Here is a 57,671-nt window from a genome sequence, read left to right as displayed (position 1 = left end):
AATCAGAGTCTTTGTCTCCCCTGATGTCATAGACGACTACAAGGCTGAAAAACTAGCCCGTGATATTGCCAATAAAATTGAAAATGATTTAAAATATCCAGGTGAAATTAGAGTAACTATTATTAGAGAGAAAAGGATTACTGAGTATGCCAGATAAAACAAAAATCATTTTCCTAGGCGATATCTCAGGTGTCTTGGGTAGAGAAGGTGTCAAAAAGATAGTGCCTCAGTGGAAAGAAAAATACAATCCCGATATTTTTATCGGCAATATTGAAAATATAGCCCACAACAAAGGTGTTACCATAAAAACCATTGAAGAAGTGGCCAATGCTGGCGTTAGTATTTTTACTGGCGGTAATCATATTTGGAAAAAATATGATATTGGACAACTGGCTATGGAAACTGACTACAAAATAGCCACAGCTATCAATGACTCTCGTACACCAGATAAATACCGCTATCAAAGTGTAGAAGTAAATGGCACAAATCTAATAGTTATCAATCTACAAGGCCAAACTTTTATCCAATATGAGGATGAGCAGATTGCCAATCCTTTTATCAAAATTGATGAGTTTTTAAATGAGCTACCCAAAGATGCCAATATCATTATTGATATGCACGCTGAGGCAACCAGTGATAAAAGAGCTATGGGCTTATATTTGGACGGTCGCATATCAGCTATTGTTGGTACCCACACTCACGTGCCCACAGCTGATGCTCAAATTTTGCCAAACGGCACAGGCTATTTAACTGATATTGGCATGATAGGAGCTTATCCCTCTGTGCTTGGTATTAAAAAAGAAATAATCATCCAAAAATTTCTCACTGACGAAAAGATTGTCCATGATTTGCCAAGAACTGGTCAAATTGAGGTAAATGCAGTATTATTAGAAATAGATAATAAAACACACAAAACAACTCACATTGAGCTTTTAAGAGAAATAATAAATTAATCATATGAATAAAGCCCAACTCATCGAAAGCGTAGCCATCAAAGCAGGAGTCAGCAAAAAAGAAGCTGAGGATGTGCTTCAGGCTCTTGAAGATTTGGCTATTGAGAGACTCAAGGAAGGCAAAGAATTGACTCTCACCGGATTTGGCACTTTTTCAGCTAGAAAAAGACATGCTAGGTTTGGAGTCAATCCTCGCAATCCAAAAGAAAGGATTCAAATTCCTGAAGTCGTTGTGCCAAAGTTCAAAGCTGGCAAAACTCTAAAAGACGCTTTAAAAAAATAAATGAAACCAACTCTCAAAGAGGTCAAGGCTGATCTACGGATCAACGCCTTTATTGACCAAACTGATAAATACCTCAGATCTTTAGGTTACACCGATCATGGCCGCCGTCACCTAGACATTGTCAGTGACCGATCAAGAATGATTGCCACCAAAATCGGTTTATCAAAAAATGACCAAGAGATAGCCGCTATATCCGGCTGGTGTCATGATATGGGAAATTTTTTAGGACGTACCCAGCATCATTATTGGGCGGCTATTTTATTTTCTCAATGTTTTCTAAATACTACTGATAAACCCGAGAATATAGCCAAAATTTCTCAGGCTATCGTAGCTCATGACAAAGACGACCTAAAGATAATAGATGCTACTACCGCCTGCCTGATTATTGCTGACAAATCAGACGTGCACAGAAACAGAGTAAAAACCAAAAATATCAACGATATAAAAGCTGACATTCACGATAGGGTAAACTATGCTGTAACAGATAATCATCTCAAAATAGATAAACAAAAAAAGACAATTACTTTATCTTTGAAGCTGGATACTAATTTTACCTGTATTATGGATTACTTCTCTATTTTTGTAGAACGCATGAACTATTGTCAAAAAGCCGCCGCTTATCTAAAATACAAATTTCATCTAGAAATAAATAACACTAAATTAGCTTAGTTTCAATAAATAACTAAAGCCCTTTTCGGACCAGTTGCCTGGCCCGTTTTTGCATCCCAGTCGGCAATGGAATAAAGCATATTTTCAAAAGTATAAATAAAATTATGACCTAGTCTGGTACCAGGATCGTTGGTGATAAAATGTCCGTCTTTATAACCCTTTATAACCAACATATGATAGACCGGCCCGCCGTTGCTAAAATTGGGATTGTCCAATAACTTGCCATTGGCAGGAACAACCAATGGCAATCCCCTATTCAAATAACTGATGATTTTTTCTACGCTCAAATCCTCTACTATTTCGTATTTTTCATAACCCAAATAATTTTTGGCAAAATAAGCCAATTCTGAAATATCCATGTCTATTTCCCCGTCCATATTTTGGCTCTGCCAATCAATCATATCTTTTAAAATATTTTCTACTTCCGTAACTGACGGCATGGACTTTCCTTGCACATAATAATCAGCCATTAGTATTGCCGCTTCTTCACAAGCATCCTGAAAAGGTTGTTCCCAATTGGCAGTCGGCGCTTGAGAAGTAAAAGGCACATTCAGATTTATGCTGGTTACAGGCAAGGGATTTTGATTTTGATTATCCGTCAAGTCTGGTTTTTCGGGCTGTTCTACAACTTCATTGGTGTTGTTATTGACAATTAGCTCCTCTGGTTGAAAATTATCAACACTCTCATTATTAGTTGGATTTTGTTCAGCCAAATTTTTAAAATCTTTATAAGTCTGCGCTGGAGGTAAATCCAAATCAATATTTTCTTTGGACTTATCCCAATAATACCAAATGCCAAATGCTATCAACGCCAAAGCTACTAGTATAATTAAAAAATATTTTTTCATAATAGTGTCATCTTAGCAATAAATATGATTATTGACAAATAAATCAATAAATATTAAGCTGAGCTAAATAGCATCTTCCAGTATATTCCACTTAGCTCAGCAAAAGCTAAAAAACCAACCAACACTACTCTTCTGGAAAGGACAGCTATGAACGAGAACTTCCTGCTCCTCTACCTCAACATTATAGAGAAACCGAGTCGCTGGAACCTGGGAGCTGGCATCCACTTTGATGGCTACTCTTTCGACGGTGGCCAGAGTTGGTACATCCTAGTAGGCGACGAGCTCTTTGAAGAGCACGATCTGGAGCTGGCCATGTTTGTCAACTCCATGTGTGGCTGTGCCGGGTGACCCTAGGGTCACCCGGCTCATTTTTTTTGTTCAAAAAAAGGACCGGCGTGAGCCAGTCCTTGGAAATGGGGTTTCCAAACAGTATCTTAGATACCATTTGGAAATTCGTAAGGAGCTCCAGTAGCCATCGCGCTGGCTGTATCATTAGCCATCACCAAGATGGTGGTGAAAAGCTGTATGACTAACTGGTAAATTCCTGGAGCAAACATCTTGAACAAGATGATCAAAAATATGAAGTTGAAAAATCCATACAAAGCACGGAACATATTTTTGTCGTTTAGGCTACAAAGCCTGGGAGAATATTTTTGAAGATTCGACTATCCTCGCAGGCCATCAAATTGCCCAAGTTTATTCTCTCCAGGGCACTCTAGTTTGAAAAAACTCCAGCTAAGTGCGCTGAAGAGAATCTAAGGTTTTCAAATAACCCTATACTGTATGTATATATTATAGTTTGACTTATGTCAAATTTTTTAGTTGTTTATATAAAAATGGTAAATTTTATAAATAACCTCACCTTTATAATCTTTAATTTCTCTATCAGGATTAATACCACTTTTTTCCAAATTATCTTTTATCAGATTCATTTGATCAATATAATTTTGACTTTTATTACTACGAGATTCGTCATCTATGACATAAACAAAATAAAACTCATTGATATCCAAAAATTTATTGAAATAAGCAAATACATCAGATACTCCCGCCTGCTTCATAGCCGGCTCAATGTCCTGAAAATAAAATAAAGGCGCCTTATAATATAACATGTAACGATTGATATACCAGACTCTAGCAAACCAATCCAGCCTTTCATCAAAAAGCATTATTTTATTTCCCTCCAGACTAACAGACCGCAAGTCTTTATAGGTATCTAGCTTGACTTTTTTATTACTTATATAAATATTTTCTTTAATATATTTTTCTAGCTCTATAAAACCTCGATTATAAAAACGGTACCCAGAATAAGTCAGCCACAAAGGTCCAACTGGTTTTCTCAACACATTGGTATTTATATTATAAAAAATCTCTGCTAAAGCAAATATAATAAAAATAAATATTAGAAAATAGTTTAAAAATTTCTTATTTCTTACCAAAATAAATAATCTATATAAAAACCAAGCGGCTAAGATTGCCAAAAAAGGATTAATTATAGAAAGTAATCTAGGCGGTGCTCCGGAAAAAGAAAACATGAGAATTATCATCACTATATTTATAGCCAAAAAATTCTGCCAATACCTTGTTTGCCTTCTGGTAACTTTAATTAGTAAAAATATGAAAGACAAAGCGTAGACCAAGACCAAAGGCAGGGAACTGCTTCGAAATATAACCACCATGATCGAACCTAAATTTTTCAAAATACTAGCATTGACCCCCCGCTCAGCTATCACATCATAATCCTGAGGATGCATACCGACCATTGATGATAAAGCCGCGTCAAAATGCCCCTTTGTTTTAAAAACAAAAATATTATAAATAATTATTGGGGTTAGTAATATCAGACCTGATAATATAGCCAAATAAAAATGTTTATTTTTAAAAATTTTTCTTTCAAATATGACCAGATAAGCCAAAGCTGAAGGAATAAGAAATATAGAGGTGTATTTTGATAATATAGCCAAAGCTATAAATATAGAAAATAGATAAAAATGTTTATTTTTCTTAGTTTTTATGAATAAAATGAATAAGAAAAAAGCTAAAATAATAAATAAAACTTCTGCCCCTTCCAAATATCCTGTACGAGCTGCCCAAACACTATATGAAGAAATAGAAAATATCAAGCTGGCTATGATAGCTATACTCTGGTTAGCTGTTTTCTTTAGGAAATAATAAAGAAAAAATGTTACTAATATAGACGATAATAAAAAAGGGAATAAAACACCCAATGAGCTTGGCCCAATTAGTTTTATAGATAAATATTGGATAGCCATTATCAAAGGCGGTAAATCATGAAAAGACAATAGGCTCCACCAAGGCCTAAAACCAAACCAAACAATCGGCGAAGTCTGACCATCACCTACTAAAAAATCTAGCCAGCCATAGGCCCTAAAAGCATTGATAGACAAATCATTGGTAATATCATTAGCCAAAATATTCCAAAAACGGAGCAAAGCTCCAAAAAATATAACAATGATTAATACCCAAGGGGATTTCAATAAATCTTTCATACATCATATATTCTAGCGGAAAATATCAATCTACTCAATCCCCAAAAATTTTACTCCGATATTGTAAAGCCTCCAAGATATGATGATCTTCTATATCATCCCGCGCTTCCAAATCAGCAATAGTCCTGGCTGTTTTTATAATTTTAAAATATGCTCTGGCTGATAAATTCATTTTTCTAGCCGCTTGCCGCAAAATATCTTGGCTAGACAGAGACAAGGCACAAAAATTTTTTATATCCTTACTATCCATATTAGCATTGAGACTAAAATTATTTGGGCCAAATCTACTCGCCTGTATTTTTCTAGCTTTCATGACTCTACTTTTTATATCTTCAGACCTTTCTGCTAGTTTGGTATCTATAGCTAATTTCTGAGTCTGCACTTTATTGACAAAAAAATGCAAATCTATTCTATCAAGCACTGGACCGGACAATCTTTTTTGATATTTTTTGACGTCATAATCACTACAACTACATTCTTTTTCCTGATCAGTTAAAAATCCGCAAGGACAAGGATTGGCGGTGGCTAGTAAAATAAAATTCGCCGGAAAATCAAAGCTACCTTTTACTCTGGAGACAGTAATTACTTTATCCTCCAAAGGTTGACGTAAGGCCTCTAATATCTGACGAGGAAATTCTAATATCTCATCCAAAAATAAGACATTATTATGAGCTAGACTTATTTCTCCTGGTCGCGGCCAAGAGCCTCCACCTACTATAGCCGAAACAGAGGCCGAATGATGCGGCGCCCGCACAATCCGTGAGTCAATCAAATACCTGTCATTAGAAAGTAAGCCGGCTAAAGAAAAAATCTTACTGGTTTCTAAAGCTTCTTCCAAACTAGGCTCTGGTAAAATTGATAAAAATGCCTTCGAAAGCATTGTCTTACCAGCTCCGGGTGGACCAACCATTAGTATATTATGCCCGCCGGCGGCGGCAATCTCCATTACTCGCTTAGCTTGTTCTTGTCCGTGTATATCACAAAAATCTACAGACGCTTTGGCTGTTGTCGGTAAAAAATCTATTTTTTCAATGGCTTGTATTTTTTGTCGACCACTTAAATGCTCCACCAAATCCTCTAATTTTTTAACCGCATAAATATCAATGCCCTCAATAATAGCGACTTCTCTGGCATTTTGATAAGGTAAATAAACTTGTCTAAAGCCCATGTCTTTAAGACTTGTTGCCATTACCAAAGCTCCTGGTATAGGCTTTAGCTCACCGGACAGCGCCAGCTCTCCTATAAAAGCACTCTTGTCATCAATACTTGATAAAATACCGCCAGCTTGTAAAACACTAATAGCTATTGGTAGGTCATATGACCCTCCCTCTTTGCGAATCTGAGCTGGTGATAAGTTGATTACAACTTTTTGACGAGGGAAATTAAGCCCACTATTTTCAATAGCTGCCCAAACACGCTCTTTAGCTTCTTGGACAGCCGCATCAGGTAAACCCACTACAATTATTTTAGGCAAATGCCTAGATAAATTAGCTTCCACCTCGACCAGTACTCCTTTAAGACCCAAAGGGGCAATTGTAAAAATTTTTTTTGATCCCATTAGTATTATAATAATAAACCATAGCAATAATTTATACTCCCAAAAATAAAGGACTAAATTGCTAACAAGATAAATATAAAAAATCACTTTTCATAACCCAAGAAAAGTGACTTAAAAATTAATTTTTAGCCTACCCAACCCCCGAAGGGCAAACAAAAAACCAACCGTGCCAATCCCGCAGAGCGGGACACTCTCAAATCACTTTTCTTGGATATCAATATCTTAATACTCCGATTTTTTTTTGTCAACCTGCCCGCGCCTTGAGTCTGAGTCCCAAGCCTCGCCTTGGAATCGAAGACCAGTCGCTAGGGATTTTTGCTTTGGCTGATAAAACCAGCTATGCCAAAGTATCCAGACTACTGCCAATGATATATAAATATCTGAAACATTAAAAACTGTAAAAAATGGTACATTGATAAAATCTACTACACCGCCATAACGGAATCTATCCAACAAATTGCTGATTGATCCTATTATCAATATACCCCAAGGCCAAATCAAAATACTTTTTTCTTTGAAGCTCTTCAACCAAAAACTAAACAGTATTACCAAAATTAAAAATATAAGCGGATAGAGGATAAAATAAGTAAGTGGTAAAGAAAAGGCAATATATTTATTTATATGCAAACTAAGAAAACCACCTGCTAGAGATGGATTTTCTATAAAATAAAGTTTAGTTATTCTATCTAAAACAAATAAAGCTATTAAACTGGCAAAATATTTGATCATTTACAATGATTTCTTTTTGCAATCCATACAAGATGTGGCTGATGGGAAAGCCTCTAACCTTTCTGGCTTGATAGGTCCTCCACATTTCTCACACAGCCCATAATTACCCTCTTCTATTTTCTTAAGTGCCCTATTTACATTGTACAAAGAAACTTCCAATGTTTTTTCCAAAGATAAATTCTTTTCAAACATAGCTACCTCAGCAGCATTCTCGTCATCTTTGTCTCCCAAATCAACAAACTTAGCACTGTAATCATTATCAGCTACTTTGACCGCACCAGCTTCAAGTTCTTTTAAAATATCCTGTCTCCTCTGCTCTAATTCTGCTTTTCTTACTTCTATAAATTTTGCGTCCATTTTCATAGATTTATAATTAATAACCCTTTAAAAATACCCCTAAATATTAACAGATTGATAGGTAAAAATCAAGATTTTTTGGCAAATGAAAAAGGCGCACGTCCGGTGCCCAAATTGTTGTTATGTGGCTGGTTGGTGCGCCTTTAGCGCTTATACATACGATTTGTCGAACTTTCTTTGTAAGTTAAAAATTGGCAAATACTATTTATGTAGAAGCGTTCTGTCAACGCTCATCCCTAACTCAGAGCACACCCGCTCTACCATCTTATGGATCTAATCTCCATTGTATGAATGAGGATTGTCCTTTTTGTTGTTTTTATTTTTGTTTTTGGAAGAAGGGTTAGGGCCTTCCAATTTATTGTTGATAAAACAGTAGAGAGGAAAGGATTGGTCACTAAATTGTAAATTAATGCTCAGTCCTTTAATTGACGATGTAAACGATCAGTTATGAACATATTAAGTATATCATATCTAGAGCTTTTAGTCAACGGCGTATATTAGCTAATTTTAGATAAAAAAATAATATATTAAAATATAATTTGACAAATAGCCAAAAAAATATTTCAAAATATCAACAACTTATCCACACCGTAGAAATTCACTTCGTTCATTCTACGGTGCAAGCAATAAATTTTCATATATTACAGTAAAGAGGTGCCTATTTATAGACAAAATTGCAAACCAGCATGACTAGCAGTGTAATATGACAAAGCCCATAGCTTATTTACGCCTTTATTGCTCAAATATTCCTTAATTTGGTCATTATCCAGCTTATTAGTGTCTAAATATATAAAATCACTTACTTGACCTGCTTCTGGCTGACAATTGAGCCATAAATTGCTCAGCGGCTGACTAAGCTCTATAATCTCCCAAACAAAAGCCTCGTTACTGCTCAGATAGTTAATGCCCGCCTCTTGATAAACAAAAACATTAGACACCTGAAAATATGTTTTGTCCTTATAGCTATATTCTATCTTATTGGGATTATCATTGGCCAAGAGCTCAATATATAGAGTACCGTCAGATAAGGTATTTTTTTGTTCCTTCACCTGATAATAATCTACTAAATCTAAAATAATAGCTGAGCTATCAAGCGGAGTGGCAATCAACCAAGCACCATCTCTTTGAAATATCACTCCTCCACTCAAGATAGCCTGCTCAATAGACTGTGAATTTAGATTATAATAAGGCAGGCTAGAAAATATTAAACGAATAAGATCATTTTCTAAAGAGTTTTTAATGCCTTGAGGGGTATATTTGGAAAATGCCAAGACAAAATCTGGCTTGAGTGGACTTTTGTACTGAAAAAAAGAACTATCACGAGGTATAGGACTAGTACCATAGAGATTGATGACTAATCCATTGTCTTCTTTTCTATAAAAATTGGCGTAAGCATCGCCTGATTCAAAAATAGAAAATAAATATGGTATCAAATCATTCAAAAATTCTGGTAAATGACCAAGTTGCCAATACATATCAATACCCTGAGAGCCCTGAGACCTTGAAGTAGCTATTTCGTCTTTATATTCTTTAGATAAAAATTCATTATAAACTTCTAGCGAATAAGAAACCAATAAAATATCATTGTCAGCCTGAAAAAAATACATATTGGAATGGTCATTTTGTATTTGTGTCAGACTTTTCTTTTGTAAATGACTAAATCTAATCAGATAACTGTCACTATCTGACTGATCAGTCCTAAACCAGACTATTTCTCGGGCATTTAAAAAGCTGGCGCCCAACAAATTCTCCAAACTCTTTACTTTGTCAGTGGCTACCGAACTATCAAAGATTTTAAAATCTTCCAAAATATCCTGATAAAATACTTTTTTATCTGTAAAATGATAATAAAAATTTGTATCCGCTGGCAAATAAGAAAACAGTGGTCGATATTCTTTCTTTGGCAAAAAATTTACTAGCACAAAAAATAAAGCTATCAAAAACAAAAGGCCGATCAGACCAAAGATGATCTTATTATCTGCCTTTTGTTCTCTTTTGTGAACTAATTTTAGAAAATCCACAAAAAACTATAGTTAAAAATTATTTTTTGAAGAATTTTGGTCTACGCGGACTAGATTTAAAATCTTTTTTTGGCTCTTGGTAGCCCTCTGGCTTTGGCAATAGATCTTTGATAGAAAGACTTACTCTATTTTTTTCTTTATCAACATCCATTACCTTGACTTTGACCATATCACCAATATTTATTACATCCGAAATCTTATTTATTCTCTCATAAGCAACTTGTGAGATATGGACCATACCGTCTTTACCTGGTAGCAATTCTACAATAGCTCCTATTTCACTACCATTATTTTTGTCAGTAACAATCTTTACTACCTTACCTTCATAGACTTCGCCAATTTCTAGCTCTTTGACAATATTGGCAATCCATTCTTGAGCTCTCTTGGCGCCATCAGCATCAGTAGAGGTAATCATCACCAATCCGTCTTGTTCAATATCAATACTAACACCGCAAGCATCAATAATCTCATTTATAATTTTACCACCCGAGCCAATAACATCCCTGATTTTTTCAGGATCAATACGCATGGTAGTAATTCTAGGAGCATAAGGAGACAAATCTGCCCTTGGCTCACTGATAGCCTGCTTCATCACATCCAAAATTTTCAATCTAGCCTCTTTAGCTTTATTCAAAGCTTGTTCAACTATATCATAGCTGATTCCTCCGAGTTTTATATCGAGCTGAATAGCTGTAATACCATCTCTAGTACCAGCCACTTTAAAATCCATATGACCAGCATGATCTTCAATGCCTTGAATATCGGTCAAAATTTCATACTTGTTTTTGTCATCATCGTCAAGGACAAGACCCATGGCAATTCCAGCCACTGGCTTGGAGATCGGCACACCAGCATCCATCAAAGAAAGCGTGGATCCACAAACTGAAGCTTGTGATGAAGACCCATTTGAGCCCAAAACTTCAGAAACAACTCTGATAGTGTAGGGGAAATCTTCGTCTTTTGGTAAAACAGGTATTAGAGCTTTTTCGGCTAAAGCACCATGGCCTATCTCACGACGACCCGGGCCTCTCAAAGGCTTTACTTCACCGACTGAATAACCAGGGAAGTTGTAATGGTGCATATATTTTTTGGTGCCTGACTCCTCCATGGTGTCTAGGGTCTGTTCATCTCCCGGCGAACCCAAAGTAACTACTGAAAGTACTTGTGTTTCACCACGAGAAAACAATCCACTGCCATGAGTACGAGGTAACAATCCTACTTCAGCAGATAGTTCTCTGATTTCATCAAATTTTCTATTGTCGGGTCTTTTCTTATCTTCTAAAACTAATTTTTTAAAAGCCTTGGTAAGCTCTTCATCAATCATAGCTACGCCCATAGCTCTCATGTCTTTGGATACTTCATTATCCTCTTTTAGAGCTTCATTCACCTTTTCAGTAACAGCTTCAATAGCAGCTTTCATTTTGGATTTGTCAGGATTAAAACAGTCTGCCAAATCATGAGAAGCCAAAACTGAATTTACTTTGGCCTTGACCTTGCCACGTATTTCTTCATTTTCAGAATCTAATTCTGCTACTTGCTTTGAAACACCGATTTTTTTGACTATTTCCTCTATAAATTCTAAAACTTTCTTAACGTGCTTGCCGGCAAAGCTAATACCTTCAAACATATCAGCTTCATTGGTCTCTTTGGCACCAGCTTCAATCATAATCACCTCATCTTTTGAGCCGCTGACAAAAAGATCCAAATCACTTTTGGTTTTAGCCTCAACACTAGGGTTCAAAACCCATTCACCATTTATACGCCCAAGCTGAACACCAGCCAGTGGCCCGCTCCAAGGAATAGGTGAAATTCCTAAAGCCACAGAAGTAGCTACCATAGATGGAAAGTCAGGATCATTGACACCATCGTAAGACAAAACTGTCACTACTACCTGCACATCATTTCTGTCGCTTTCTTTAAAAAGCGGTCTAATAGAACGATCAATTAATCGGGCAGTAAGTACTGCGTCATCGGTAGCTCGGCCTTCACGTTTGATAAAACGTGAGCCTTTTATTTTTCCCGCTGCATACATTTTTTCTTCATAATCAACCATAAGCGGAAAATAATCTACCCCCTCTCTAGCTTGTCCTGAAGTAACAGCTGTAGCCAAAACCACTGTCTCACCATAAGTGACAGTACAGGCTCCATGAGCCTGTTTGGCCAGTTTACCGATTTCTACGACCAGCTCTTTACCGGCCACCTCGGTCTTAAATTGTTGAACTTGCATATCATGCTCCTTTATCACTGACATTGAGCTGATATGGCAAACCCCAGACAGCTAAACCTAACTATCTAATGCTTACCTATCAACCCTCGATCAGTTTAATTATTATTAAACTATAAGCCCCGAAGCCGAGAGCTCCGGGGCTTTTTATATTTTATTCTTTTTCTGACTCTTCTTCTGTTTCTTCTTCTGGCAATTCTGGAACTTCTTCCAAAATATCATATCTCTCTCTTTTGGCCATTTTCAAACTCAGAGCTTTGATGATTTTGCTAAATCTCTTTTCATCTTCGCGCTCCAAATAACGAAGTAATTTGTGACGCAAAGATACTTTAGCCAATAATCCGCGACGTGATGAAAAATCTTTTTTGTGTTCACGAAGATGTTTGGTCAATTCTTTTATCTCTTCAGTAAGAATTGCAATCTGCACCTCAGCCGAACCAGTATCGCTTTTATGAGTTTTATACTTCTCAATCAGCTTTTGCTTCTTTTTTTTATCTAACATAAATTGTCCTTTCTCCTACATCCTAGTAAGGCCTCTAGTTAGTTGTCAGGCCAAACCAAGAACTAGGAAATTAATTAATTATCTGGGCTTAGACTAACATTTTTCAAGGACAAAGTCAAGATGCTATAATAAGACAAGCTAATTATATACGTGTCGTAATATGCTAAACCCCGCACCATTTTTTGACGGAAAAAATGGTGCGGGGTAAAATATAAATACCCACCCAATTAAACCGATTTAGAAATCTAGCTTCTAATGAGTTTAAAAATTTATGATATAGGGGGTGCAAATAATAAAACAAATATATGTCGACTACTAAAATTTCTAACGGGGTAAATGAATACAAAAAATACTTAAAATCTCTCGCCTTAGCCCCTAGTACTATAAAAAGCTATCTTTGGAATTTGGAAAAATTCCTAGTTTGGCTTGGGGAAGAAAAAATCACCGAAAAAAACCTTAAATTATATTTTATATATTTAACTAGAAAATATCAAAGAGTAAATACTGTCAATCTACGCCTAAAAATTGTAAATAACTATCTTAAATTTTTAAATAAAAGATTTCAATTTGATCTTCTCTCTGATCAAGATGCGCCAATCAAAATATTAAATAATGAACAACTTCAGGTATTTTTAGATAAACCTCTGACAAAAAAAGGATTGATAGCCCTGCGTGATAAAGCAATATTAGAGATTTTATATTACAGCGGATTAAAAGTCGGACAATTATGCCAGTTGCGCCTTGATCAAATAGATCAAATAAAAAAAGAAATTATTATCAATCCCAAAAAACATATTCTTATAAAACCTATAACCTGGTTTCATCTTGATAAATACATAAACCAAAGGCTAGATAACAATCAATATTTATTTATAAATTTTGATAGATCAAATAAAAGTAAAAATGAGCATTTAAGTGTCCGCTCAATTGAAAGGCTGATTTCTAAATATGCCATAGGTATTGATCCGCCAGTAATTATCAACCCCCAAATACTAAGAAACACTTTGGCTCACCGATTAAAATCTGAAGGTGCTGAAAGTACCCATATAAAAAAAGCTCTGCATTTTGAAACAAAAGTAGCAGCAAAAAATTACCTCAAAAGACTTTAGTTGACACCAGATAAAATATGTAATAATTTTATTGAGTAAAGTACAATCACACAAGCGTCAAAAGGAGGGAAATCATGGAAAATTCGCCCTGGTATTTAGCCCATTTGTGGGTCATAGGCATCCAAGTCATCGCCTTTCTGCCTTACCTGATAGCCAGTGTCCGATTTTACCAAAATAAAGGGCATTTCATGCTCTGGCTGACAATAGGCATTTGCCTGGACATCGTCATGGCTGTATCCGCTTCCTCAGGATCTCTACCACGAATGAACTCGACAGACCAAGCGCCATGGCACAGCCTGCTGTTTATCACTCATATCAGCCTGGCTGGCATTGGTTTATTTGGCTTCTTCTCCCTCTTTTTGTTTCTGATAGCCAAAGGAACAAAAAGAGAATACCCACGTCTGAGAAAATTCCAATTCAAGTTCCTGCTGACCTGCTGGATTATCGGCGTGGGCATTGCCCTAGTCAATTTTGCCAGCAAAGTCATCTTTGACATCCGGCTGTACGATTTGATTTGAGCCACCGCGGATTTCTTACTAAAGAAATCCGCGGTTTTCATTTTGGACAAATAAGGCTCATAAGTGTATTATAAAAATATAACACAAATATATGTTTTTCCGAGACCGCCAAGACGCCGGCCAAAAATTGGCTGAAAAATTGGCAAAATTTAAAAATAAAAAAGATACTATCATTATCGGCTTGCCTCGAGGCGGTATCATAGTAGCCGGCCAAGTAGCAAAAACCCTCAACTTGCCGCTTGATATTGTAATACCAAGAAAAATCAGCGCTCCTCAAAACCCAGAATTTGCTATAGGAGCTATCTCCGAAGATGGATACTCGGTATTTGACCAGGATATAATCATTCAAGAGGGTATAAACAAGAAATACCTTGAAGAGGAAATCACCAAAGAAAAAAAAGAAGCCCAGAGAAGACTAAAGCTATACCGCGGTCACCGAACTCCCTTAGATTTAAAATATAAAACCGCTATAATAATTGATGACGGCATAGCTACCGGCTCTACTATGCAAGCCGCTATATTATCTGTTAAAAATAAAAAGGCCAAACATATAATATTGGCTGTTCCAGTATTACCCAAAGAATCCTTAGAAAAATTTCAAACTTTATCCGAAGAATTATTTTATGTACACTTACCTCATCTTTTTATGGCTATTGGTAATTTTTATGCTGACTTCCGACAGATTACTGACCAAGAAGTAATAGAACAATTAAACAAATAAAAAACAGCCTCGAAATATGAGGCTGTTTTTGTTATTCTCTAAAATCTCCTATATAAAAACCCTCCAAAAATCCACGAGCCTTATCAGAGTGAGGTGTACCAGATCCCATGGGTCTAGTTTCATAAAGCTCAGTAGCATCAATACCACAACCTTCCAGTATGGCATCACCACCGCCATGATTGCCACCAGCGATAAAGCTGGTCACATCATAAACCTTGCCACTAATAAGGAGCCAACAATCGTCAGCATTATTATGTTGGGCGATCTCTGCCATGTCATATTGAGTGGCCATCAGCCCGTCTTCTTCTATATTTTCCATGTTTTCCTCTTGGTTTTGATTTACAAAAGTTTGATCATTTGTGACCAAAGGATTTTTTTTCAAACAGCCACCTGTCAAAAGCACTGTAGCCAACAAAATTGGCGCTAAAATATATGTTTTCATATATATACTATTTATTAATTATTAATTTTTGTATTATATACTAAAAAGATAATTTTTCCCAGGCTTCAATATCTCCCTCTACAACATAAAATATTGGATGTGTCTGAGCCTTATTTGGATGAGGTAAAACTCGGATAAAATGAGGTGATCTAATTTTTAGTTTATGAGTTAGATGATCTAACTCATAAATAATCTGCCCTCTGGTAACCGGTAATTTTTTTGTCGGGATAAAATTCTCTATTTTTGACTGATCAAAATTGTAACCACGAATATTCGCCTCCTGCCAAATAAAATTGAGATAATGATTGATGAGATTTAAAGGGTCATCACTTTGTTTAAAGCGTTCTAATTGTGGATGTTTTGTATACCCTTTAGTTTGACCTTTTAAAACTTTTTTGGCTAAAAGGCTTTCGCGCCAAAGAGCCAAAAGACCCTTGGTATCCAAATAGCTAGGGTGTATACTCCAAAGTCTCATAATAAAATTATATCATTTATTTGAAAAAATAAAAAATTGACAAAAGGTCTGATTTAGTTTTATATAAAGGCGCAAGTAATGAAGCCAACACACGGACTTCACTAGTCCTTTACATGAACAGGGAGGCAAAAATGGCACACTCCGAAGAAATCCTGATGCTCTGCGGACGCGGAGACACCAACCACCTGGCCCAAAAAATCATTGACGCTGTCAATATACGCCGGATCAAATAAGTACCACTCAGCCTGTCCCACACCGATTTCGGTTGGTGGCCGGACAGTGAGCCTGACTTCTGTTTTGACCGCTGGGAAGACATCGCCGGCAAGCACGCAGTACTCTTTCTGAGCACCCACAAACCACACCTAGTCTTGGAGCTTTTGATCCTCATCCGAGCGATCAAGAAAAAGTACGGCGCCAAGAGTCTGACCGTTGTTCAGCCCTTTATGGCTTTTCGACGACAGGATCATCCGGAGATCCCCGAAGAATTTGACCTCAACCTCTGGTTCATGGAGAACATCAAGGCCAACGGAGCAGACCGTATGCTTGTCTGCGACATCCATTCCGAAAGAACAATGCTCAACTGCCAGCAAGTCGGCCTGGAGACCTACCACGTCAAACCTACACCGTTGTACATAGCGGCTCTCAAGTCCAGCCTGACCAAGGCCAAGGAACTCGACAAAGAATTCAAGATTCTGTCCCCGGACAAAGGTTCACTCTTGAGGGCAGTAGCCATTGCTAAGTCACTGGACGTACCGGTGCTCCTGAGCTTGAAAAAGCGCAAAGAAACCGGCAACATTGTCACCAATGTTGAACCCACACCGCAAGACCTGACTTTCATCGAAAAGATAAGCCAGGAATATGGAGTTGAAATCCAACTCATCAACTCGGAAACCGTCAAGGACGCCTACATCATCATGCGGGAAGATGAGCTCGATACCGGTGGTACTGCCGCTGACACCTGCCGCGACCTGTTGCGAGCCGAGGCTTTCCAGGTAGAGCTGGTCGCCACCCACATGAAGTGTTCGCCCCCCTGGAAAAGAAGGGTTGGTCGCAAAAGGACCAGTCCTTTCACCCGAGTCCTGGCTGGAGACACTATCCATCGTTCTTACGAAAACCAGACTGGCGGTCTGGTGGAAAATGTCTCAGTAGCTACGGTCATCGCTGAAAAGCTGACCGAGATTCTCGATAGCCTGTAAAACAAAACCTGCGGCGCGCCAAAGCGCGCCGCAGGTCTATTTTTTATTTATAAAATATTATTGTGCTGGAGTAGTGGTAGCTATATCATTAGTAGTAGGTACATTAAAATGGAAATTATACAAAAATTTTATATACATAGGCCAATCTTGACTTCCGATAGTGTGCAAAAAAGTAATCTTAAATAACTGCCCGTCTTTTACAAAATAATAATAATCTGCCCCATCAGAATCAACTGTCTGTGGCTGAATAACATGTAGTGTTTCTATACCTCCATCAATACCAATAACCCTAGTCTCATAAGATCCAATACTATCTTCCAACCATTCCTGTAAATTGACCCCCACCTCCGGATGATAATCAACGGTGTCAAAATGTGAGATACTAATCCTTGGCCAGCGTTCTCCATCTTGCAAAGGTCCCACAAACTCTACAAACTCGTCTAAATTATTGGCAATAATTTCTGTGTTATCTGGATACAAAACTGTATAACCAAATTTTTTATTTTCATATATTTGCCAATCTACAGAGTCTACAATACTATCAGGTGTTTTAACTACTGGAATTGTCTGATTTTGATTAGAATTTTCAACTACCGAGCACTCTTCTTCCCAAGTGCGCAAACATTTATTTTTTGTCTCGCACCAAGAATAGCCTGCCGATATAAGACAGCCATACTCATCCTTATCACCGCCAATTAAAGGTTGGTTATCAAGTTGTTCTTCTACTATATTACTATTGTTTTGATTATAAAGATCCTGATTATTTTGACAGCTGGCTCCCATTAGCAAAATACCACTAAAAATAGCCAAAAACCCTACAAAAAATCTAAATTTAGAGAAAAACATACATTTATACTTTAAATTATTATTCCTCCTAATTACTATTAATTATTTGCTTTTTAAATATTTTTGTCAAACCCCATTAAAAAAAAATTTAACAGGGTAAATAAAAAAAGAACCCTGCCAGAGTCTTATTTTTTATTATTTTTTAAGATAATTTTGTGTTTCCATACCAATATCGTGACTGGCTATTTGTTGCCCAAGAGCACTCATACCCCTGGCTATAAGAGCGACCAAAAAAGCCATACTAAAAACCGACAAAAGCATCATGACTGCCAACAGTGTTTTGGTTTTTATAGAAATGGCCTGAATTATTTTTACTTCACTCATAATATAACTTTATTTAAAATCTTTTAAAACATCGCTAAGGTCTTTATTTGTGATTGTGATGGTTTTGTTATTGTCAACATGATCAAGTCTTGCCTTGGCCGATACTTCATCCATTATATCAATAGCCTTGTCAGGAAAAACTCTGTTTTTTATTTTAGCCGAATAAGAAACTATATTTTCTATTATTTTATCGCTGATAATAACATTGTGATAATCCTCATAATCTTTACGCAGTGCCTTGAGCATAGAAATAGTTTTTTCAGCACTAGGCTCTTCTACTAAAATTGCTTCAAAACGTCTAGTCAAAGCGGCGTCTTTTAAAATAAATTCTTTAAACTCTTTGGTGGTAGTAGTTCCTACCATCTGCAGATCGCCACGTGCCAAAGGAGATTTTATAATATCGTCAGCGTCAATAGCTCCTTCCACGCCACCGGCTTGAACTATAGTATGAATCTCATCAATAAAAACTATTACCTGTTTTTCCAAACTTATAATGGCATCAATCAAAGCCTTGAAACGGTCTTCAAACTCACCTCTATATTTTGTGCCCGCCAAAACTGATGATATATCCAATTTAAGAACTGTCTTACCCAAAAGAGACTGCGGAACCCTAGCTTGAGAAATGGCCATAGCCAAACCTTCTACAATGGCTGTTTTACCAATACCGGCTTTGCCATACAAAATAACATTATTTTTTTTTCGTCGTGATAATATTTGAATCAGTCTTTTTATCTCATGGTCCCTGCCCACTACCGGATCAATTTTGCTTTCTATAGCAAGCTGAGTGAGATTGGTTGTAAATTTTTCTATGACTGGCTGAAAAATTTTGGTCTTACCAAAAAAATTTGACTGACCATATTTTTTGTCCTGATTACTCTTTAATAAATAAACACCCACTAAAATCAGCAGGATTATATTATAAAATAAATATTTATCAAATACTTCCATTTTTTATATTATATTTTTAACTGGGTTTATTATAGCACACCTATGGCACTAGTTCACTCCAATTACAGTTGGAAATATCCTGGTTACAAGTATATCTTACTTTTCTGGTGGCTTTGGTAGTAGAAGCAGTCGACTCTATATGAGAATTACAAGTCAAATCATCACCACAACCTTCTGGCCAAGGAGTAATAACCAAATTGGTATCCTCAAAATAAAAACTAAAGCCTGATTCTACGGTGTGGCGTTCAGCAAAATATATGTCTACTATACTATCGCCGGCTGATAAAAATATAGTGCCTGTTTTTATATTAGCAGCGTGAGTGCCACTATTATTTACTATTACTATATCATCCAATAAAACCCAAGAATCGTCGTCTGATGCTAAATAGTATCTATAATCACTATCAGCTGGTGCTGTCACCTTTGCTCGCCAGTGCATACCAAAATGGTAATCATGCAAAAACCCCTCTTTGTTTTCGTAAATAGTCCCATCATAGGGAAACCACATACTGGTCAGAAAATCAATATTGGCATCAACCTGCTCGTGTGTTTTATAAATATCCCAATACCAATCATGATCAAGTGGACTAGGAGTTGGCCCGGGATAAGGATTGACCTCCATATCAGGATGAGTGACAGAATAATTAAAATATTCAGCCCACCAACCTGACCCTGGTGTAAATTGACACTCCGGAATCGGCATACATTCTCCAGGCATATCAAAAAACTCACTAGAAGCTACAATACCCCCTACATTTATACTACGAAAATCAAAATTAGTATGCTCTTTTCTAAGTTGCATCATTGCCTCTCCTACTCCCGATTCGGCAGCATAAAAATCCTGCATAGAATCCACAAAAGATATCAAGCTCTCCCTAGTGTTTATAGAAATAAATAAAATTGACAAAACTACCGAAAACATACCAGTCGCTACTACCAGAGTGGCTATCAAAGCCACTGCCCCATTTTGTGATTTTATTTTATTGTTCATCAACGGATACTTATAAAGGTATTAAAAGTTTTCTGCAAATAGCCATGTCTATAACTACTATTGCCCGTGGTCAAAGTAAAGGTAATATTTATACCCTGATTTGCTTGCCCATAGGCATCGGAAATAGGCGTCAGCGTTAGATCGCTGACTATTACTTTATTTGAGTTTAAAACCATCGCCGTGGCTGTAGATTGATCAGGAAAACCAGCTCCCACATCATGCGTCTCTCTGTATACCAAATCATTTCCCTCGGCATCTATACTAAAACGAATATCCGGCCATTCATAAAAATGAAATCCCTCAGGCAGTGGACTAGCATCTTGGATACTGTCTACATTATGAATCCTATTCATCAAAAAATTGGTAATAAAACGGGCATTGTTATGAACTAAATATGATGCCTGAAACTGCCTTTTGATATTGAAAATACTCATTACCATACTGCTTATTATCAAAATAAGCATGCTGGAAATAAAAATATAAAGTAAAGTTTCTATAAAAGTAAAACCTTTTTGATCTTTTTTTATTTTGTTATTTTTCAAAATCATGGATAAGTAGAATAACTAATAAATACCTCCTCTACCACAGGCACTTGCCACTCCGAATCACTATCCAAAAATAATCTATATCTGATATATCTATCATCCTGATGGGCACTATAATTTATGTATTCTTGAATAGAATTTGTATAATAACTTGAGCTACTACCGTCTGGTCCGATAAAATTCCATGGGCCTGCTTCATTGTCTGAAGTAGCCAACTGAAAACGAATATCAGTACCACTTGGTTCAGTGCCTGTCCAGGCAATCCAATTGTAGGTTACTTGGTTGCTACCAGTATCAAAAGTGGAAGAATCCATAGTACCATAATCTGCATACTCACAGTCTAATACATCGGTAGATATAATAAAAAATTCACCAGTATTTCCAGATGTTGCCGCGTATATGACAGAACAATTGGCACTCATACCCAAAACATAGCCATTCAAATCAAAACCGGAAATTTCATTTATAGTTTCGGGAAAGCTGATATCTAAGACCACTAATTCTTGATCTAAAAAGTTTGTGCCCACCAAAGCATATGGACCGACTATAGCAAATGAATGTATGGTTTCATCAACGGCGTAACTTCCCAAAAGACTGGGGTTAGCTGGATTAGTCACATCAATTACAAAAAACTCCGCCCCAGAACCATTGTTTTGAGTGGAAATAAAAGCTCTGCTACCCCTGACATTTACGTCCGTTCCTTTCAAAGAACCTGGCAAGTCATATTGACCAACAGCTGACAAATTAGCTGGATTAGTCACATCCATTATTTGAAGCTCCTTATTGTCATCTTCAGTTGCTATATAAACATAGCTTTCTGATAAAAATAATTCTCTAGCCTGATCATCTACGCTTATTCTATCAAGATATCGAATATCAGTGGGATCAGTAATGTCAAAAGAGTATAGATAATCTCCCTGGACAACATAGGCTTTGCTTTCATCTACCATGACATCCAGAGCATTACTATTTCCGCTCATATCATAATAATCTGCAATAAATGGGCTACTTGGGTTAGACACATCTATTACTTGGAATTCACGATAGTTGGAATCAGTAGCAATATAAGCATAATTATCTTGCACAAAAACTGACTTTACTGCTGCGCCAATATCCATAGATGAAATCAAAGTGGGACTAGAAATATCACTGACATCTAAAATATAAAATTCACTGCCATAACTATTATTTTCTGTCACCAAATAGGCTATATCATTTATTTCATATACATCATTATCATCAAAATTTCCCGGTGTATCATAAGTAGAGGTAGTATTGGCATAGCTCCAATCTATAAATCCGGCCTTTAAAGTAACAATACCCGGTATTGAATTATCAATACCTGAATCTTTAAAAGAAAACTTAGTTTCATCACTCCACAGCTCCTGGCCATCTCCACCTACCCAGTCTGTCTGGTGCCAACGATCAGCTTTGAAACGATGCAAATATGTTTCTAGAGTCTGCGTTTCCTGATGGCCAGATTTACTATCCCAAACAACTATCACTTGAGCTTTTTTTGTATCAGGGTCAAGATAACCTCCACTACTTACTATTTCTCCATAACTATGACCATTAGAAATATTAGCTCTATATACATCACTGACTTCAATCTGCCTAGTATAAAACCCGTCCAAAAGCTGGCTACCAGAAGATAGTGTCCAACTGTCTCCAGTCAACTCTACAGAATATTGTCCAGTACTAATATCATCCCACGCCATCAGTTTGACTGCTTCCAGAGCTTCAGAGGCATAAAACATAGCTTGGGTTGTTTCTTCATTTAATTTTTTTACTTTATTATTTGAATTGCTGACACCCAAAATCAAAAAAACCATCACACTGACAAAAGATATGACGACCAATAATTCCATCAAAGAAAAACCTTCTGTTTTTTTATAATCAAACATAATCAATTTATTTGCCCTGGTGCTTCCACCTCAATAGTTTTTATCAAAGCTGGATCAGCAATAGGAGAAAGAGATATTATGCCAGTATTAATAGTCTGACCATCAAACTTACCAAATAAAACATCCGCCGTAGTGCTCCCTGCCCCATCATCAAAACTTCTATATGGTTCTAGAATTTCTACGCCCTCCAACTGCCAGCTCATATTATCCGGATCGTCTTCGTTATAAAAGTTTCCTTTAAATATTGTATAGCTATCAACTTCCAAATGGACTCCCCAAGGATTGCTCTTGGCGGCAGCTGTAGCCAACTGTTGTGCCCTAAATAGACTACTTTTTATTTCATCCCTGACATTATTGAGATGAATATTTTTTTGCCAAACCTGATAACCAGATGCTCCAAAACCAACTACCAAACCAACCAAACCCAAAACCATGATAACTTCTATTATTGAAAATCCTCCTTGATATTTTTTAAACATAATTTATATTATTCGGCAAAGCTAAGAGTGAGTTCATACATCGGACCAATGACTGATACCGCAATAAATCCGACCACTACACCTACTACCACCAACAAAATTGGCTCTAAAATAGTAGATAAATTACTCAAAATGTTGTTGACTCTATCTTCATAAAATTTGGAAATTTTGCCTAGGATTTCCTCCAGCTCACCAGTGGTCTCGCCTACCTGACACAATTGAGTCGATAAGGATGGAAATAAATCAGGCCTTTTAAGCATGGCTTTTTCTAGAGAAGTGCCTTTTTCCAATTCATCAGACATCTCTAACACTGCATTTTTAAATCTAATATTACCAAGTGTCTGGGCTGATATTTTCATAGAATTTACAATAGCCAATCCTGCTCCCAATAAAGCTTGTAAATTTCCAGCCCATCTAGTGAGCGACAACTCTCTGATTATCTTACCAATAAAAGGTATCTTGAGCATCATGCTGTGAAGGAAAAATTTTGGTTTTGGAAATTTAAATATAAATCTCATAGCCACTCCAAAAATAACCAAGCCACCCAAAGTATGCCAAGTATAATTTCTAATAAAACCATTTATCGCCTGTACTGCCCTCAAGACAAAAGGCAATTCTACATTGGCCGATTGAAAAAGACCAACTAGCTGAGGAAAAATAACTAAAGCCAAAAATATTGATACTGCAATAAGCGCCAACATGACAATGGACGGATACATGACAGCACTAATTACCTTGCCTTGTAGCTCCTTTTGTCTTTTTAGAATATCAGCCAAATTGCCAAAAGAATCCGCCAACATACCAGTACTCTCTCCTACTTCTACTGTGGCGATTATCATTTCCGGAAAAATCTTGGGATAATATTTCATACCTTTAGAAAGTGGCTGACCATTTTCTACATGGCGCTCAAGATAATCCAAAATATCCCTAAAATATTTATTTTTTATTTCTTGTTTTAGCGTCCTAAGAGCTGGAGCTAGAGCCAAACCAGCCCTCAACATAGTAGACATATTATCCATAAAAAGCATCTTGTCAGTCAGACTCACTCTACCTAAAATAAATCCCTTTTTATGAATCGGGGTTATTTCTTTATCCTCTTTCTTTGCAGTTTTAGAAGTAGGTTTTTTGGTATACAACTTAAAAGAAGTCATCTGCGGACTTACTTTAGTAAGCTCCCCGTCTTTCCTTAGATTATCTACAGAGACTCTGGTTTCAGAAATTTTATCATTTTGATTATTAATATATTCCATATTTTATTCTCTTTTAATTCTGAGCACCTCTTCAATGGTGGTCATGCCCAAAAGCGCCTTTTGCATACCATCTTCAAAAATGGTGACCATACCACTTTCTTTGGCTATCCTCTCTATATCACCTGATGAAGAATTTTTAATAATTGCGTCCTGTATCTTTGAATTATTTTCCAAAAGCTCAAGCACCGCAATACGCTTATCATAACCAGAGCCATTACACCTAGAGCAGCCCTTACCTTTATAGAAAGTCAATTTGGAAAAAGATTCTATTTTATCTTCTACCAATTTAAATTCTTTGAAACGCTTTAACATTTCATCTAAATTAAACTCTCTACTCAGACTCTTTAGCTGATCACTCTTAAGATGAAAACTTTCTATACAATTTAGACAAATTCTTCTTACCAATCTCTGAGCAATAACTACATTAAGGGTGGAAGCGGCCAGAAATGGTTCTACTCCCATATCCAAAAGCCTAGGCGGTGCACCAGCTGCATTATTGGTATGGAGGGTTGATAATACCAAATGACCTGTCAAACCCGCCCGGACGGAAATCTGAGCTGTTTCGTTGTCTCTGATTTCTCCAATCATGATAATATCAGGATCTTGTCTAAGTAGCGCCCTCAAACCATTGGCAAAATCATAACCGGCCTTGGGATTTACCTGAGTTTGATTGACCCGATGTACTCCATATTCAATCGGATCCTCAATGGTACAAATATTTACTTCTTCGGTATTCAAAATATTTAAAACTGAGTACAGAGTAGTTGTTTTGCCAGATCCTGTTGGTCCAACAACCAATATCATGCCAAAAGGCTTTTTAATCTGCCGTTTCATCACTTCTACATTGTGTTCCAAAAATCCCAAATCTTCCATACTCAAATTTTGAGCCTCATCAGTCATAAGCCTCATGACTATTTTTTCCCCATAAAAAGCCGGAATTACCGATACTCTGACTGACTCCTCTTCATCTTCTATTTTAAAAGAAAAACGACCATCTTGCGGCACGCGATGTTCATCAATACGAAGATTAGACAATATCTTGATACGAGCCACTAAGGCATCGTGCACTGAGGCTGGCAATTCTACCATGTCATGCAAATGACCATCTACCCTAAAACGAACTACCACGGCATCTGGTAAGGCTTCTACGTGTATATCTGAGGCTTGCTCAAAAAGAGCTGCTTCTAAAATTATATCTATAATCTTGATAATTGGGATTTCCACTTCTGCTGGGCGACCGTCTACTTTGAGTATCTTTTCATCCAATATTTTGTTTAATTCATCTTGAATATCTTTTTGATACAGCCTAGAAGCAAACAAAAAATTCTTGTAGCTAGTCAGATATGGCTCAACTTTTTTCTTACTCATTGATTTTACCGCCGAAATCACTGCTTTTTCTCTAGGATCAACAAAGGCTACCTTTAAAACATCTTTTTCCAAATTAAAAGGAATTGCTTTGGCTGATCTAGCGGTTTTTTCATCTATAATTTTCAAAACTTCCGGGTCAAGTTTTCTTTTTCTCAAATTCACATAAGGCACTTTCAAAAAATCTCCCACCAATTCATACAAATATCTGGCATTGACAAAACCGCGCTCAATAAGCACTTCTTCTACTCCTCTTCTTCTACGGTGAGCATTATCGTCAGCCTCTGCCCAGTCATCTTCTTTGATTACTTTGGCGTCAAGAAGTATTTTTTTTAGTTCCTCCTGAGTTATTGGTAAATGTGAAGCCATTTTAAATAATAAAAATAAAATTTATCATATAAATTATACCAGAAATAGGTATTTTAGACAAAGCAAAAAACTGTATAGCCAAATTTAAAAAAATTAGTTAAACTTAGAGAATGTTAAACAAAGAAAAAATAATCCATTATCTTCCCCTAATCTTCATAATCTCATTTGCTTATTGTTTTTATTTCTGGCAACTGGGCAGTCTACCAATTACTGCTTATGATGAAAGTATCTATGCCCAGGTCACTAGAGATACTCTAAACAGCGGGCAAATAATGACCCTGAAGCATATGGGCAACAACTGGTTTGAAAAGCCTCCGTTGTATTTTTGGCTGAGTATGCCAATGGTCAAAATATTTGGTGATACAGAAATAGCCTACCGTATAATTTCAGCTTTGTCGGCCATTTTTTCTGTATTGCTGATTTTCTTGATTATAAAAAAATTAAGCCAGCAAAAATATCTGGCTTTGTTATCATCTTTTATTTTAGCTATAATTCCGTTTTTCTACATTAGCTCACGACAAGTAAGGTTGGATACTCCTCTAAATGCTATCATGCTAGCCTCAGTATATTTTTTGATAGTAGGCTGGAAAAAAGAAAAATATCTTCTGACAATTTTACCTCTTCTTGCCTTAGGTTTTTTGATGAAAAGCGTCTCTATATTGGCAGTAATACCTATATTTTTTATATTTAGTTTTTTTTATAAAAAATGGAGCTGGTTAAAAAGTAAGTGGCTATGGATTGGTTTACCCTTATCTTTATTAATTGTACTGCCCTGGCATATAAACCAACATCTGGTCTGGGGTTCTGAATTTTGGCAAAAATATATTATTTGGAATGTTTGGGAAAGGGCTCAAGGTGGTTTTGGAATAAAAGAAAAAGTAGAATATTTTGCCTACTTAAATAAATTATGGAATTTTAGCCAACCATGGTGGCAAATATTTTTGCTTTCTATTATTATTTTCTTGATAATCAATAAATTTTATAAAGATAAAAAGACAAAACAGTTTTTTATGGTCAGCTTGTGTTCTGTCTTATTTATAATTTTATTTTATTCACTATCAAAGACAAAAATATCTACTTATCTCATACCCGCCTATCCCTATATAGCAACGGTAATTGGCTTAGCTTTTTATCGTTTATGGAAAATTAGCAAAAACAAACTTATAAAAATACTATATGTTATCATTTTTACTATTTTGGTTATTTATTCTATTTCTTTATCCATCGGACATAACGACAAAATCTTAAGAACCCTACATTATCAGTTTGACCAAAACCTAAAAGAAATAGGTCTAATTATTAGAGAAGACAACAAGCCAGAATTACCTTTGTATTTTCTTAGTGGCCCAGTACCAGATGTAATAAGTTATTATTCAGGCCACCAAATATATTGGTTGTATCCCGAAGAAGATAAAAATCAATATAATATACCTGGTCCGTCTTATATAATGCTAACTGATTATGTTTTTAGCAAATTATTTACTACCAATGGGCTTGATATAAAGCCTCAGTACCACAATATGCATCTTAGATATATAAAAGACCACCTTATGCTCTTATATACCGACTCAGATGTTACTATAGATTTATAAAAAATTCCCGCCGCGCTCAGCGCGGCGGGAATTTTTATTTATTTTCTCTTTTTAACTGCTTTTTTAACAAGCTTTTTTTTAGTTATCTTTTTCTTGACCACTTTCTTTTTTGGCGCCGGTACTTTTTTTATTTTTCTTTTAGCACCAAAAGAAGCCACTAGAGCATTTTCCAATTTCACAAAATCTTTGACCGCCATCTCAACCGAATGATTATAACTTTCTGATGAAAATATTGCTTTCTTTGTTTTAGTTAGCTTAGACTCCATTAAAACAGGCAATTTATACAATGACCCAAAAGCTGCCATGGCATTATTTTTTATCTTGAGCACTTCTCGAGCCAAAGTTTCACCCGGGATTTTGACCACTTTTATCGGTCTGCCACTAGCCTTGGAAATTACTTTCTGAAGTTTAACAATATCCAGATTATGATCGGCTGGCAAAATAACTACATAATAATCTTTATCTGCTTTTACCAATAGCGCCTTGGCCACTTCATCTACTTTCTTTCTCATGGTAGCTGCTGCATCAATAGCTGTATAAACTGTCCGGTGTTCCAACATATCGTGCTTGATACCTGCCTTTTCTAAATGTTTTATCACTTTAGTTGGTAACTTTTTAATTTTTTTCATATGTTTATTGCTTAATAATTAAGCCAAATTTATAATACTATATTTTAAAATAAATTAGCAAACCACCAAGGCGACTGCCCCAGATCAAGCTGCCAAAAAACAGCAAAAATAAATACTACCCACAAAAGCGACCAAGCAAAATATTTTTTGATTTTTTTGGCGTTTATTTTTAAGCCCATTTTTTTAAAATAATAAACATAAAAACTAAGCTCCTCTGAGACAATGTCTTCTCTGTCCTTAAACTGAGCTTTGGTCAAAACACAATTTTTAGCCGTTTTATCTTGTATTACAAATAATATAACTAACAATAATATCCACTGCCAGCCCAGCCAAAAAGGAGAAGATATAAAAACTAAAATCACTATTAGATGCGCCCAGAATACTAGACCAAAATCGTTTTTTGCCATATTAGTAATTTTCCCTATTATATAGGCCAATTAGTTCCGCCTGAGCCAAAATATGGCCACTCATAGCCGATTCCAGCTCATGCTTGTTACTTTCTCCATCAATATCCAGTTCAACGTCTAGAGCGTAAAGTTTGAAAATATATCTATGCTCACCATCTGGCGGACAAGGCCCTCTATAAGCGTGATTACCCCTAGTGTTTGGCCCTACTACGCCGGCTGGCTGTGTGTTTTCCGCAATAACTCTAGTAACACTAGGCATATTCCACACCAACCAATGATCCCAAACTCGCCCAGCCGGCTTGAGAGCATCTGGATCATCCATAATAAGAGTCAAACTTTTGGCTTCTTGAGGCACATCCACAAACTCCAAAGGCGGATTGATGTTTTTACCATCGCAAGTATACTTGGCCGGCATAGAAGTCATATGACCAAAAGCTGGGCTAATAATTTTCATACTACAAAAATTTAATTTTCAATTTTACAACTATTTGGGTTTTGTATCTTATCGGCTATCAGATAAATAGAGGTCAGAAGTAAAGCAAGCCCCACAAAACCTATCTCCTTTCCTTTGAAAGGTAATATACCCAAAAAGCCTGTCACAGCTGTATAACCAAATAAAGAAGATAAGACAACTGACCCGCATGAAGCACAACCCACGCCCAAGAGTCCTATTACTATGCCAAAAAATCCGGTTCCTACTGACTTTTCCAATTTTATCCGGCGCTTTAAATAAAAAATAAACATAGACAAATTGATGCCCGTCAGTATTGCCACAAAAAATAATAAATATCTACTAAACAGCGTAGAATTTGACTTAAAAAAATCCCAGACTTTTAAAACAGCTTTTAATCTGGGCAAAAACTCAGGTGGTGTATAGGAAAAAACCAGTTTCAAAAAAGGGATGCCTGGTATAAGAATACCCACCAAAAAAAATAACAAGGCGATAATTAAAGCTAAAATAATATAATCCTTTTTTGTAAAAACCAAGCTAAATGATTGTCGGATATTTTTATTCATTTTTTCTATTTTAGATAAACAAACTTAATTATTCATATAGATTATATCATTTTTAAGCGAAAAGCAAAAACACCTTTGCATTATGCTCAAGGTGCCTTTGCTTATGATATTTTATAATTTAGCCCTTTTAAGCCTCAGGGCATTTAAGACCACCGAAACACTACTAAATGACATAGCTAAGGCTGAAATAGCTGGATTCAAAAAGCCCAAAACAGCAATTGGTATACCAACACTATTATATATAAAAGCCCAAAACAAATTTTGTTTTATAGTTCTAAGTGTCGCTTTTGATAAATTTATAGCCTCAACCGCTTTTTCCAAATCTCCTTTGACTAGGACAATATCACCTGTTTCCACAGCTATATCAGTACCTGTACCCATAGCAATACCAACATCTGCCAAGGCCAGGGCTGGAGCATCATTAATACCATCACCTACCATTGCTACAAACTCTCCCTGTTTTTTCAACTCCTTTATCTTGGCTACTTTTTCATCCGGCATCAGACGAGCATAAAAATTATCAATACCAACCTCCTTGGCAATTGCTTGAGCGGTCAAAGAATTGTCACCCGTCATCATAATGGTAGTAATATTCATTTTCTTAATTTTTGCAATTATATCTTTGGCGTTTTCTTTTAATTTATCAGCTACAAAAATAACTCCTAGATATTTTTCAGTATCAGCCAATAATAACGCTGTCTGACCCTTGCCCTCCCCCTCTTTGATAATACTTTTTTCCGCTTCCGTAAAATCTATATTGTTTTCTCTAAGTAGAGAGGTATTACCCAAAAAATATTTCTTATTGCCCAGCTCTCCCTCAACTCCTCGGCCGACAATCGCCCTAAAATTTTTGACTGACTGATGAGAAATATTTTCCTGCTTAGCTTTTTTTACAATTGCCTTGGCCAAAGCATGTTCGGAGTTTTGTTCCAAAGAATAGGCAATCTCCAAAATATTTTTATCACCTTTTATCTCTACCACTTCCGGCTTTCCTTTTGTCAAAGTACCTGTTTTGTCAAAAACAATGGCGGTAATTTTTTTCATCTTTTCCAAGGCTTCTGAATTTTTTATCAAAATACCAAGCTTGGCTCCTCTACCAGTGCCTACTACAATAGAAATCGGCGTAGCCAGCCCCAAAGCGCAAGGGCAGGCAATCACCAATACCGTCACCATATAAAATAAAGCTCTACCAGCCTCAACACCCGTTGCCAGCCAACCAAAAAATGTAGCTATAGATATAGCCAATACGCCCCAGACAAAATAATTTGATATTTTATCTACCAATTTTTGAATAGGGGCTTTGGACATCTGAGCGTCCTGAACCATTTTTATAATTTGAGATAAAACAGTCTCAGAACCTATCTTCTCAGCCTTCATTATAAATACTTGTGTACTATTCAAAGTAGCACCGATTACTTTATCGCCGATTGTTTTTTCTGCCGGCAAGCTCTCTCCGGTTATCATAGATTCATCAATGCTGACACTGCCCTCCACTATGACCCCATCTACCGGCACTTTTTCCCCCGGCTTTACCAAAAGCTGATCACCTATCTTTACCAAATCTAGAGCTATATCTTCAGTCTCTCTAGTAGCCGTTACTTTATGAGCAATTTTTGGAGCCAGTTGCAAAAGCTTTTTTATAGCCTCTGATGCCTTGCCTTTGGCTCTAGCTTCTAAGTATCTTCCCAAAAGTATAAATGTAGTAATAAAGCCTACATCCATAAAATATGTTTTGCCGTGATTAACAAATAAAACAATATAAGCTGAATACAAAAAAGCTGTACCCGATCCCAGAGCTACCAAAGTATCCATATTTGGTTGTCTACGCCAAAGTGATGGAAAACCGACTTTATAAAATTCCTGACCTGTGTACAACAAACCAATAGCCAAAATCAACATAATAGTCATTTCACTCTTAATATCAATAAGAAAATCCAAAATTAAAATAAAAACTGTCAATAAAAAGGCTGCCACAAATTTTATTAGTCGCTGTTTTGATTCTTTTTCTGTATTATCAGCTATATGTTTATGTTGTCCGGTTTCTGACTGCGGTTTATCTGATATCACAGTCGCTTGATAACCGGCTTTAGCAATAACATCCAATATATCTTGCTCTGACACCACATTATTATCATATTCTACATTGGCCTGCTCCAAAGCAAAATTAACCGCACTATTTTTTATGCCTTCTTGTTTACTTAGTTTTTTTTCAATAATATTCACACAAGAAGCACAATGTATGCCCGTTATTTGTAGTTGTATTTTTTTCATATATTTGTTTATTACTCAACAATAAATTTACCCCTAACCATACCCATCCAGCAACTGAAGCTAATCGTCCCTTCCTCTTGAGGAATAAACTCTATTATATTTTCTCCGGGATTAATAGCCTGCTTTATATTTAGAGAAGGAACAATTATCTGGTTGGTGCAGCCCGAAACCTGTTGGCCGTCGATTAGCCATTTTACCGGGACGCCTTTTTGAATTTTAAAAACACTAGGCGTATAGCCACTATAGTCAACAACCATATTAACTATTTGAGTTCCTGATGTATTTTGTACCTGACTGATATTATTAGAATGCCAAAAATTTATATCTAAACCCTGCAAAGCTAGGCCCGATGACAACGTATAAAAAGCAAAAAAGAAAACCACAAAACCAATTGTTTTTTGAAGTACTACGGTCTTCATATTTTTGAATCTAGTAGTAGCTACACCCAAGCCAAATAGAACTGGCAAAGTGCCCAAAGCAAACAAAAACATAGTCATTCCTCCTACTATAAAACTACCTGATGACATAGCAAAAAGTTGCATACTCTGAGTAAAACCACACGGTAAGAAAAAAGTAAAAGCCCCCAAAACGATTGGAGCCATTACATGCTCTGATTGTTGAAGTTTTTTCCAGACCCTCATGCTCTTTTTTGGCATTCTGATACCCAAAGTACTAAGAGACGGCACAAAACCCAAAATATTTAAAGCCAACCAAAACAAAACTAAGGCTATAAAAATGGTAAACCAACTAGTAAAGTTTTGTGATATATTGACCCAAGAGCCAATCAAACCCAACACCCCACCTAAAATAAAAAATGTAAACAAACGACCGAGGTGAAATAAAAGATGGGGTTTTAAATTTCTATCATAAAATGTACCGCTGGCTTGATATTTAGTAGCAAATGACATAACCACTGCGCCCACTACCACTAGACAGGATGACATTGAGGCTACAATACCTATGATAAATGAGGCACTATAGTTTATTTCGCTGGTATCAACATTAAGCCAATCTAAAAGACCTATCCATTGTAGATATTTATAGACCAAATAAATACCACCTAGTAATAAAACAGCATAAAGCCACTGCTCAAAAGAAGCTTTATGTTTTTTGGACTTAATTGGCTCAAACGAAGCACTATAACCCGCTTCTTCAATTTTGGAAATTATCTCTTTCCATGGTAATTGTTCACCACCATGACCTATCTCGGCTGTACCTTTTTTATGACTTATATTTACATACTTGACTTCTGATGCTTCTTTTATGACATCTTTTATGAGCATTTCACAAGAAGTGCAGGTCATGCCTGATATATACAAAACTTTAGAATTTTTGTCTTTCATATATAAATTATTTGTTGGTTAATTTATTGAGCTGTAAAATTTCTTCAATCATTTCTTTCTGTTTATTTGTATTGCCTGAATTTATAGCTGATTTAAAACAACTATTTAAATGTCCCTCCAAAAGATTTTGGTTTATTGATTTTAAAAGACCAATAACTGCCAAATTCTGCTGCATAATATCCACACAATATCTACCGTCCTCTTTCATATCTATAATCTTGTTTATTAGACTACTGGCTTTTTTTAAGCTAATAAGAGTCTTGTCTTGATTTTTTTTGTCTTTTGTCATATTCTTAATAAGAATTATTATATACCTATACCTGGGGTATAGGTATATAATAGCATAAAATAAATAAAGGTCAATACCATGCTCCCCTTAATATGCTATAATAAAAGATAATTAATAAAAAACTATGCCAATAAAATATATTTTAGCTATACTTCGTATATTTATGGGCTGGATATTTCTCTGGACTTTTTTGGACAAGCTCTTTGGTTTTGGGTTTAGCACCAATCATGACAAATCCTGGCTCAATGGATCATCACCGACTCTAGGATTTTTAAATAGTGCCAAAGGACCTTTTGAAGAATTGTTCAATTCAATAGCTGGAACAGCTCCTGTTGATTGGCTGTTTATGATGGGCATGTTGCTTGTCGGTTTAGCCTTAATTTTTGGTATAGCGATGAAAATAGCCAGCTGGTCGGGTAGCCTAATAATGCTTTTAATATTTTCATCTGTTTTGCCACCAAAAAACAACCCTTTTATAGATCAACATATTATCTATATACTAGTATTAACCTATCTATGTTTGACCAAAGCTGGAGATAATATCGGCTTTGGCAAAAAATGGTCCAATATAACATTAATAAAAAAATACAACTGGCTTAAATGAAAAATACCCCCGTTTAGGGGGTATTTTTATAAGAGATATTTTTTATTCACCTGCCTGATTGTGCCAGCGACCAGACATATGTCCCATGTGTGAACCTTTGCCAATCCCCTGGCCACCAAACATAGCGTCTGGTAAACCAAGCTCATCTCTGACAGCTTGAGCTTCTTCCAATTTGCCAGCCATCATTAGCTCATGCATTTGAGCAAACTTATCAAAATTGCTCTCATTGATATAATCTGTAATATGTGGGCGACTATCAACTATTTCTTTCCAAGCCTGATAATCTCTATTTTCTATAGCGCTCACCATAGCATCACGCTCGGTTTGCATAGCCTGAAATCTTTCAGTATTTGGAGTCAACTGTCCTTCAACAGACGGATTGCCCCAATGAGCAGAAGCTATATTAGATACCACTAAAGTGGTGACTACTAGACCAAGAAAACTTGATAAGATATAAAGTTTATTTTTATTCATTAGCATTTTTCGATTAATTATTAGCTATGAAGCTGTCGACTTGCTTTCTATCTAATAATACGCATACCTCTTATTTTTCTTTCACCTGATGGTGGGGGTGGTAATTCATGCATCCATCTCATGCCTGGCATAGACAAAAACTGTCTAGCTTCAAAATGCTCGCTATCTACCATTTGGCCAAGCATCCTTATCATATCACCAGCCATTATATCAATCTCCTGTGGTGTGCTAGTAGAAATATTAGATACATACCAAATATTACCTTCAATATCTCTGATAATAGCCTTGTCCTCTTCAACTTCCAATACTATCCCTGCTAAAAACCCTTTGTCGGGAGCCGCCCAAATCTTTTTTCTAGCATTAAATACATCTTGATAAAATGGCACTCTTCTATTCAGACTATCTTCTATAGCCTGACCAATACCTATTTGATGAAATATAGCTCCAAAAAATATACTAGCTACCACACTATATATTACCAATTGTCCCACTGAAAAACGATAGCCTTTTTTGGTGTGTTTTATATTGTAATAGCCCACCAAGACAAAAAGAGCCAGAAATATCAACCATAAATATGGCAAAGTAGTAATTATAAATTTAAACAAACTACCACTTATCTCATTATAAACATCCCAGTCATTAGTAATCATCATATGAAGAATCACTGCAAAAGATAAGCTACCAATGACCAATGAAGCAAAACCAAAAAACCACACTAGATAATTTTGTAACCTAAAATACCAACGTGGTTTTTGTCTGACGTCTTTTATTTTTTGTAACACTTCACTTGATAAATCTCTTCCTGACATATATTTACCCGGCACCTTTTTATATATAGTGCTGGAAATTAATAATTTATTATATGATTATATTATTTAAAAAGGTGCGGGGTTTATAATTGAATGTTTGATTTTTTTAAAACATCTCTAAATTGCTTTTTTGCTCTATTGATAAGAGTAGCTACCGTACCCATTGGTTTTTTCAAAATATCAGAAATTTCTCGATAATCTTTTTCTTCCAAAAATTTTAGTATTAATACCTCACGATATTTAATATCCATTTTTGACAAAATCTCTCCAATATTCTCTTTCAAAAAGGCCAAATCTATATCTTTTGAAATGTCGGCATCTCCAACAATATTATTTATAAAATCATCATTATCAAAATTTATTTCTTTGGCTCTGGCCTGTTTCTTACGAAAATTACTAATAACCTCATTATGAGCAATACGATAAATCCAAGAAGAAAATTTTAAATCTTTGTCAAAAAAATTTAAATTTTGATAAGTTTTTATAAATACCTCCTGGATCACATCCTCGGCATCTTCTAGGTTTATTCCTGAAATCCTACGAATATACCTGATCAATTTTGTCTCGTATCTTTTTATCAAATACAAAAAATTTTCCTGGTTGCTTATGGTTATTTCTACCAGTTCTTCATCTGATAAATTGTCCACGTTGATTTTATCAACCATAAAAAAGCATTTATACTAGATACGTAAATATACTATAGTTTCTTTCAAAAGCCAAATTGCAATTTACGCCAAAACATACTAAAATATAGAAGAATATTAAACAAAAAATATGGATTTTCATTTTAAATCACCTTTTATAAACATGGATAGACGCAATCCTTCTGTCAATCAGCAGACTCCTTATGGTAAAACACTCCCCATAATAAACGGACCCTATACCAGAATCTATTTAATACGTCACTGCCACCCAAATTATTTGCTAAAAGACAAGCTGGGTGACGAAAAAATGCCCTTATCTGATATAGGTCAAAAACAAGCCAAATTACTAATAAAAAAACTAGAGCAAGTAAAACTAGAAAAAATATACGTCTCTGAATTGGTAAGATCCAGACAAACAGCTGAGGCTTATGCCAAAAAACATAAAAAGAAAATTTTTACTGACGACAGATTAAATGAAATTGACTGGACCGACTGGTATAAAATAAAATATTTTCGTATGAGCGAAAAAACCAGAAGAAAAAATATCAAAGAATATAGAAGGATGAATAAGGAATTAGAAAAATTTCAAGAAAAATCTAGAAGAATGCTCTATGATATCTACAAAAATAATCAAGGTAAAAGAATTGGATTATTTTGTCATGGCAATCTAATCAGATCCATAATAACTAGTATATTAAGTACGGACATTATAGGTTTTTTATCTATGGAAATATACCAATCATCTGTCACCAAATTAGTAATAGATAGAGATGGATATATAAAAATAAACTATATAAATAATATTTCCCATCTACCTCACAAGCCCAATGAAGATCTATTTTTGGCAGCCTTAAACCAATAAAATAAATACCTCCTTATAAAGGAGGTATTTTTATGGTGATAATATTGGCGGTTCGTCTATGCTTCTACCGCTATCTGGCATGCACCAGGGATCTTCATAAGGATTATCTGAACAAAGAGGGCGCAATAATATCCGACCATCATAGTCCGCTAAATCTAAAGTCTCTATAGTCTGTCCAGCATTGATTGTAGGATCTTGACTACCGTTGATTTGCCTGAATTGCCCAAACAGATCCACATTTTTACTAGTATTTGTATTATTGACTATTACAATACCATTTTCAAAATTTCGGCGCCAAACAAGATTATTATCTACATAAGCTGGCCCAATTGGCTCGCCCAAATAACCTTTGCCTACAGACATGTTATCAGTTGAAAAAGCTGTTTTTGGATTAACCCAATATTCATCAAACCACCAAGTATTTCGATTACTATTTAGCGGTTGAGGATTATAATAAACTCCAGCGATAATACTTGAGGTCATGCCAAAACGGTGATATTTATAAAAAGGAGCGCTGCCTGGAAAATAATTATTAGCAAAAAGATTATCATTTAATCTCGGCGTTAGTGAATGCTCCTGCCAGTACAAAAAACTATGAATATAACTAGGATTAAAATAATTGCTGAATGTACCATAATTAAAGGTCTCCTCCCACAAATTACCATTATAATCACTGTGGTTTGGACTACTACCGTTTCCTACTGTTAGTATATTTTGTCCTAATGCTGCTCTAGTTTTTTGCATTTGATCGTGCATACCATCAGTCCAGATTTGACGGGCTTTTGCTGAATCAATAGTATTATTAATATCTTCATCTATACCATCAAAATCAAAATCACAATATTGCTCAAAAATACCAGGGTCTCTAACATAATCGTATAAAAACCAAAAAGATGTACCAACAACGTCCCACCATATACCATCAAAATAATTAAGACGATCAAATATATCTTTTTCCATATGTTCAGCTACTATTGTGTTATAATTTGATCCATTATAAATATTATAAAGAATTGAGTAGGGAAAACTCGGGCTATAACAATAAGTCCCTATATTCTCTGAGCTCTGTAAACGAAGACTTGGGTCCAAACGATCAGCAAAAGTTTCATAGGCTACACCACCATAATCTTGATGACCAATTGCATCTTTATATAATAGTAATACAATCTGTGGATTTATTGCTTTTATATTACGGACAACGGACGGGACAAGAAACGATGCTTTTGAAAAAGAAACCATATCAAATTTAGATAAAAAGTCTACTTCATCCTGACTAGGAGCATTTTCCCACCATAGGCGAGAAATTTTAGGATAATTGTTGTTTTGTTCTGGTAAAATTCTATATTGTCTAAAAAATCCGTAATCATCTCCTTGACCCGACACACTGCGACACTTTATAGCTACAGGCACTGGCTCAATTGGATCGGCGACAGCGATATTAATGCTATGGAAAGTACCACTGCCTGCTGAATATGGTAATTGATCGTACAAATCTGGAGTGCTGCCATAGCGGCAAGTCATATTACTAATAGTATTAAATTGCACACCCAGGGAATTTGTATACCGGACAAAATATCCATCAGGACTAACAATATTTATTTTATTGCTCAATATATTAGCCTGGCTACTTATCTGACCTTCATTAGTATTAAAGATTGCACTCACGGTATCCCCTTGATTTATATTTCCTGAATATAAAATATCATTATTAGAAAACGGCGCTGCCCTTTTATAATTTTCTCTAATTTCATCAGCAGACAATGGTTTATTTAAAATCCTAATTTCATCAATTATTACATTTGGATTGCCAATCTTAAAATTCTCCGTACCCATAACCATATTTGGGAAATCTCCCTCATAATCACGGCGGGCTATTTGTTCACCATTTAAATAAAATTTGACTGACTGTTCTGTCACTGACCAAGTAGCTGACATCATAAACGGCTTATTGGCAGCTAGCTCAAATTTTCCTGTGCCTGTTTGGGCAGCATTTGGCCAGCCCCTATCACCATCATACAAAGTAAAATTAATTAAATCATTGCTGTGTACCAATAGATATAAAGCGTCATTATTTTGTAAATTTTTGTAACTCAAAATAAATGGGTCACTATCAAAAACCGAACTTGATATATTTTCTTTCATAGTCAGCCATATATCTAAAGTCCCCTCATTTATGTTTATATTACTTGCATTGAGATATTCAACTCTGCCTGACATACCTTGACCAAAACTGGTATCTGAGTAAGTGATATTTTGATTTGCTACAGCCTGTTCATTATTGACTGTATTTGTATTACCATCATAATGAGCCAAAAAAATAGTCGGAGAAAAACCTCCTTCTACTGACTGACCGTTTATTTTCCATTGATAAGCTGAACCCTCTGGTACATCTGATTGAGCAACAATTATACTATCTTTATAAGGATTCAAAATTGAACTACTGTATATTGCCTGTGGGTCATCTGGGACTCGCTCCAATAAACATTGATTGGTACAAGTATAGCCACTTGGAGCAGAACCATCACATTGCTCTCCACTTTCTATAATTCCGTTACCACATTGAGGCTGGACAGGGTTTGTGACATTACCTCCCCCATCATCACCTGATTCTGAATCATCAACCACTAATTTACAAAATAAGTTACAAGTATAACCGCTTGGAGCAGAACCATCACACTCTTCTCCACTTTCTATAATTCCGTTACCACATTGAGGTAATATCACTTCTCCTCCATCATTGCTATTGTCTGAAGAATCATCACCTGAGTTTTCCGCTGGGTTGTCAGAGCCATTCCCTGAGTCAGGTGGTGTAATAACATTGTCTATTATATCAAAAGACGAAACTGGAATCCTAGCTAAATCACTATTACTAATACCTAACGATAAAAATCTCATGATTTGATAAGCCGCTTCACCGTCTCTCAAATAATATCTTTTACCATCATTGGGATTGATATACCAAGCCTGACCTCTTTTTTGTACCTGAAGGACTATCCTACCTTTCAACCTATTAGCTAGAGCATAGTCATAATTTAATCTACCAAGTCCCAAAGGATTATAATTGTTCAAAATTTCAGTACCATCATCATAACCATCATTATCTGAATCATTATCATTAAAATCTGTCTCTAAGCCCTCTTCTAATTTATTGCACAATCCATCGCCATCATTATCTATACACTCAAAACGTTTTTCCAGGCCAACCGGAATTTTAGCCAGATCATCATTGCTAATTCCCAAACCCAAATTAGCCATAACACTATAAGCTACCGTGCCGTTTTTCATATAAATTCGAGCATCTTCGGTGGGATTTACATACCAAGCCTCTCCATTTTCCTGCACCTGGAGCAGTATATATCCCCTCAATCTTGGTAATAAATCAGAAAAACCGGCTGATTGGCCAGCTTTGACATAAAAAATCCCCGAAAATAGGATAATAATTGTAGTTAAGATGATTTTTTTCATAAATAAACAAAAAATTGGCTGACCCAATAATGGGCCAAAGCCAATTTTTAACTTACTATACTAACATAATAGCACAAAATATATCTTTTGTCAATAAAGTCAAAACACCTCTTTCATAGAATCTAATATGAATTGAGAAAAAATCGGCCCTAGATATTGATTACCTGTTTGATTAATCTGTGAATTTGGAGAATTATGACTTATCAAATAATCATATTTCAAAAAGTTGTTTTCATCCATAGTATAAGACCTAAAATCAAATACTTTTATATTTGAATGATCCTTAGCATCTTCTGTCAGCCAATTCTGCCTAAGCCAATTGGAAAAATCAGTAGCTCTTTGAGCGTTTTGATCTCTGGTACCACTGCCCGGGGAATAAAGCGGATGACGAGGTGGCAGTGTCCAGACTATAAATAAATTTTCTGGATATCTAGCCATTTCATCTCTCAGAGCTCTATACTGAGCTTTATAATTTTCAATTGATTTTCTCTCAGACGCAGCTGATGGCGAATTGGCATCCAACAAAACATTTGAAGCTTCATAAGAATGATTAAAAATTATTACATTATACTTTTCAGTTAAAGTATTCAGACATTCTATGCCTTCTTCTGTTGAATCACAAGCTCCATTTACCCAGAGGTTCCAAAAATCATAAGGATAATTGGACCAAGCATACGGTACGTCAGGAAAATCACGCTCCACAATACTCAAGACTGTCTGATTATTTTTATTATAATTTTCAAACCAACCATCAACCTGACCTTGCTCATAAATATCCCGACCCAAGGCATGGGTAAGAAAAATAATTTTTTGATCTTTTAATTTTGGTTGACTTATAAGTGGCAGATTATCCTCTACTGTACCCAGATAATAAACCGATAATTTATCTTCTTTATCCAAAATATCATCGCCATTTGGATAATTATCCAAATCATATCTTGAATAGACAAAATCAAAGTCAAAATTATTTTTGATAAAGGTACTTGTGTCCAAAAATTTTCTTTTTTGGCCATTCTCAATATAATAATAATTACTAGTGTTACCCTCTTGAACTAAAGTACCAGTTGGTAAAGTGTCTGATAAATCTTCGCCTTTTATATAACTTGATGAAAAATATCCAGGAATAATATCTTGAATCTGCTTTGACCAGTCCATGCCAAATAAATTTTCTGCTGTCTGGGTATCTGCAATCCAACGCAACACTCCTTTTGGCTCTACGGCATAAATTTTGGCTGTATTTTGATGGGTAACAAGACGGCTACCGGCCCGATAGGGCATGACTCCACCATCCTGATAAAAATCTAAATCTTGAGTGTTTACCTTTATAACATCATCAAAATTTTGATACCAAGTAAAATAGGTTTTGCTATCCGGAAAAACATATTTTTTGTTATCAGATCCTACAAGATAAACCGCCGAATTCTCTACTCCATCCAAGGCTAAAAGAGTACCAGCCGGATAAGCTAGTTCTTCTTCTTGCGCATTAGAATAAAGAGGTAAAAGAAACAAAAATATTAAAAATATAAAGCTTAATTTATTTTTCATAATATTTATTATTTATTATGTAAAACAATTATAACATTTATAAAAATAAAAAACCATCCATCAATCTTCTATGTGTTTAGCATAAAAGCATAGGATGATTTTTGATAGACATCCTTCAATCTATAGTTTTATTTGCTTAGTCCCCAAATGTACATACCAGCAATAAACATGACTGAAACAAAAACGACTACGACCAGAATTTCCCAAAGATTGAATTCTTTTTTCTTTGACATATTTTTGCCACCTTAATGATTATTTGTTTTTATAATACCACAAATCACAAAAATTCAAAACCAGCCACCGCCAGATGATGCCCTTTTTTCTACTGTATAGCGACCGTCACTATTTTTGATCAAAGTATAATTTTTTCCTTTATCATCTTCAAATTGAGCCGAGCCTTTTATCCTGGCCTGTTCAAAAAAAACACGCGCTTCTTCTCTGTCTATTTTTAAATCTAAATAATCAATGCCATCTTTGGCATCAGCTTGGCCACTTACTTTGTAGCCATAAACATCTCTATCATTTATCATATATTTAAATAAAAGATACGTATAAAACAATTATAATAATAAAAAATAAAAATAAAAAAGTATAACCCAAAAGATTCATAGCTTCTTTTACTTTTTTTTGCATGACCAAATATACTGGGCGACCAAATACTATCAGTCCAGTAACAGCGGCCGAAAACACGAGGATTGTCAGCATTAAAGCAGTAGTCAAAATATTATCTGCTTCTTTATTGCCATATTTGGCCATAAAAGAAAAGAAGAAACCTATAATCAAACAATAGATTACTACCCCCAAGGCCTGCAACAGCCCCAAAAAAGCTGGTGATGTTTTTTTGTTCATAGTATTTTGATTAATTATTATTCAAAAATTTATAAGCTAGAATATAAGTAGCAGCATTCCAAGACTGTCCGGACATGCCCATAGCTTTTAGTGTCTTGCCGTCAAAATGTTCATTAAACTGCCAATTGTTTTTTTGATTTAGCTCAGCTAATTTTTGTAATTGATCTATTGCTTGTTTATCTCCTATAATTACTAAAAGCATCACCCAAAAAGATCCTATAAATGGCCAGACTCCCCCGTTGTGATATAAATCTACTTTATTCTGTTTCAGATAATCCATATAAGACCGCCACATTGGATCACTTTTTTTTATTGGTTTTAATACAGCTTTTATAGGGAAAGGGCTATTAGCTTTATGTTTTTTTAAATAATCAACAATCTGCTTTGATTTTTTTAACTCTGACAAACCAACCATCGCCGCCAAAATATTACCAAAGACATCATCTTCTGTACCTACAAAACTTCTGTTTACAAAACTGGGATATAATGGTCCGTTTTGTTTATTTTTGATACTAGCCAAAAGCTTTATCAACCTAATTTCGTTTTTTGGTGCTATAAAATCTTTATCAAAAATATAATTAAAATATTTTTTGGTCTTATCGGCATCAGATAAGTTATAAAGTTTTTTGACCCAATACCACAAAGCATTCGTATACAAAACAAAACCGGAACGCGGCATTAGATCTGCCCAATCACTTGCCTCAGGCTGAAGCAACAAATAGAAATTTGGATGCTCCTGACACTGGAGCCAATTGATAGCTTTTTGTATCTGCTTTTTATATTTTTTTTCTAAGTTATATCTTGTATTTTGATCAAAAAATTTGATAGCAATCAACCACCAAAGACTTGAATCTACTGAACCAAAATAATAAAAATCTGCCTGCTTTTTATCGGTTTGTACCAAATAGGGAATCTGCCCATTATCCGCCTGATATCTGGCTAAAGTATCCAAACTTTGTCTGGCACTGGCAATTAGCGCCCTGTCTGATGATACAACCATACCCAAAGAGCATATAGAAGCGTCACGACCAAAAACGGATAAATAATTTCTCGCTTTGGCCTTGCTAGATTTTGAGCTGGCCGAGATACCATGTCTATCGGAATTTTTCTTCAGTAGAGCCACTGACTTTTGATAACAAATTTGCAAAGTATTTTCCATGCAAAAACTTATTTTAATCTATTTTTAAAAACCTCGTAAGTCTGTTTTGCCACTGGAGTAGAATTACCTTCTATTAATTTCATTAGACCAGTAAGAGGATGATTAATTCCTTCCCCTTCCCCTTCTATCAACCTAAAATAATACGCTTCCACAACCGGTAATTCATATATTTTGTCTAAATATCTTTGTAGCTCACTAGCTTGTACATTTTCATCATATGCATCTATTCTAGTATCATCGGCATTTGGTCCACCAAATTCAGTAATAATCACCGGTAAATTACGAGTATTCAAAGTGCCCAAAGCTTCCATATACTCATCCCAATACTGAGGATCATCATAAAAATGCACATCAACCATATCATACCTAGCATTTTTAAAAACATAGGCTACTCTTTCATACATAGCTATAGTATCGGGATTATCACACCAAGCTTGCCTTTGACTGCTAGAGACCAGTTGGCCAGTCTTATAATAAAAAGTATCCAACAAACCTAGCTGGCAGCCCGCCAAGTATAATAAAGGATATTTTGTTATTGAGCCCAGCGACACCTCTGTCTCTGGCGAGTGCTTTTTGACTGCCTCATAAAGTATATTGGCATATTTTACATAGTCCTGTCCTGTGCCTACAAAATGATAATCAGAATCCCATTCATTTTGAAATTGTATTTTAGCTATTTTACCAGTATATCTTTTTGCTATTGCTTCTATGTATAAAGCAAAATCGTCCTCATACTGTATATCAAAAATACACGAATCTTTATTGGCCTGTTTCTGATCACAATACCAAGCTGATTTTCCGTCTTTTACACCCACTGGTTTTATAGTTAATATAAATTCTTTTCCGCTGTTATATATCTCATTTATTCTAAGATCCAAACCTGACCAGTCATATTGTCCTTGAGATGGCTCTCTTAATATCCAATTATCCCAGATACGAGTTTTGTCTATATTTAAATCGTCCATTTTACTCAAAGAATATAAAAGAGCTTCCCTAGATGGCATAGAAGTATTCAAACCAAATATATCGCGCCCATCAATTGGATTATTAGGCACATCTGGATTGGTATTTGTATTGTTATTGGTGTTATTATTTATCTGTGTTGGGTTGTCATTTATAGTCCAACTATTATTATTTTGACGGTTAGAAAAATTATTTACTAAAAATTTTTTTAACCTCGGCACTCTAGCAGACAATAAAAATATAATTAAGATAATAATAAATAAAATAAATACTTTTTTCATATTTTAAATTTTAAAAATAAAGTCTAATAATATACCCACTATTAAGGCTAGGCCTGACAATATAAAAATAGCATAATAATTCCATTTTTCTTTGGATGAAACAAGGGTCTTTAAAATATAAGCCAGAGCCTCTTTGTCGTCACCTTCCAATTCATCCAAAGTGTTTTTATCCAGCTTTTCTCTTAGCCTATGATCTACAATCAGCGAGGCTCTTTTTTTGGAAACATCAAAACGATGAATAAAATAAATAATAAATCCAACTGTACCTATATACCAAAATATTTTTACCCAAGTGGTACTATAAAAATTCAAAACTATAATAATCCGATAGGCAAAAGTAGCCACTATACCAGCCCAGAAATAAAATAGTCTGAGTGCTTTGGGACTTGCTTTAACTTGTTCCATATATTTAAAATATAATATTTAATAATCTAAGTATACCCCGCACCAATTTTTCTGACAAGATAAATTGGTGCGGGGTATAGCAAAAAACTGTCCAAATAAAAAATCGCCCGAAGGCGATTTTTTACTAACTATTATACTTTTCTAAGTTTACCTTTATTTCTTTTTCCTGACCCTTGGACCAAATTTTTAATTTTATTTCCTGTCCTGGACTGTATTGACTAACTGCTTTAGCCAATGGATAATCCTCGCTCAGTTTTTGACCATTTACTTCCAAAATAATATCATTTTCTAGAATACCTGCTTTGTCGGCTGGCGAACCTGGTACAACTGCCAATTGAGTTTGATCGTCACCTCTGATTATAAGAGCACCATAATCAATCTCTAAATTATTTGCCTTGGCAATATCTGCTGAAAGCATTATATATCTTACTCCCAAATACGGCCTTATTATCTCCCCTGATTCAGTTACGCTTTTTATAATAGACTTTGCCGAATTAATAGGGATAGCAAAACCTATCAGCTGCCCTTGATTTGATACAGCGGTATTAATACCGATGACCTGACCGTCCAGATTTAATAATGGCCCGCCAGAGTTTCCAGGATTTATGGCTGCATCAGTTTGGATAACATCTTCCAGTTTTTCAGATGAGCCCTGACTACTAGAAGCGACAATAGATCGACCAATGCCTGAGACCACACCAGTTGTGACAGTATTGGAAAATTCAGCCAGTGCATTACCAATAGCAATAACAGTTTGACCAATCACTAAATTATCAGAATTCCCCAACTCCAAAGTTGGCAAATCTTTTGCCTCAATCTTTAAGGCGCCAATGTCATTGAATAAGTCGGTGCCTACTAATTTGGCATCATATTCTGTACCATTATTTAAAGTGACTTTGTACCTGGCATCATTATCTGCGACTACATGCTTGTTTGTCAGGATATAACCGTCAGAAGAAATAATAAAGCCTGTACCGCCACCGACTTTTTGCCAATCTGGTTCTTGGTTTTGTGGCTGCTGTTGAGGTATATTATAAAAAAATGGCCAGCCATTGAAAAATGGATCTACCTGAAAATTTTGAGTCACGTCTTTTTCTATAGCAATAGACACAACCGATGGTACCACTCTGTCTACCACATTAATAATAGCCTCTTCTCTATTTTTTTCTTCCCGCAAAGTTGTAGAATCATCACTATTTTGAGCTATAAATTTTTGTTGTATACCTAAACCATAACTATTATTCCAAGGCAACTGGCTAGCATAATTGCCGCTCAGATATGAGCCAAAAAAACCGCCCAAAATAGTGCTGACTATCACTGTAGCTAATGTCTTGTTCATATATTTTTTAGTTAATCTTTTTTGTAAATTTTATTATAACAAAAAAATAATTTGCCTTCAATATAATAAATAATACGAGCCTAAAAAAATATTTCTTTCAAATAAATTTCTCCCCACCTAAAAAACCAATTTCAGAGAAACTGGTCTTTTTGCTATAAATCATAATGCTATTAATCGTGCGGAAAAATGTTTCCGGCTATATACATAAGTAATACCCCCACCACCAACCAGATAGAGTGAGCAATAATCTTTTTTTTATCTTCCTCATGATGAAGTTCGGGAATAAGATCCGCTGTTGAAAGATAAATAAAATTACCCGCTGCAAAAGCAATCACTAGCGGTATAATATTTTCTACATTGGTGCCAAAATAATAAAATACCAAAGCACCAATTATTGCAATCAAAGCTGTCAGTAAATTATACAAAATAGCCTTACTCTTTGAAAGCCCTGCATAAAGCAACACTCCAAAGTCACTTATCTCTTGTGGTATCTCATGAAGTATCACGGCAATAGTTACCAAAACACCAGCGTGAAAATCTAGCAAAAATGATGAGGCAATCAAAGCGCCATCTACAAAATTATGAATACCATCACCAATCAAATTGATGATCGCCAAATTATTTTTGTTTTTTTTGTTTGGCTTACCATGAGTCTGACAATGACAATGATGCCAATGAAAAACCCTCTCTAACAAAAAGAAAAATACCACACTGATCAAAACTGTCATAAAAATCTGATGTGTATCATAGATTTCAGATTCCACTGCTTCAGGTAACATATCTAAAAATGCTACAGCGAGTAAGGCACCCGCGGCTACTGAGATTAATGATTTGAGAAAATTTTTATTTTCTCTTTTAAAAACCACAATTATGCCCAGCAAAGATACAACACTGACTAAAATAGTCGCTAAAATAATGTTTAATAACATAGATTTTATTATTTACTACACTTATTACACAAACCGGTCAAAACCAGATGATGCTTTATATTTTTAAAATTTTTTATACCCTTAAATACATGGCTACAAGGAATGCATTGTGAGTAACCACATTTTTGGCAAATAATATGATGATGTTGCTTACCAGACAAATAGTATAAAAATTCTTTGCCAGAAAATTCCTTAAAAACTATACCTAATTTTTCAAATACCCCCAGTATCCTATAAACAGTCACTTTATCTATTTTATTTTTTAGAGCTTTATAAATATCCCCAGCCGCAATAGGATGCTCATTTTTCTTCAAATACTCCAAAATCAACTGTCTGGGACGAGTCAATTTATAACCGGATTGTTTTAATATATCTGCATACATGAAAATAGGTTATCATAAATAAAAAATAAATGCAAATGAGTTGCTTTTATACTTTTATACAAAAACCGCCCAGAGGACGGTCTTTATATGGATTATGATTTTTTCTTTTTTTTGGCTTTTGCCTCAAGCATAACTCTTTTTGCTTCCAATCTTTTTTTGGTTTTTTTGGAGCTGGTTTTCTGTGCTCGGCCAACTGCGTGTCTTCTTTTTGCCATATTGCTTTATTAATATAATTATAAGCTATTCTAACTGATTATAGACATAAAATCAAGTTATTGGTTTGGTCGATGTTTTTTGCTATTTTTCTTGTTTTTTATTATTTTATATAAACAATACTTGAAGTATATGAGTTTATGCCATTTTTCTCATCTTGCACTTCTATATAATATGCTACATCTTGATCTGGTAAAAAATTCTTTGAAATAATATATTTACCAGCTTGATTTTCCATATCCAATTCATACCAGACTCCTTCTTTGGCATACATATCTTCACTAAGATCATTATAATTTAAACCATAAACCAATTTAACACTTCTGATAGTTTCAGCGCCAGTAATCGTTGCTTCAATATTATCCCCAGAATTATTTACATTAATAATAGGCGTTTTCCTGCCAAAAAATGTCCTATCTATAATTGAACGCCAATTAGCCAGGTGTTGTGTACTTCCCCAACCATGAGGATAATTGGCTACTATCTCATAGGCTTTGGGTTGTGATAGTGCCAAAAATAATGAATTTAATGAAGTGATCGGGTCTCTATCATTTGTGCCAATATTAACTATAAGTGGTTTTTTTAATTTATAAGAAAATTTTATCGGATCATAATAGTATTGATACTGCTCCCCAGGCCAGGTAGCTAACCAAGCCAAAGAATCATCCGCATTTCCATACAAACTATCATTACCAAATTCATTTTTGATCAATTGCCAAAAATTTACCTGATCAGGAGCCGAAAATGCATTAGACATAAAACCCTTGACTCGCGAATCAACTGCCGCTAACACCCACTGAGCATAACCACGTTTTGAGCTGCCAGTAGTAACAAATTGTGTCGGATTGCCTATCTCCGAAAAACTACCCAACATAGTCATAGCTCTCATATAATCCATTGTTAAAGGTATAACCACATTTCTATTTAGATCATTATCTTCTATCATTTTAAGCCTAAAATCTTGTGACATAGCTGACTCAGACGCATAGCCCCATTTTTCGGCCGGATAACCACAAGAACATGAATAAACAGGAATTCCAAAAATCAAAGCAGTATTTTGAGCAAAATCTTCTAGAAAATTGGGGCCGGTCTGGACATCTTTAGAATAACCTTGCATTATAGCTGCTTTGCCAAGATTTTGAGTTGGGATGTTTCTCGGAAAATAAACTGTGCCAGTATTATATATATCAACTCCGTACCAATTACCTACATAATATTGTACATCTGCTGCTCTCAATTCTCCTAAATCAGTAAACACAGTATAAACATCTTTTATCTGAGTATTTAATGTTGAAACATCTAGCATGTCATCCATATTAAAAAGATCCTCTGGCCCCTCCAAACTGCAATCAGCCGAGCAACTACTTTGGTCTTCACTAGGAAAATCACAAGCTCCATCACCGCAATATGAGACGGCTTCCAAATTACAAAAATTATTACAAACATAGCCCTGACTTATGCCTGCTGTACCATCGCACTCTTCTCCAGTTTCTAATATATTGTTGCCACATTCAGGAGTATCTGTTATCTGTTCAAGTTGGCAACTACTATTACAAATATAACCTTCTGCTACACCTTGACTGCCATCACACTCTTCACCTGCTTCTTTTTTGTTGTTACCACAAACTGCAGCTTGACACACTCCACAATCAGGCGCGCAGGTATTACATGTTTCGTTGTTGTTGCAAATATTATCTCCACAATATTGAGTTGGAGCCGGAATATCTTCTACTATTTTGTAGTCTGATATATCTATTTTAGCCAAATCTGCATTAGTGATTCCCAATGATAAATAGCGCATAATTTGATAAGCGGCTTCGCCATCCGTCATATAATATCTTTTGGCATCTTGGGGATTGATATACCAAGCTTGACCATTTTTTTCTACCTGCAAAACTATATAACCTCTTAGTCTGTTAGCCAGTTGATAATCATATTTTATCTTACTTTCTCCCAAAGGATTATATAAGCTTTCTATTTCTATCCTGTCAGTATACCCATCGCCGTCAGAATCTGGATTATTAATATCTGTTTCTAAACCTTCTTCTAATTTATTGCATAATCCATCGTTGTCATTATCAATACAAAAAAATCTATCTTCAAAGCCTACTGGTATTTTAGCTAAGTCAGCATTAGTAATTCCTAGACCAAAATCACCCATAACATCATAGGCAACGTTTCCATTTTTCATGTATATTCTTTTGGCATCATTAGGCTCTACATACCAAGCTTCGCCATGTTCTTCTACTTGAAGAAGAACATAGCCTTTGAGTCTATTACTCAAATTGTCATCAGCTGCATAGCCGATGACAGATGCAGTAAAAAGATAAGTTGATATTAATAATCCTAAGATAAGAAAAATTTTTCTCATTATCATAAATATATTATACCAAGAAATCATCCACTTTGGAATGATTTTTATATACTCTCTATAATATCTCATTTATACTATCACCTATTGCTATATTTGTTTGGAGCCTTATAAACAAACCAGTCTTCCTTGGTAATCTCATAAAAATAATCTGCTTCATCAATAAGTATCTTTGCAGCGGTTTTTTTGACAGCTGCTATCTCTACTCTTACACCTTCGCCCTTTAGGTGATCCACCAAATCTACATAATCAGAATCACCTGACATTATGATGATAGTATCCACCTTTGAGGATAGCTGAGTAGCTTTGATTGTCAGAGGAATATCAGCTGATTTATGACATGGTATAACTGAGCCATAATAATTTTCGTGCAGTCTTTCGGCAAATTTGGAAGAGATAGATTTGCCCTCACGAAAATATAACAACCTATTTAGACCCCTACCATTTAATAGTTTGGGTATGACCTTATCAAAATCAATCATGGCATTTTGATTTTTGGAAATATCATGAATACTTCTTTCAATATTATTTCCATCACAGAGTATGGCTACAGATTGATTTATAATATGTCTACCTGTCTCAGTAAATATGTCCTGGGACGCCTGATTTTTTTTCATTACCATAATATTTTTATTAATATATATAGTATATCACACTTCATAAATAGTCTATAGCTATAAACCACCAATCTAAAATATCAATCATCTATATTTTATATACCTAAAGTTTTTCTGATTTCAAAAAATAACTGGCCAAATAATTGGCAATAGGAACAGATAATATAATACCTATACTACCCAATAATGTTCTAATTATCTCGGTAGCAATAAACTCATTATTCACTATTTGAGAAAAACTAAGACCACTAATATCACTTTGGGTAAACAACATAAGCAAAGGTAAAGAAGCCCCAGCGTAAGCAAAAAATAAAGTATTTATCATAGAGCTAATATGATCAATGCCCACTTTCAAACTTCTGGTATATATCTGCTTATTAGTCAACTGAGGATTAGCCTGCTTCAGTTGCTCTACGGTAGATACTTGACTTATTATTACATCATCCAAAACTCCCAAAGTACCAATTAGTATGCCCGCCAACAATAAACCCTGTAAGTTTAAACTACCTTGATTTATACCTACCAAATAAGAAGCTTCCTCTGAATAGCCAGTCAATTGAGCCAACTTTGTAAACCAGAATGACAGTAAGGCTATAAAAAGCAAAGAAATAACCAGTGATAAGTTGGCTATATGAGCTTTTTTATTTATACCTTGGGTAAAATAAATAGCAAAAATCAAAATCATGATTGCCCCTACGACACTAATCATGACTGGATTGGCTCCATTGAGTATCTGGGGAATTATAAATTTTAAAATCACCAAAAAACTAAGTGCCAAAGCAATCAACGAACGGAACCCTTTCCATCTACCAATAGCTAAAACACTAAAAATAAAAATTATAGCCAACCATATAATAGGACCACTTCTATCATAATCCAAAATAAAAAATACGTCATTTCCTCCAACATCTTGACTATAACTAACTATAACCTTGTCGCCTAATTTATAAGTATGAGATGATAGAATTTGAAATTCACTAATTCCCTCAAAAAATATTTCTTTGCCTTCAAAGCTGCCATCCAAACCTTTTAATTTTAAATTTTGCTGTATAATACTACCGGCTTCATCAGTGATTTCTTTTTGATCAACAACCTCAATAACACGAGCCTTAAACATTTCTTCTCTTACTTGTTCCTGAGCAAAGGAAAAAATTGGTAAAATTAGTAATAATAACAAAAATAATTTTTTCATAAATTAAGTATATCAAAAAACCATTCTGTTTAGAATAGTTTTTTAATTTAAGCTATTTACTAATCTCTAAAGATAGACTTTCCAGTGGAATGCCATGATATTGCTCTTTACTAATTTCTTTGTTTTCTCCTAAAATTTTTACCTGCAAACCAGCTTGTTTTACTTTGGCAATATAAATATCTTTTAAAAGAGCGCCCCCCACACAGCCGGCTATCAAGTCTTTATTGTTTTTTTGCTCTTCTGATAGTTCTTCAAGTAAAACAATATCGGAAATATACATTTTTCCACCTAGCTTTAAAACTCGATAAGCTTCCTGAAATACTTTTAATTTATCTGGCGCCAAATTTATCACACAATTACTAATGATAATATCAATAGAATTGTCCTCTATTGGTAGGTTTTCAATTTCCCCCAATTTGAATTCTACATTCTGATATTTATACTTGTTGGCCAATATAGTAGCTTTGGCAATCATTTCTTGGGTCATATCCACGCCAATAACCTTGCCAGTTTTGCCAACTTTTTTGGCGGCCAAAAAAGCATCAAAACCTGCTCCCGAGCCAAGATCCAAAACAACATCTCCTTCTTTGATGTTGCCAATAGCAATTGGATTGCCACAACCCAAACCCATATTAGCCTCGGGCACAGACTCTATATCTTCATCCGAATAACCAATGCTTTTGGAAATTGTTTGACTAGTATCTGAACTGCAACTACATTTGCAACCACAACCGGTAGATTGTTTGGCTAATTGGCCGTAATTATCTTGAACTACTTTTTTTATTTCTTCTGCTTTCATAACTTTATTTACAATAATATATAAACCTCTATTCTAAGCGACCTTCAGCAATTACACATTTATTATTTTCACATGCAGGATGCCCAGCACCACAATCTAACGGTCCCTCACAAGAGAATGTACAAGCTACAGCTGCACAGTCAGGTGCATAATTTTTATTTACGACCCTTGTAGGGTGGCAACATGTGGCCGGCACACAATCGTCGTCTGACTCACAGTAATCAATAGCCATATTATTATCTAAAAATTTAAAACTAATTAACATTTCTTCAAATTCTTCTTGTGAAAATAAACCCCAATCTGAATCTCTGAAAATTATGCCCTTAAATGTATTATTATTAAGGTTAATAACAGCTACCACTTCGTTATCATCTATTAAAAGTTGTGGAGAATCAAATGAATCTTTTTTTAACAATAATATTTCTGTGCCATCGTTTGTATTTATAATTTTCACTGGCTCTATAGAAATTGGGTCTCTATCTAATGTATATAATTTTAAAAAATAATTATCGTCTTTTAATATATAACCTCTGGAGTCTAATAAAGATGCCCCTCTACCCGCAGAAAAATTATCGCTAGCACCTCCAAAGTAAATATTTTTATTTTCATCAAAAGCAATAAAAGAGCTACCCGTAGCACCAGACCCTTCATTTAATTCTAAATCTTTATAAATGTTTAAATTAAATACACCGAGTTTACTTGGATAATCAAAACTAAAACCCAATTCTTCACTAGTATAAGTTAACCATTCTTCCTCTACTTCAACTTTTTCTTCCTCAACCTTAACAACGCCAGACAACTTATTATACAAATCATTGAGAGTATTTTGTTTATCTATCTCTTTCCAGACAAATACTCCTAGAATGAATAAAGCTCCTATTATTCCTCCTAATATAGTGATAGTAACTACATCATTGAATCCTTTTTGATTTTTAAATAGTTTCATATTTTTATTTTAATAACATATTCAGTATATCAAAAAACCATCCCCTAGAAAAGGAATGCTTTGATTAAAATAATATTACCGCAACCCACCTCCCAACGTAGCAGTGAAATGAGGAGGTGGAATAAGTTTAAAACCTTAGGATTAAATTATATCATCGAATTTTGTTTTGTTTAGTAACTATTTTAACAAAAGCTATTATTTGTAATATAACGACTAAAGTCATAGCAACCACCGATATCCACCCAAACCAATCAGGACCTACTTTTCCATAGCTTGAGAAAAATTGAAAATAAATCAAATGAGAAGCAACTAGATAAAAAACTACATAAGTCAGACTATGCAATACTTTCCATGATATAACACCCAAAAATTTAATTACTTTTCCCAAAGAAGCAAAGGATAATATTATTGATATAATCAAAGCAATTAAGCCAATAAAATTTGTCAGGCTATATCCAGATCCACCTATTTTTATTAGTTGGGTAAGTGGTTGCTCAATAAGTAGTAATATAAAATGAGCTAAGGCCATAATAGTAAACCAAATACCTAATTCACCACGCCAGCTCCATGGATTCATCATCGGGGACATTTTTTTGCTGGGAACTTTTATTCTAAATAAAGGTCCAATAATGAGAATAATAAATAAGAGAATAAAGGCCGTACGAGCAAAAGATGTTGTCCATTCTATATTAAACAAAAAATGCATAATAAGAACAAAGCACAGTGAAAAAAAACTAACAATAAAATGTTTCGCCGGACTATTTTTTACATCCATGTTTTTTAGTTTAAATAATATTAAGCTTATTATATCAAAAAACTCAAAACAAAAATAGGTTTATATAAATTTAATTGCCAAATAATTTTAAAAGTATTTCTTCTGGACCAAGATCATACCTAGAAAGCAAACCCATTGATAGCAACAATAAAAATATTACAATCAAAACAAATATTACAATTAATAATTTTATAATTTTATTTTAATAACACTCTGGATTATACCATATTTTAATCAAACAAAAATCCCCAATAAAACTGGGAATCTTTGATTGGTGTCCATTACGGATCTTGATTATAAGCTAAAAGATTATTTAACTATTTTGTTCAAAATATAAACTAAAACTGTTATCACTATACTAAATAGAAGTGCCCACCAAAAATTTGCTACACTAAAACCAGAAACAATGGCTGATACCAAAAGTATTAATAATGCATTTATAACAAAAGTGAAAAGCCCTAGTGTCAAAATATTTATCGGTAGAGTCAAAAACAATAATATCGGCTTGATAAATGCATTTACAACACCCAACACCAAAGCTGTTATCAAAGCCGCCCAAAAACCACCAATAGAAACGCCTGGTAAAATATACGAAGTCCCTAACACCGCTAAGGTCAAAATTAACCAATTTATTAAAAGTTTCATAATATTTTTATTTAATAGTTATGCTATGTCTATAGACATAATATACCACAAAGCTACTATTATGGCTATTTAAATGGTTTTATACTAGCTGTAATTATATCGTATTTTCAAACCTAGCTCTATTTTAAGCTAAATAAAAACGCCTCCCGAAAGCGTAGGCGGGAACCATGGATTGGGGAAAATTACAATATAGTATTCTTAATTTTTAACATTTTTAATAAAGAAAAAAAATATCCTAGCCCCAAATAAATGGAGTAATCATAGATGTAATTAAAAAAATAAAAGCCAGCATAAAAGTATAAAAAATAATTTTTGAAAAAGACTGATACCTTTTAATAATAAACTTCTGAAATTTTTTAGATTTATTAAACACAAATAAAAAGAATCCTAAAGATCCTAATATAATTAAAAATATAGAGTAGGGGTATTGAAAGGATTTTTTAATTCTTTTAGATTAAAAAAGGCTTCTTTTATAATAAATGTTAAAGTTGTTAAAAGTAATGCGACTTTTATAACTTGTAATTTAACACTAGGGTCATAAGTATTCCTAACTATAAGAAATGCAAGAAAAGATACTAACACAATAAATAAGTTTTTTTATCTAGCTTCATGTTTTTATTTTAATAACAAATTCATTATATCAAAAAATCAAAAAACGAGCTATCCGCCAGCTGGCGGAAGCTCACTTTTTGACCGCGTCCCGTGGCTACGAAGTAGCTATACGGGATGGGGTGGCACAGTAGAACAAATAGTAAATGCGTTGTAGTTTGTTTTGAACGATATTTTTTTACCAAAAATTTAACTTGATTTTTTTGCTAATTTCAAGTAAAGTTCAGACAACAGCACTTTGTTCACCCACAATCAACAACACCAACGATTGGAGCACGAAATGAAGGAACTAGCGACTCAAGCTATCCAGCTGGTGCATGAAAGGATCATAAACTCTGTCCCCGACTTTGACGGACGCGCTGTCCTGCTTTTTTCCGGCGGACGTGACAGCAGTGCTGTGGCCGCTGCTTTCTGTAAGGCCTTTCCGGCCAGCCAACTCCATCTTCTCCTGATCGACAACGGCCTGCTCAGTCGACTGGATTCCACCAAGCGGCAGCTGCGCATAATCCAAGACCTCAACCCTGGAAACGACATCATCTTCGAGATGAAACGCGTTAGCATGATGATGCGCCAAGTCGGTATGCAGCAAATTGAAGCCGATTTCAGAGAACGCAGCTTCAGCACACTGCTGATCTGCCTGGCCTGCAAGCTGATCATGAACTACTCCGCCGCCCGATACGCCCAGGAGCTCGGCATCCATCTGATCCTCGACGGCTATGCCGAACGCCAGAAGGACTACCCCGAACAGACCGATGAATTTATGGTCCCCCTCAAGAAAATTTATGCCGACTTCGGCTTGACCTACCTCTCGCCTCTCTATGATATCCTGGCCGACAAGCCGGTGGTCAACCAAATGCTCGCCGAACTTGGTGTCTACATTCCCAAGCAGGAACCGGTCTGCATGTGGTCCGACTCATTTTCCACGGCCAAACCCGAGGAGATCACCCGCTATACGGCCGAAGTCCTGAAACGCATCATGGCCTGCGAGAGCACTCTGCAGCCTTAGTCAATCCCCCAGAGAGGGGTGATGAAAAATCTCCCCTCTCCAGCAAAAATAATAGTTTGCTAAAATATATGGAGGACAATAAAAACAAAGATAATTTAAATCA

61 protein-coding genes (2 of these 61 only partly in view) are annotated in these 57,671 nt (G+C 35.2%); 14 read left to right on the top strand and 47 right to left on the bottom strand.

The genetic code is table 11. The features are described from left to right. The 4 genes in view from rny to KKH39_02095 are tightly spaced (at most 4 nt apart) and all read left to right on the top strand, a layout consistent with a single transcriptional unit that may run on beyond the window. Positions 1 to 157, top strand: the final stretch of a protein-coding gene (rny, locus tag KKH39_02110; GenBank protein MBU1202817.1) for a ribonuclease Y. The gene continues 1,358 nt to the left of window position 1, outside the view; the window shows 157 of its 1,515 coding nt (coding positions 1,359–1,515); the start codon falls outside the window, past its left edge; its stop codon occupies positions 155 to 157. Next, positions 147 to 953, top strand: a complete 807-nt coding sequence (locus tag KKH39_02105) for a YmdB family metallophosphoesterase (GenBank protein MBU1202816.1) — start codon at positions 147 to 149, stop codon at positions 951 to 953. Before rny ends, KKH39_02105 begins: the two co-directional genes overlap by 11 nt. 4 nt (positions 954 to 957) lie before the next feature. Next, the gene (locus KKH39_02100; protein ID MBU1202815.1) at positions 958 to 1,236 is read left to right on the top strand and encodes an HU family DNA-binding protein; all 279 of its coding nucleotides are present in this window, start codon (positions 958 to 960) and stop codon (positions 1,234 to 1,236) included. Continuing rightward, positions 1,237 to 1,905, top strand: a complete 669-nt coding sequence (locus KKH39_02095) for a phosphohydrolase (GenBank protein ID MBU1202814.1) — start codon at positions 1,237 to 1,239, stop codon at positions 1,903 to 1,905. A gap of 2 nt (positions 1,906 to 1,907) precedes the next feature. On the opposite strand, the gene KKH39_02090 is transcribed toward KKH39_02095, so the two are convergent. After that, positions 1,908 to 2,753: a C39 family peptidase gene (locus tag KKH39_02090; protein ID MBU1202813.1), complete on the bottom strand. Its 846-nt coding sequence runs from the start codon at positions 2,751 to 2,753 to the stop codon at positions 1,908 to 1,910. 147 nt (positions 2,754 to 2,900) lie between these two features. Between KKH39_02090 and KKH39_02085 the strand changes: the two genes are divergently transcribed. Continuing rightward, complete coding sequence (locus KKH39_02085; GenBank protein ID MBU1202812.1) at positions 2,901 to 3,101, top strand: hypothetical protein; 201 nt, start codon at positions 2,901 to 2,903, stop codon at positions 3,099 to 3,101. A gap of 86 nt (positions 3,102 to 3,187) precedes the next feature. Here KKH39_02085 and KKH39_02080 read toward each other — a convergent pair whose 3' ends face one another. The 8 genes from KKH39_02080 to rpsO all read right to left on the bottom strand — a co-directional run bounded on the left by KKH39_02080 (position 3,188) and on the right by rpsO (position 12,654). Continuing rightward, a complete protein-coding gene (locus KKH39_02080) occupies positions 3,188 to 3,367 on the bottom strand; it encodes a hypothetical protein (GenBank protein MBU1202811.1) in 180 nt (59 codons plus the stop codon). 204 nt (positions 3,368 to 3,571) lie between these two features. After that, on the bottom strand, positions 3,572 to 5,263 hold the full coding sequence (locus KKH39_02075; protein MBU1202810.1) for a glycosyltransferase family 39 protein: 1,692 nt from the start codon (positions 5,261 to 5,263) through the stop codon (positions 3,572 to 3,574). Between the two features lie 34 nt (positions 5,264 to 5,297). Continuing rightward, complete coding sequence (locus KKH39_02070) at positions 5,298 to 6,821, bottom strand: YifB family Mg chelatase-like AAA ATPase (protein ID MBU1202809.1); 1,524 nt, start codon at positions 6,819 to 6,821, stop codon at positions 5,298 to 5,300. A 222-nt stretch (positions 6,822 to 7,043) separates the two neighbouring features. Beyond that, positions 7,044 to 7,550, bottom strand: coding sequence for a signal peptidase II (locus KKH39_02065; protein MBU1202808.1), 507 nt, complete (start codon positions 7,548 to 7,550; stop codon positions 7,044 to 7,046). Then, positions 7,551 to 7,907: a TraR/DksA C4-type zinc finger protein gene (locus tag KKH39_02060; protein ID MBU1202807.1), complete on the bottom strand. Its 357-nt coding sequence runs from the start codon at positions 7,905 to 7,907 to the stop codon at positions 7,551 to 7,553. It lies immediately after the preceding gene. A gap of 662 nt (positions 7,908 to 8,569) precedes the next feature. Continuing rightward, positions 8,570 to 9,928 carry a hypothetical protein gene (locus KKH39_02055; protein ID MBU1202806.1) on the bottom strand — a complete coding sequence of 453 codons (1,359 nt, stop codon included), beginning with the start codon at positions 9,926 to 9,928 and terminating at the stop codon, positions 8,570 to 8,572. 19 nt (positions 9,929 to 9,947) lie between these two features. Then, positions 9,948 to 12,155 (bottom strand): polyribonucleotide nucleotidyltransferase, encoded by a 2,208-nt coding sequence (locus KKH39_02050; GenBank protein MBU1202805.1) that lies wholly within the window; start codon positions 12,153 to 12,155, stop codon positions 9,948 to 9,950. Between the two features lie 151 nt (positions 12,156 to 12,306). Further along, a complete protein-coding gene (rpsO, locus tag KKH39_02045) occupies positions 12,307 to 12,654 on the bottom strand; it encodes a 30S ribosomal protein S15 (GenBank protein ID MBU1202804.1) in 348 nt (115 codons plus the stop codon). A gap of 305 nt (positions 12,655 to 12,959) precedes the next feature. Here rpsO and KKH39_02040 point away from each other — a divergent pair, with 305 nt between their 5' ends. The 3 genes from KKH39_02040 to KKH39_02030 all read left to right on the top strand — a co-directional run bounded on the left by KKH39_02040 (position 12,960) and on the right by KKH39_02030 (position 15,002). After that, positions 12,960 to 13,763: a tyrosine-type recombinase/integrase gene (locus tag KKH39_02040; GenBank protein ID MBU1202803.1), complete on the top strand. Its 804-nt coding sequence runs from the start codon at positions 12,960 to 12,962 to the stop codon at positions 13,761 to 13,763. Positions 13,764 to 13,837: 74 nt separating this feature from the next. Then, positions 13,838 to 14,281: a hypothetical protein gene (locus tag KKH39_02035; protein ID MBU1202802.1), complete on the top strand. Its 444-nt coding sequence runs from the start codon at positions 13,838 to 13,840 to the stop codon at positions 14,279 to 14,281. Positions 14,282 to 14,372: 91 nt separating this feature from the next. After that, positions 14,373 to 15,002: a phosphoribosyltransferase gene (locus KKH39_02030; protein MBU1202801.1), complete on the top strand. Its 630-nt coding sequence runs from the start codon at positions 14,373 to 14,375 to the stop codon at positions 15,000 to 15,002. A gap of 31 nt (positions 15,003 to 15,033) precedes the next feature. On the opposite strand, the gene KKH39_02025 is transcribed toward KKH39_02030, so the two are convergent. Together KKH39_02025 and KKH39_02020 are read right to left on the bottom strand one after the other, a co-directional pair. Beyond that, a complete protein-coding gene (locus KKH39_02025) occupies positions 15,034 to 15,444 on the bottom strand; it encodes a hypothetical protein (protein ID MBU1202800.1) in 411 nt (136 codons plus the stop codon). A 40-nt stretch (positions 15,445 to 15,484) separates the two neighbouring features. Continuing rightward, on the bottom strand, positions 15,485 to 15,919 hold the full coding sequence (locus tag KKH39_02020) for a pyrimidine dimer DNA glycosylase/endonuclease V (GenBank protein ID MBU1202799.1): 435 nt from the start codon (positions 15,917 to 15,919) through the stop codon (positions 15,485 to 15,487). Between the two features lie 368 nt (positions 15,920 to 16,287). Here KKH39_02020 and KKH39_02015 point away from each other — a divergent pair, with 368 nt between their 5' ends. Continuing rightward, positions 16,288 to 17,115: a hypothetical protein gene (locus KKH39_02015; GenBank protein MBU1202798.1), complete on the top strand. Its 828-nt coding sequence runs from the start codon at positions 16,288 to 16,290 to the stop codon at positions 17,113 to 17,115. A gap of 57 nt (positions 17,116 to 17,172) precedes the next feature. Here the strand turns inward: KKH39_02015 and KKH39_02010 are convergent, their stop codons facing one another. The 9 genes from KKH39_02010 to tadA all read right to left on the bottom strand — a co-directional run bounded on the left by KKH39_02010 (position 17,173) and on the right by tadA (position 26,136). Then, positions 17,173 to 17,961, bottom strand: coding sequence for a hypothetical protein (locus KKH39_02010; protein MBU1202797.1), 789 nt, complete (start codon positions 17,959 to 17,961; stop codon positions 17,173 to 17,175). Positions 17,962 to 18,096: 135 nt separating this feature from the next. Next, entirely contained in the window at positions 18,097 to 18,285 is a 189-nt protein-coding gene (locus KKH39_02005; GenBank protein ID MBU1202796.1) for a hypothetical protein, read from the bottom strand. A 9-nt stretch (positions 18,286 to 18,294) separates the two neighbouring features. After that, complete coding sequence (locus KKH39_02000) at positions 18,295 to 19,233, bottom strand: AAA family ATPase (protein MBU1202795.1); 939 nt, start codon at positions 19,231 to 19,233, stop codon at positions 18,295 to 18,297. 40 nt (positions 19,234 to 19,273) lie between these two features. Further along, a complete protein-coding gene (locus KKH39_01995; protein MBU1202794.1) occupies positions 19,274 to 20,224 on the bottom strand; it encodes a hypothetical protein in 951 nt (316 codons plus the stop codon). Beyond that, a complete protein-coding gene (locus tag KKH39_01990; GenBank protein MBU1202793.1) occupies positions 20,224 to 20,772 on the bottom strand; it encodes a prepilin-type N-terminal cleavage/methylation domain-containing protein in 549 nt (182 codons plus the stop codon). The genes KKH39_01995 and KKH39_01990 overlap by 1 nt, the downstream gene beginning before the upstream one ends. Next, a complete protein-coding gene (locus KKH39_01985) occupies positions 20,769 to 22,673 on the bottom strand; it encodes a hypothetical protein (GenBank protein MBU1202792.1) in 1,905 nt (634 codons plus the stop codon). Before KKH39_01985 ends, KKH39_01990 begins: the two co-directional genes overlap by 4 nt. 2 nt (positions 22,674 to 22,675) lie before the next feature. Next, positions 22,676 to 23,152 carry a hypothetical protein gene (locus KKH39_01980; GenBank protein ID MBU1202791.1) on the bottom strand — a complete coding sequence of 159 codons (477 nt, stop codon included), beginning with the start codon at positions 23,150 to 23,152 and terminating at the stop codon, positions 22,676 to 22,678. Positions 23,153 to 23,160: 8 nt separating this feature from the next. After that, positions 23,161 to 24,402, bottom strand: coding sequence for a type II secretion system F family protein (locus tag KKH39_01975; GenBank protein ID MBU1202790.1), 1,242 nt, complete (start codon positions 24,400 to 24,402; stop codon positions 23,161 to 23,163). Between the two features lie 3 nt (positions 24,403 to 24,405). Continuing rightward, positions 24,406 to 26,136, bottom strand: a complete 1,731-nt coding sequence (gene tadA / locus KKH39_01970) for a Flp pilus assembly complex ATPase component TadA (GenBank protein ID MBU1202789.1) — start codon at positions 26,134 to 26,136, stop codon at positions 24,406 to 24,408. 110 nt (positions 26,137 to 26,246) lie between these two features. Between tadA and KKH39_01965 the strand changes: the two genes are divergently transcribed. Beyond that, on the top strand, positions 26,247 to 27,728 hold the full coding sequence (locus tag KKH39_01965) for a glycosyltransferase family 39 protein (GenBank protein MBU1202788.1): 1,482 nt from the start codon (positions 26,247 to 26,249) through the stop codon (positions 27,726 to 27,728). A gap of 38 nt (positions 27,729 to 27,766) precedes the next feature. On the opposite strand, the gene KKH39_01960 is transcribed toward KKH39_01965, so the two are convergent. The 7 genes from KKH39_01960 to KKH39_01930 form a co-directional block, all read right to left on the bottom strand. Further along, on the bottom strand, positions 27,767 to 28,357 hold the full coding sequence (locus tag KKH39_01960; protein ID MBU1202787.1) for a hypothetical protein: 591 nt from the start codon (positions 28,355 to 28,357) through the stop codon (positions 27,767 to 27,769). Between the two features lie 44 nt (positions 28,358 to 28,401). After that, positions 28,402 to 28,764, bottom strand: a complete 363-nt coding sequence (locus tag KKH39_01955) for a hypothetical protein (protein MBU1202786.1) — start codon at positions 28,762 to 28,764, stop codon at positions 28,402 to 28,404. 1 nt (position 28,765) lies between these two features. Further along, positions 28,766 to 29,218, bottom strand: coding sequence for a YbhB/YbcL family Raf kinase inhibitor-like protein (locus tag KKH39_01950; GenBank protein MBU1202785.1), 453 nt, complete (start codon positions 29,216 to 29,218; stop codon positions 28,766 to 28,768). An 11-nt stretch (positions 29,219 to 29,229) separates the two neighbouring features. Continuing rightward, positions 29,230 to 29,781 carry a hypothetical protein gene (locus tag KKH39_01945; protein MBU1202784.1) on the bottom strand — a complete coding sequence of 184 codons (552 nt, stop codon included), beginning with the start codon at positions 29,779 to 29,781 and terminating at the stop codon, positions 29,230 to 29,232. Between the two features lie 111 nt (positions 29,782 to 29,892). Continuing rightward, positions 29,893 to 32,052, bottom strand: a complete 2,160-nt coding sequence (locus KKH39_01940; GenBank protein ID MBU1202783.1) for a heavy metal translocating P-type ATPase — start codon at positions 32,050 to 32,052, stop codon at positions 29,893 to 29,895. A gap of 11 nt (positions 32,053 to 32,063) precedes the next feature. Further along, entirely contained in the window at positions 32,064 to 33,395 is a 1,332-nt protein-coding gene (locus KKH39_01935; protein ID MBU1202782.1) for a sulfite exporter TauE/SafE family protein, read from the bottom strand. A 7-nt stretch (positions 33,396 to 33,402) separates the two neighbouring features. Further along, positions 33,403 to 33,684 (bottom strand): metal-sensing transcriptional repressor, encoded by a 282-nt coding sequence (locus KKH39_01930; GenBank protein MBU1202781.1) that lies wholly within the window; start codon positions 33,682 to 33,684, stop codon positions 33,403 to 33,405. Between the two features lie 124 nt (positions 33,685 to 33,808). Here KKH39_01930 and KKH39_01925 point away from each other — a divergent pair, with 124 nt between their 5' ends. Next, positions 33,809 to 34,288, top strand: coding sequence for a DoxX family protein (locus tag KKH39_01925; GenBank protein MBU1202780.1), 480 nt, complete (start codon positions 33,809 to 33,811; stop codon positions 34,286 to 34,288). A 42-nt stretch (positions 34,289 to 34,330) separates the two neighbouring features. Here the strand turns inward: KKH39_01925 and KKH39_01920 are convergent, their stop codons facing one another. The 3 genes from KKH39_01920 to KKH39_01910 all read right to left on the bottom strand — a co-directional run bounded on the left by KKH39_01920 (position 34,331) and on the right by KKH39_01910 (position 36,236). After that, positions 34,331 to 34,762: a hypothetical protein gene (locus tag KKH39_01920; protein ID MBU1202779.1), complete on the bottom strand. Its 432-nt coding sequence runs from the start codon at positions 34,760 to 34,762 to the stop codon at positions 34,331 to 34,333. Positions 34,763 to 34,809: 47 nt separating this feature from the next. After that, positions 34,810 to 35,571, bottom strand: coding sequence for a hypothetical protein (locus KKH39_01915; protein MBU1202778.1), 762 nt, complete (start codon positions 35,569 to 35,571; stop codon positions 34,810 to 34,812). A gap of 83 nt (positions 35,572 to 35,654) precedes the next feature. Further along, positions 35,655 to 36,236 carry an RNA polymerase sigma factor gene (locus KKH39_01910; GenBank protein ID MBU1202777.1) on the bottom strand — a complete coding sequence of 194 codons (582 nt, stop codon included), beginning with the start codon at positions 36,234 to 36,236 and terminating at the stop codon, positions 35,655 to 35,657. A 109-nt stretch (positions 36,237 to 36,345) separates the two neighbouring features. Between KKH39_01910 and KKH39_01905 the strand changes: the two genes are divergently transcribed. Continuing rightward, positions 36,346 to 37,077 carry a histidine phosphatase family protein gene (locus KKH39_01905; GenBank protein ID MBU1202776.1) on the top strand — a complete coding sequence of 244 codons (732 nt, stop codon included), beginning with the start codon at positions 36,346 to 36,348 and terminating at the stop codon, positions 37,075 to 37,077. Positions 37,078 to 37,107: 30 nt separating this feature from the next. Here the strand turns inward: KKH39_01905 and KKH39_01900 are convergent, their stop codons facing one another. From KKH39_01900 to KKH39_01820, 17 genes are all read right to left on the bottom strand, one after another. Continuing rightward, positions 37,108 to 40,542: a hypothetical protein gene (locus KKH39_01900; GenBank protein MBU1202775.1), complete on the bottom strand. Its 3,435-nt coding sequence runs from the start codon at positions 40,540 to 40,542 to the stop codon at positions 37,108 to 37,110. Between the two features lie 99 nt (positions 40,543 to 40,641). Then, positions 40,642 to 42,087 (bottom strand): hypothetical protein, encoded by a 1,446-nt coding sequence (locus KKH39_01895; protein ID MBU1202774.1) that lies wholly within the window; start codon positions 42,085 to 42,087, stop codon positions 40,642 to 40,644. 287 nt (positions 42,088 to 42,374) lie between these two features. After that, a complete protein-coding gene (locus tag KKH39_01890) occupies positions 42,375 to 42,617 on the bottom strand; it encodes a hypothetical protein (protein MBU1202773.1) in 243 nt (80 codons plus the stop codon). 4 nt (positions 42,618 to 42,621) lie between these two features. Next, the gene (locus tag KKH39_01885; GenBank protein ID MBU1202772.1) at positions 42,622 to 42,936 is read right to left on the bottom strand and encodes a hypothetical protein; all 315 of its coding nucleotides are present in this window, start codon (positions 42,934 to 42,936) and stop codon (positions 42,622 to 42,624) included. 10 nt (positions 42,937 to 42,946) lie between these two features. After that, positions 42,947 to 44,095 (bottom strand): glycoside hydrolase, encoded by a 1,149-nt coding sequence (locus KKH39_01880; protein ID MBU1202771.1) that lies wholly within the window; start codon positions 44,093 to 44,095, stop codon positions 42,947 to 42,949. An 8-nt stretch (positions 44,096 to 44,103) separates the two neighbouring features. Next, positions 44,104 to 45,339: a glycoside hydrolase family 5 protein gene (locus KKH39_01875; GenBank protein MBU1202770.1), complete on the bottom strand. Its 1,236-nt coding sequence runs from the start codon at positions 45,337 to 45,339 to the stop codon at positions 44,104 to 44,106. A gap of 3 nt (positions 45,340 to 45,342) precedes the next feature. Further along, positions 45,343 to 45,744, bottom strand: a complete 402-nt coding sequence (locus KKH39_01870; protein MBU1202769.1) for a hypothetical protein — start codon at positions 45,742 to 45,744, stop codon at positions 45,343 to 45,345. Between the two features lie 124 nt (positions 45,745 to 45,868). Then, positions 45,869 to 47,083, bottom strand: coding sequence for a trypsin-like peptidase domain-containing protein (locus KKH39_01865; protein ID MBU1202768.1), 1,215 nt, complete (start codon positions 47,081 to 47,083; stop codon positions 45,869 to 45,871). Positions 47,084 to 47,253: 170 nt separating this feature from the next. Further along, complete coding sequence (locus KKH39_01860; GenBank protein ID MBU1202767.1) at positions 47,254 to 48,012, bottom strand: ZIP family metal transporter; 759 nt, start codon at positions 48,010 to 48,012, stop codon at positions 47,254 to 47,256. Positions 48,013 to 48,020: 8 nt separating this feature from the next. Beyond that, on the bottom strand, positions 48,021 to 48,395 hold the full coding sequence (locus tag KKH39_01855; GenBank protein MBU1202766.1) for a transcriptional repressor: 375 nt from the start codon (positions 48,393 to 48,395) through the stop codon (positions 48,021 to 48,023). Between the two features lie 316 nt (positions 48,396 to 48,711). Further along, positions 48,712 to 51,051, bottom strand: a complete 2,340-nt coding sequence (locus KKH39_01850) for a PhoPQ-activated pathogenicity-related family protein (GenBank protein MBU1202765.1) — start codon at positions 51,049 to 51,051, stop codon at positions 48,712 to 48,714. An 8-nt stretch (positions 51,052 to 51,059) separates the two neighbouring features. Further along, a complete protein-coding gene (locus KKH39_01845; GenBank protein MBU1202764.1) occupies positions 51,060 to 51,602 on the bottom strand; it encodes an NYN domain-containing protein in 543 nt (180 codons plus the stop codon). 97 nt (positions 51,603 to 51,699) lie between these two features. Beyond that, positions 51,700 to 52,788, bottom strand: a complete 1,089-nt coding sequence (locus tag KKH39_01840; protein ID MBU1202763.1) for a YibE/F family protein — start codon at positions 52,786 to 52,788, stop codon at positions 51,700 to 51,702. Positions 52,789 to 52,840: 52 nt separating this feature from the next. After that, on the bottom strand, positions 52,841 to 53,587 hold the full coding sequence (gene arsM, locus KKH39_01835; protein ID MBU1202762.1) for an arsenite methyltransferase: 747 nt from the start codon (positions 53,585 to 53,587) through the stop codon (positions 52,841 to 52,843). A 28-nt stretch (positions 53,588 to 53,615) separates the two neighbouring features. Beyond that, complete coding sequence (locus KKH39_01830) at positions 53,616 to 54,533, bottom strand: hypothetical protein (protein ID MBU1202761.1); 918 nt, start codon at positions 54,531 to 54,533, stop codon at positions 53,616 to 53,618. Between the two features lie 151 nt (positions 54,534 to 54,684). Beyond that, the gene (locus KKH39_01825; GenBank protein MBU1202760.1) at positions 54,685 to 55,239 is read right to left on the bottom strand and encodes a ferric reductase-like transmembrane domain-containing protein; all 555 of its coding nucleotides are present in this window, start codon (positions 55,237 to 55,239) and stop codon (positions 54,685 to 54,687) included. Between the two features lie 378 nt (positions 55,240 to 55,617). Then, entirely contained in the window at positions 55,618 to 55,953 is a 336-nt protein-coding gene (locus KKH39_01820) for a phage holin family protein (protein MBU1202759.1), read from the bottom strand. 889 nt (positions 55,954 to 56,842) lie between these two features. Between KKH39_01820 and KKH39_01815 the strand changes: the two genes are divergently transcribed. Together KKH39_01815 and KKH39_01810 are read left to right on the top strand one after the other, a co-directional pair. After that, a complete protein-coding gene (locus KKH39_01815; protein MBU1202758.1) occupies positions 56,843 to 57,568 on the top strand; it encodes a 7-cyano-7-deazaguanine synthase in 726 nt (241 codons plus the stop codon). A 68-nt stretch (positions 57,569 to 57,636) separates the two neighbouring features. Next, on the top strand, positions 57,637 to 57,671 hold the beginning of the coding sequence (locus tag KKH39_01810) for a DUF523 domain-containing protein (GenBank protein MBU1202757.1). Its footprint extends 433 nt past the window's final position; the window shows 35 of its 468 coding nt (coding positions 1–35); the start codon lies at positions 57,637 to 57,639; its stop codon lies beyond the right edge, outside the window.

It is taken from the genome of Patescibacteria group bacterium, from assembly GCA_018819405.1.
Taxonomy (GTDB): Bacteria; Patescibacteriota; Patescibacteriia; order UBA1558; family GWA2-36-10; genus XYD1-37-29.
This window is presented reverse-complemented; position numbering and strand designations above follow the sequence as displayed.

Coding starts and splice junctions, on each gene's coding strand:
- KKH39_02105 (MBU1202816.1), top strand. CDS start 147: ATGCCAGATAAAACAAAAATCATTTTCCTAGGCGATATCTCAGGTGTC.
- KKH39_02100 (MBU1202815.1), top strand. CDS start 958: ATGAATAAAGCCCAACTCATCGAAAGCGTAGCCATCAAAGCAGGAGTC.
- KKH39_02095 (MBU1202814.1), top strand. CDS start 1,237: ATGAAACCAACTCTCAAAGAGGTCAAGGCTGATCTACGGATCAACGCC.
- KKH39_02090 (MBU1202813.1), bottom strand. CDS start 2,753: ATGAAAAAATATTTTTTAATTATACTAGTAGCTTTGGCGTTGATAGCA.
- KKH39_02085 (MBU1202812.1), top strand. CDS start 2,901: ATGAACGAGAACTTCCTGCTCCTCTACCTCAACATTATAGAGAAACCG.
- KKH39_02080 (MBU1202811.1), bottom strand. CDS start 3,367: ATGTTCCGTGCTTTGTATGGATTTTTCAACTTCATATTTTTGATCATC.
- KKH39_02075 (MBU1202810.1), bottom strand. CDS start 5,263: ATGAAAGATTTATTGAAATCCCCTTGGGTATTAATCATTGTTATATTT.
- KKH39_02070 (MBU1202809.1), bottom strand. CDS start 6,821: ATGGGATCAAAAAAAATTTTTACAATTGCCCCTTTGGGTCTTAAAGGA.
- KKH39_02065 (MBU1202808.1), bottom strand. CDS start 7,550: ATGATCAAATATTTTGCCAGTTTAATAGCTTTATTTGTTTTAGATAGA.
- KKH39_02060 (MBU1202807.1), bottom strand. CDS start 7,907: ATGGACGCAAAATTTATAGAAGTAAGAAAAGCAGAATTAGAGCAGAGG.
- KKH39_02050 (MBU1202805.1), bottom strand. CDS start 12,155: ATGCAAGTTCAACAATTTAAGACCGAGGTGGCCGGTAAAGAGCTGGTC.
- rpsO (MBU1202804.1), bottom strand. CDS start 12,654: ATGTTAGATAAAAAAAAGAAGCAAAAGCTGATTGAGAAGTATAAAACT.
- KKH39_02040 (MBU1202803.1), top strand. CDS start 12,960: ATGTCGACTACTAAAATTTCTAACGGGGTAAATGAATACAAAAAATAC.
- KKH39_02035 (MBU1202802.1), top strand. CDS start 13,838: ATGGAAAATTCGCCCTGGTATTTAGCCCATTTGTGGGTCATAGGCATC.
- KKH39_02030 (MBU1202801.1), top strand. CDS start 14,373: ATGTTTTTCCGAGACCGCCAAGACGCCGGCCAAAAATTGGCTGAAAAA.
- KKH39_02025 (MBU1202800.1), bottom strand. CDS start 15,444: ATGAAAACATATATTTTAGCGCCAATTTTGTTGGCTACAGTGCTTTTG.
- KKH39_02020 (MBU1202799.1), bottom strand. CDS start 15,919: ATGAGACTTTGGAGTATACACCCTAGCTATTTGGATACCAAGGGTCTT.
- KKH39_02010 (MBU1202797.1), bottom strand. CDS start 17,961: ATGTTTTTCTCTAAATTTAGATTTTTTGTAGGGTTTTTGGCTATTTTT.
- KKH39_02005 (MBU1202796.1), bottom strand. CDS start 18,285: ATGAGTGAAGTAAAAATAATTCAGGCCATTTCTATAAAAACCAAAACA.
- KKH39_02000 (MBU1202795.1), bottom strand. CDS start 19,233: ATGGAAGTATTTGATAAATATTTATTTTATAATATAATCCTGCTGATT.
- KKH39_01995 (MBU1202794.1), bottom strand. CDS start 20,224: ATGAACAATAAAATAAAATCACAAAATGGGGCAGTGGCTTTGATAGCC.
- KKH39_01990 (MBU1202793.1), bottom strand. CDS start 20,772: ATGATTTTGAAAAATAACAAAATAAAAAAAGATCAAAAAGGTTTTACT.
- KKH39_01985 (MBU1202792.1), bottom strand. CDS start 22,673: ATGTTTGATTATAAAAAAACAGAAGGTTTTTCTTTGATGGAATTATTG.
- KKH39_01980 (MBU1202791.1), bottom strand. CDS start 23,152: ATGTTTAAAAAATATCAAGGAGGATTTTCAATAATAGAAGTTATCATG.
- KKH39_01975 (MBU1202790.1), bottom strand. CDS start 24,402: ATGGAATATATTAATAATCAAAATGATAAAATTTCTGAAACCAGAGTC.
- tadA (MBU1202789.1), bottom strand. CDS start 26,136: ATGGCTTCACATTTACCAATAACTCAGGAGGAACTAAAAAAAATACTT.
- KKH39_01965 (MBU1202788.1), top strand. CDS start 26,247: ATGTTAAACAAAGAAAAAATAATCCATTATCTTCCCCTAATCTTCATA.
- KKH39_01960 (MBU1202787.1), bottom strand. CDS start 28,357: ATGAAAAAAATTAAAAAGTTACCAACTAAAGTGATAAAACATTTAGAA.
- KKH39_01955 (MBU1202786.1), bottom strand. CDS start 28,764: ATGGCAAAAAACGATTTTGGTCTAGTATTCTGGGCGCATCTAATAGTG.
- KKH39_01950 (MBU1202785.1), bottom strand. CDS start 29,218: ATGAAAATTATTAGCCCAGCTTTTGGTCATATGACTTCTATGCCGGCC.
- KKH39_01945 (MBU1202784.1), bottom strand. CDS start 29,781: ATGAATAAAAATATCCGACAATCATTTAGCTTGGTTTTTACAAAAAAG.
- KKH39_01940 (MBU1202783.1), bottom strand. CDS start 32,052: ATGAAAAAAATACAACTACAAATAACGGGCATACATTGTGCTTCTTGT.
- KKH39_01935 (MBU1202782.1), bottom strand. CDS start 33,395: ATGAAAGACAAAAATTCTAAAGTTTTGTATATATCAGGCATGACCTGC.
- KKH39_01930 (MBU1202781.1), bottom strand. CDS start 33,684: ATGACAAAAGACAAAAAAAATCAAGACAAGACTCTTATTAGCTTAAAA.
- KKH39_01925 (MBU1202780.1), top strand. CDS start 33,809: ATGCCAATAAAATATATTTTAGCTATACTTCGTATATTTATGGGCTGG.
- KKH39_01920 (MBU1202779.1), bottom strand. CDS start 34,762: ATGAATAAAAATAAACTTTATATCTTATCAAGTTTTCTTGGTCTAGTA.
- KKH39_01915 (MBU1202778.1), bottom strand. CDS start 35,571: ATGTCAGGAAGAGATTTATCAAGTGAAGTGTTACAAAAAATAAAAGAC.
- KKH39_01910 (MBU1202777.1), bottom strand. CDS start 36,236: ATGGTTGATAAAATCAACGTGGACAATTTATCAGATGAAGAACTGGTA.
- KKH39_01905 (MBU1202776.1), top strand. CDS start 36,346: ATGGATTTTCATTTTAAATCACCTTTTATAAACATGGATAGACGCAAT.
- KKH39_01900 (MBU1202775.1), bottom strand. CDS start 40,542: ATGAAAAAAATCATCTTAACTACAATTATTATCCTATTTTCGGGGATT.
- KKH39_01895 (MBU1202774.1), bottom strand. CDS start 42,087: ATGAAAAATAAATTAAGCTTTATATTTTTAATATTTTTGTTTCTTTTA.
- KKH39_01890 (MBU1202773.1), bottom strand. CDS start 42,617: ATGATAAATGATAGAGATGTTTATGGCTACAAAGTAAGTGGCCAAGCT.
- KKH39_01885 (MBU1202772.1), bottom strand. CDS start 42,936: ATGAACAAAAAAACATCACCAGCTTTTTTGGGGCTGTTGCAGGCCTTG.
- KKH39_01880 (MBU1202771.1), bottom strand. CDS start 44,095: ATGGAAAATACTTTGCAAATTTGTTATCAAAAGTCAGTGGCTCTACTG.
- KKH39_01875 (MBU1202770.1), bottom strand. CDS start 45,339: ATGAAAAAAGTATTTATTTTATTTATTATTATCTTAATTATATTTTTA.
- KKH39_01870 (MBU1202769.1), bottom strand. CDS start 45,744: ATGGAACAAGTTAAAGCAAGTCCCAAAGCACTCAGACTATTTTATTTC.
- KKH39_01865 (MBU1202768.1), bottom strand. CDS start 47,083: ATGAACAAGACATTAGCTACAGTGATAGTCAGCACTATTTTGGGCGGT.
- KKH39_01860 (MBU1202767.1), bottom strand. CDS start 48,012: ATGTTATTAAACATTATTTTAGCGACTATTTTAGTCAGTGTTGTATCT.
- KKH39_01855 (MBU1202766.1), bottom strand. CDS start 48,395: ATGTATGCAGATATATTAAAACAATCCGGTTATAAATTGACTCGTCCC.
- KKH39_01850 (MBU1202765.1), bottom strand. CDS start 51,051: ATGAGATATTATAGAGAGTATATAAAAATCATTCCAAAGTGGATGATT.
- KKH39_01845 (MBU1202764.1), bottom strand. CDS start 51,602: ATGGTAATGAAAAAAAATCAGGCGTCCCAGGACATATTTACTGAGACA.
- KKH39_01840 (MBU1202763.1), bottom strand. CDS start 52,788: ATGAAAAAATTATTTTTGTTATTATTACTAATTTTACCAATTTTTTCC.
- arsM (MBU1202762.1), bottom strand. CDS start 53,587: ATGAAAGCAGAAGAAATAAAAAAAGTAGTTCAAGATAATTACGGCCAA.
- KKH39_01830 (MBU1202761.1), bottom strand. CDS start 54,533: ATGAAACTATTTAAAAATCAAAAAGGATTCAATGATGTAGTTACTATC.
- KKH39_01825 (MBU1202760.1), bottom strand. CDS start 55,239: ATGCATTTTTTGTTTAATATAGAATGGACAACATCTTTTGCTCGTACG.
- KKH39_01820 (MBU1202759.1), bottom strand. CDS start 55,953: ATGAAACTTTTAATAAATTGGTTAATTTTGACCTTAGCGGTGTTAGGG.
- KKH39_01815 (MBU1202758.1), top strand. CDS start 56,843: ATGAAGGAACTAGCGACTCAAGCTATCCAGCTGGTGCATGAAAGGATC.